Annotated in this window: 50 protein-coding genes and 1 pseudogene (2 of these 51 only partly in view); 16 read left to right on the plus strand and 35 right to left on the minus strand. The window is 72.4% G+C overall.

The features are described 5' to 3' along the window. Positions 1–147 carry the final stretch of a ribonuclease FAU-1 family protein gene (locus tag QA802_RS10090; RefSeq protein WP_334520223.1) on the plus strand. It extends 357 nt beyond the left edge of the window, so 147 of the gene's 504 nt are visible here — the last part of the coding sequence; its start codon lies off the left edge, out of view; the stop codon is at positions 145–147. 142 nt (positions 148–289) lie between these two features. Here the strand turns inward: QA802_RS10090 and QA802_RS10095 are convergent, their stop codons facing one another. Next, a complete protein-coding gene (locus tag QA802_RS10095) occupies positions 290–904 on the minus strand; it encodes a class I SAM-dependent methyltransferase (protein ID WP_334520225.1) in 615 nt (204 codons plus the stop codon). 139 nt (positions 905–1,043) lie between these two features. Here QA802_RS10095 and QA802_RS10100 point away from each other — a divergent pair, with 139 nt between their 5' ends. After that, entirely contained in the window at positions 1,044–1,178 is a 135-nt protein-coding gene (locus tag QA802_RS10100) for a hypothetical protein (RefSeq protein WP_107105240.1), read from the plus strand. Between the two features lie 129 nt (positions 1,179–1,307). Here QA802_RS10100 and QA802_RS10105 read toward each other — a convergent pair whose 3' ends face one another. Continuing rightward, positions 1,308–2,198, minus strand: a complete 891-nt coding sequence (locus QA802_RS10105) for an esterase/lipase family protein (RefSeq protein ID WP_334520227.1) — start codon at positions 2,196–2,198, stop codon at positions 1,308–1,310. Positions 2,199–2,369: 171 nt separating this feature from the next. Continuing rightward, positions 2,370–2,813 carry a MarR family winged helix-turn-helix transcriptional regulator gene (locus tag QA802_RS10110; RefSeq protein ID WP_334520229.1) on the minus strand — a complete coding sequence of 148 codons (444 nt, stop codon included), beginning with the start codon at positions 2,811–2,813 and terminating at the stop codon, positions 2,370–2,372. A gap of 93 nt (positions 2,814–2,906) precedes the next feature. Here QA802_RS10110 and QA802_RS10115 point away from each other — a divergent pair, with 93 nt between their 5' ends. Further along, positions 2,907–3,281, plus strand: coding sequence for a cupin domain-containing protein (locus QA802_RS10115; protein WP_307041466.1), 375 nt, complete (start codon positions 2,907–2,909; stop codon positions 3,279–3,281). Between the two features lie 118 nt (positions 3,282–3,399). Here QA802_RS10115 and QA802_RS10120 read toward each other — a convergent pair whose 3' ends face one another. The 3 genes from QA802_RS10120 to QA802_RS10130 form a co-directional block, all read right to left on the minus strand. Continuing rightward, a complete protein-coding gene (locus QA802_RS10120) occupies positions 3,400–4,368 on the minus strand; it encodes a DNA polymerase Y family protein (protein ID WP_334520232.1) in 969 nt (322 codons plus the stop codon). After that, complete coding sequence (locus QA802_RS10125; RefSeq protein WP_334520235.1) at positions 4,365–8,081, minus strand: DNA polymerase III subunit alpha; 3,717 nt, start codon at positions 8,079–8,081, stop codon at positions 4,365–4,367. Before QA802_RS10125 ends, QA802_RS10120 begins: the two co-directional genes overlap by 4 nt. A gap of 301 nt (positions 8,082–8,382) precedes the next feature. Beyond that, entirely contained in the window at positions 8,383–8,913 is a 531-nt protein-coding gene (locus QA802_RS10130) for a PadR family transcriptional regulator (protein ID WP_334520238.1), read from the minus strand. A gap of 126 nt (positions 8,914–9,039) precedes the next feature. On the opposite strand from QA802_RS10130, the gene QA802_RS10135 reads away from it, so the two are divergent. Both QA802_RS10135 and QA802_RS10140 read left to right on the plus strand, forming a co-directional pair. Further along, complete coding sequence (locus QA802_RS10135; RefSeq protein WP_334520241.1) at positions 9,040–9,432, plus strand: ester cyclase; 393 nt, start codon at positions 9,040–9,042, stop codon at positions 9,430–9,432. A gap of 294 nt (positions 9,433–9,726) precedes the next feature. Further along, positions 9,727–10,353: pseudogene (locus tag QA802_RS10140) on the plus strand (DUF3533 domain-containing protein); the annotation flags it as partial. A 129-nt stretch (positions 10,354–10,482) separates the two neighbouring features. Here the strand turns inward: QA802_RS10140 and QA802_RS10145 are convergent. The 3 genes from QA802_RS10145 to QA802_RS10155 form a co-directional block, all read right to left on the minus strand. Then, complete coding sequence (locus QA802_RS10145; RefSeq protein WP_334520243.1) at positions 10,483–11,565, minus strand: S1 family peptidase; 1,083 nt, start codon at positions 11,563–11,565, stop codon at positions 10,483–10,485. A gap of 569 nt (positions 11,566–12,134) precedes the next feature. Next, positions 12,135–13,046 (minus strand): S1 family peptidase, encoded by a 912-nt coding sequence (locus QA802_RS10150; protein WP_334520246.1) that lies wholly within the window; start codon positions 13,044–13,046, stop codon positions 12,135–12,137. 550 nt (positions 13,047–13,596) lie between these two features. Then, entirely contained in the window at positions 13,597–14,868 is a 1,272-nt protein-coding gene (locus QA802_RS10155) for a DUF5685 family protein (RefSeq protein ID WP_334520249.1), read from the minus strand. Between the two features lie 311 nt (positions 14,869–15,179). On the opposite strand from QA802_RS10155, the gene QA802_RS10160 reads away from it, so the two are divergent. Then, positions 15,180–15,617, plus strand: coding sequence for a cell division protein SepF (locus QA802_RS10160; RefSeq protein ID WP_319166333.1), 438 nt, complete (start codon positions 15,180–15,182; stop codon positions 15,615–15,617). A gap of 35 nt (positions 15,618–15,652) precedes the next feature. On the opposite strand, the gene QA802_RS10165 is transcribed toward QA802_RS10160, so the two are convergent. Together QA802_RS10165 and QA802_RS10170 are read right to left on the minus strand one after the other, a co-directional pair. Beyond that, on the minus strand, positions 15,653–16,843 hold the full coding sequence (locus QA802_RS10165) for an acyl-CoA dehydrogenase family protein (protein ID WP_334520253.1): 1,191 nt from the start codon (positions 16,841–16,843) through the stop codon (positions 15,653–15,655). A gap of 122 nt (positions 16,844–16,965) precedes the next feature. Then, on the minus strand, positions 16,966–18,561 hold the full coding sequence (locus QA802_RS10170; RefSeq protein ID WP_334520255.1) for an MFS transporter: 1,596 nt from the start codon (positions 18,559–18,561) through the stop codon (positions 16,966–16,968). A gap of 436 nt (positions 18,562–18,997) precedes the next feature. On the opposite strand from QA802_RS10170, the gene QA802_RS10175 reads away from it, so the two are divergent. Together QA802_RS10175 and QA802_RS10180 are read left to right on the plus strand one after the other, a co-directional pair. Then, on the plus strand, positions 18,998–20,272 hold the full coding sequence (locus tag QA802_RS10175; protein WP_334520258.1) for a mannosyltransferase family protein: 1,275 nt from the start codon (positions 18,998–19,000) through the stop codon (positions 20,270–20,272). 207 nt (positions 20,273–20,479) lie between these two features. Continuing rightward, on the plus strand, positions 20,480–21,514 hold the full coding sequence (locus QA802_RS10180) for a phosphatase PAP2 family protein (protein WP_443042085.1): 1,035 nt from the start codon (positions 20,480–20,482) through the stop codon (positions 21,512–21,514). Between the two features lie 181 nt (positions 21,515–21,695). On the opposite strand, the gene QA802_RS10185 is transcribed toward QA802_RS10180, so the two are convergent. The 3 genes from QA802_RS10185 to QA802_RS10195 form a co-directional block, all read right to left on the minus strand. Next, entirely contained in the window at positions 21,696–21,911 is a 216-nt protein-coding gene (locus tag QA802_RS10185) for an I78 family peptidase inhibitor (protein WP_334520261.1), read from the minus strand. A 388-nt stretch (positions 21,912–22,299) separates the two neighbouring features. Then, positions 22,300–23,298 (minus strand): helix-turn-helix transcriptional regulator, encoded by a 999-nt coding sequence (locus tag QA802_RS10190; protein WP_334520264.1) that lies wholly within the window; start codon positions 23,296–23,298, stop codon positions 22,300–22,302. A gap of 113 nt (positions 23,299–23,411) precedes the next feature. Further along, positions 23,412–24,230, minus strand: coding sequence for a LysM peptidoglycan-binding domain-containing protein (locus tag QA802_RS10195; protein WP_334520267.1), 819 nt, complete (start codon positions 24,228–24,230; stop codon positions 23,412–23,414). A gap of 534 nt (positions 24,231–24,764) precedes the next feature. Here QA802_RS10195 and QA802_RS10200 point away from each other — a divergent pair. Together QA802_RS10200 and QA802_RS10205 are read left to right on the plus strand one after the other, a co-directional pair. Further along, the gene (locus QA802_RS10200) at positions 24,765–25,547 is read left to right on the plus strand and encodes a DUF8842 C-terminal domain-containing protein (protein ID WP_334520270.1); all 783 of its coding nucleotides are present in this window, start codon (positions 24,765–24,767) and stop codon (positions 25,545–25,547) included. Between the two features lie 240 nt (positions 25,548–25,787). Continuing rightward, complete coding sequence (locus tag QA802_RS10205) at positions 25,788–26,213, plus strand: hypothetical protein (protein ID WP_334534459.1); 426 nt, start codon at positions 25,788–25,790, stop codon at positions 26,211–26,213. Positions 26,214–26,374: 161 nt separating this feature from the next. Here QA802_RS10205 and der read toward each other — a convergent pair whose 3' ends face one another. The 5 genes from der to aroH all read right to left on the minus strand — a co-directional run bounded on the left by der (position 26,375) and on the right by aroH (position 30,940). Beyond that, positions 26,375–27,856, minus strand: a complete 1,482-nt coding sequence (gene der / locus QA802_RS10210) for a ribosome biogenesis GTPase Der (RefSeq protein ID WP_319166346.1) — start codon at positions 27,854–27,856, stop codon at positions 26,375–26,377. 88 nt (positions 27,857–27,944) lie between these two features. After that, a complete protein-coding gene (locus tag QA802_RS10215) occupies positions 27,945–28,532 on the minus strand; it encodes a lysophospholipid acyltransferase family protein (protein WP_334534462.1) in 588 nt (195 codons plus the stop codon). 62 nt (positions 28,533–28,594) lie between these two features. Continuing rightward, entirely contained in the window at positions 28,595–29,281 is a 687-nt protein-coding gene (gene cmk / locus QA802_RS10220; protein WP_334520273.1) for a (d)CMP kinase, read from the minus strand. Positions 29,282–29,495: 214 nt separating this feature from the next. Next, positions 29,496–30,581, minus strand: coding sequence for a prephenate dehydrogenase (locus QA802_RS10225; RefSeq protein WP_334520276.1), 1,086 nt, complete (start codon positions 30,579–30,581; stop codon positions 29,496–29,498). Continuing rightward, positions 30,578–30,940 (minus strand): chorismate mutase, encoded by a 363-nt coding sequence (gene aroH / locus QA802_RS10230; RefSeq protein ID WP_334520279.1) that lies wholly within the window; start codon positions 30,938–30,940, stop codon positions 30,578–30,580. Before aroH ends, QA802_RS10225 begins: the two co-directional genes overlap by 4 nt. A gap of 188 nt (positions 30,941–31,128) precedes the next feature. On the opposite strand from aroH, the gene QA802_RS10235 reads away from it, so the two are divergent. The 3 genes from QA802_RS10235 to QA802_RS10245 all read left to right on the plus strand — a co-directional run bounded on the left by QA802_RS10235 (position 31,129) and on the right by QA802_RS10245 (position 32,891). Further along, a complete protein-coding gene (locus QA802_RS10235; RefSeq protein WP_334520282.1) occupies positions 31,129–31,794 on the plus strand; it encodes a hypothetical protein in 666 nt (221 codons plus the stop codon). 87 nt (positions 31,795–31,881) lie between these two features. Further along, positions 31,882–32,466 (plus strand): DUF6529 family protein, encoded by a 585-nt coding sequence (locus tag QA802_RS10240; RefSeq protein ID WP_334520285.1) that lies wholly within the window; start codon positions 31,882–31,884, stop codon positions 32,464–32,466. After that, complete coding sequence (locus QA802_RS10245; protein WP_334520288.1) at positions 32,463–32,891, plus strand: Rieske (2Fe-2S) protein; 429 nt, start codon at positions 32,463–32,465, stop codon at positions 32,889–32,891. The genes QA802_RS10240 and QA802_RS10245 overlap by 4 nt, the downstream gene beginning before the upstream one ends. Before the next feature lie 37 nt (positions 32,892–32,928). Here QA802_RS10245 and QA802_RS10250 read toward each other — a convergent pair whose 3' ends face one another. The 11 genes from QA802_RS10250 to pyrG form a co-directional block, all read right to left on the minus strand. Beyond that, complete coding sequence (locus tag QA802_RS10250) at positions 32,929–33,951, minus strand: ADP-ribosylglycohydrolase family protein (RefSeq protein WP_334520290.1); 1,023 nt, start codon at positions 33,949–33,951, stop codon at positions 32,929–32,931. Then, positions 33,948–34,697 (minus strand): NUDIX hydrolase, encoded by a 750-nt coding sequence (locus QA802_RS10255; protein WP_334520294.1) that lies wholly within the window; start codon positions 34,695–34,697, stop codon positions 33,948–33,950. The genes QA802_RS10250 and QA802_RS10255 overlap by 4 nt, the downstream gene beginning before the upstream one ends. A 146-nt stretch (positions 34,698–34,843) precedes the next feature. Continuing rightward, the gene (locus QA802_RS10260; RefSeq protein WP_334520297.1) at positions 34,844–36,058 is read right to left on the minus strand and encodes a pseudouridine synthase; all 1,215 of its coding nucleotides are present in this window, start codon (positions 36,056–36,058) and stop codon (positions 34,844–34,846) included. After that, positions 36,058–36,627 (minus strand): SMC-Scp complex subunit ScpB, encoded by a 570-nt coding sequence (gene scpB, locus QA802_RS10265; protein WP_416070811.1) that lies wholly within the window; start codon positions 36,625–36,627, stop codon positions 36,058–36,060. The genes QA802_RS10260 and scpB overlap by 1 nt, the downstream gene beginning before the upstream one ends. Positions 36,628–36,695: 68 nt before the next feature. Then, entirely contained in the window at positions 36,696–37,820 is a 1,125-nt protein-coding gene (locus QA802_RS10270) for a segregation and condensation protein A (protein WP_443042268.1), read from the minus strand. Between the two features lie 270 nt (positions 37,821–38,090). After that, entirely contained in the window at positions 38,091–38,669 is a 579-nt protein-coding gene (locus QA802_RS10275) for a hypothetical protein (protein ID WP_319166360.1), read from the minus strand. Beyond that, on the minus strand, positions 38,654–39,790 hold the full coding sequence (locus QA802_RS10280) for a ParA family protein (protein ID WP_079041320.1): 1,137 nt from the start codon (positions 39,788–39,790) through the stop codon (positions 38,654–38,656). The genes QA802_RS10275 and QA802_RS10280 overlap by 16 nt, the downstream gene beginning before the upstream one ends. Before the next feature lie 401 nt (positions 39,791–40,191). Beyond that, positions 40,192–41,316 (minus strand): alanine dehydrogenase, encoded by a 1,125-nt coding sequence (gene ald / locus QA802_RS10285; protein WP_334520303.1) that lies wholly within the window; start codon positions 41,314–41,316, stop codon positions 40,192–40,194. Between the two features lie 137 nt (positions 41,317–41,453). After that, positions 41,454–43,520, minus strand: coding sequence for a tetratricopeptide repeat protein (locus QA802_RS10290; RefSeq protein ID WP_334520306.1), 2,067 nt, complete (start codon positions 43,518–43,520; stop codon positions 41,454–41,456). 183 nt (positions 43,521–43,703) lie between these two features. Then, the gene (locus QA802_RS10295; protein ID WP_334520309.1) at positions 43,704–44,330 is read right to left on the minus strand and encodes an NUDIX domain-containing protein; all 627 of its coding nucleotides are present in this window, start codon (positions 44,328–44,330) and stop codon (positions 43,704–43,706) included. Positions 44,331–44,421: 91 nt separating this feature from the next. After that, complete coding sequence (gene pyrG, locus QA802_RS10300; protein WP_319166364.1) at positions 44,422–46,071, minus strand: CTP synthase; 1,650 nt, start codon at positions 46,069–46,071, stop codon at positions 44,422–44,424. 469 nt (positions 46,072–46,540) lie between these two features. Between pyrG and QA802_RS10305 the strand changes: the two genes are divergently transcribed. After that, positions 46,541–48,343 (plus strand): glycoside hydrolase family 15 protein, encoded by a 1,803-nt coding sequence (locus QA802_RS10305; RefSeq protein WP_334520313.1) that lies wholly within the window; start codon positions 46,541–46,543, stop codon positions 48,341–48,343. Between the two features lie 110 nt (positions 48,344–48,453). Next, positions 48,454–49,836 carry an FAD-binding oxidoreductase gene (locus QA802_RS10310; protein WP_334520316.1) on the plus strand — a complete coding sequence of 461 codons (1,383 nt, stop codon included), beginning with the start codon at positions 48,454–48,456 and terminating at the stop codon, positions 49,834–49,836. Here the strand turns inward: QA802_RS10310 and QA802_RS10315 are convergent. Next, positions 49,823–50,782, minus strand: a complete 960-nt coding sequence (locus tag QA802_RS10315; protein WP_334520319.1) for an LLM class F420-dependent oxidoreductase — start codon at positions 50,780–50,782, stop codon at positions 49,823–49,825. The genes QA802_RS10310 and QA802_RS10315 overlap by 14 nt on opposite strands. Before the next feature lie 135 nt (positions 50,783–50,917). Between QA802_RS10315 and QA802_RS10320 the strand changes: the two genes are divergently transcribed. Further along, entirely contained in the window at positions 50,918–52,561 is a 1,644-nt protein-coding gene (locus QA802_RS10320) for a PucR family transcriptional regulator (RefSeq protein ID WP_334520321.1), read from the plus strand. Positions 52,562–52,629: 68 nt separating this feature from the next. Here QA802_RS10320 and QA802_RS10325 read toward each other — a convergent pair whose 3' ends face one another. The 4 genes from QA802_RS10325 to QA802_RS10340 form a co-directional block, all read right to left on the minus strand. Further along, entirely contained in the window at positions 52,630–53,757 is a 1,128-nt protein-coding gene (locus QA802_RS10325) for a glycosyltransferase family 4 protein (protein WP_334520324.1), read from the minus strand. 341 nt (positions 53,758–54,098) lie between these two features. Beyond that, on the minus strand, positions 54,099–55,841 hold the full coding sequence (gene recN / locus QA802_RS10330; protein ID WP_334520327.1) for a DNA repair protein RecN: 1,743 nt from the start codon (positions 55,839–55,841) through the stop codon (positions 54,099–54,101). Positions 55,842–56,052: 211 nt separating this feature from the next. After that, positions 56,053–56,958, minus strand: a complete 906-nt coding sequence (locus tag QA802_RS10335; RefSeq protein WP_319166372.1) for an NAD kinase — start codon at positions 56,956–56,958, stop codon at positions 56,053–56,055. Next, positions 56,955–57,230 carry the final stretch of a TlyA family RNA methyltransferase gene (locus QA802_RS10340; protein WP_334520331.1) on the minus strand. 540 nt of this gene lie beyond the right edge of the window, so 276 of the gene's 816 nt are visible here — the last part of the coding sequence; its start codon lies beyond the right edge, outside the window; the stop codon is at positions 56,955–56,957. Before QA802_RS10340 ends, QA802_RS10335 begins: the two co-directional genes overlap by 4 nt.

The raw sequence follows: 57,230 nt of genomic DNA on the forward strand, positions 1-57,230 counted from the left end.
GACGTACGACGCCTGGACGAGGACGAGTTCGAGGAGAGCGGACTCGCCCGGCGGGAACCGCGGGCGGCGGCCGCCGCGCTCGCCGCCCTCGACGAGCTGGAGGCGCTCGCCCGCACCGAGGGCGGCCTGGAGGCGCTGCTGGCATGACCCGCGGCCGGAGAACGGCAACGGAGCCCGCGGGGGGCCACCGCCGAGGACCAGCAGCGGTGCGTGGCCACGTGGGGACCGGCGAGAACCGGCAGCGATGCGTGGCTGCCATCACCGAGAGCCGGTGGCAAAGCCTGGCCGCTCACACCGTTGCCACCACCGCGTACCGCTCGTCCTCCACCGGGCCGCCCCACAGGAGCGCGTCCTGCGACAGCCGCTCCACACGTGCGTGCCCGGTCAGCGGGGCCAGCAGAGCCGTGAGCCGGTCCGCCGGTATGCCGGCCGGGGTGACGGTGCCCCAGACACCCTCGACCAGCACGAGCCGCCCGCCCGGGCGCAGCAGACCGCGCCAGTGCCGCAGCACGCGCGCGGGGTCGGGCAGCGCCCACAGCAGGTGCCGGACGAGCAGCACGTCGAAGCGCTCCTCCCCGACCGGCGGCGCCACCGCGTCACCGTGGAGGAACACCGCGTCACGCCCGGCGAGTTTGGCACGGGCCAGGTCGATCATGGCCGGGGACAGATCCACACCCGTCACCCGGTGTCCCTGCTCGGCTGCGAGGAGCGAGAGGCTGCCGGTGCCGCAGCCGAGATCCAGCACGTCGCTCGCGCGCTCCGGCAGCCAGGCGCGCAGCCGCCGGGCCCAGGCCGCGCGCACCTCGGGGTCGCGCAGGCCGTGGTCCGGCTCCTCGTCGAACGCGGCCGCCGCCGCGTTCCAGTCGACGCCGGGCACCGTGGCTTCGTCACTGTTTTCCCTCATGTGCCCCAGAGTGACACCCGCCACTGACAATCGAATCGTGACACCGGCCACTGACAGCCCGGGGGTTGATGAGGAACTCTCACGGAAAGGGTCTACCTCCGTGAGAACGCGGAACTCGGTAGCCCTGAAGGAGGCAGCCATGCGCCGCACCACCGTGCAGAAGCCCCTGAAGAAGACGGAATCCCGCAGGATCCGCGACGAGGCCGACGAACGGCCCGCCGGTCGCCCCGAGGTGCGCAAGGACATCGCCCGCACCTGGTGGCCGGACGGCTGAGGCCGCCCCTTTCGCATCACCCGCCGTTCCGTCTGCGGCTGCGCTGTCCGGACGACACGGACTCCGGGACCTGTCCGGCCTGATCGGCGGCTCAAGCCGGACGGACCCCCCGCGAACACGACCGGCGCGTCAGCTCAGGACGGACGCGCAGGTGGTGGCGGTGGCGTGGGCCGGGTCGAGCGCGTTGGCCACCTCGTGGAAGGCGATCCGGTCGAGCAGCCCGATCGCGAGGTGCTCGGAGAGGTCCAGCGGGCACAGGTCCTGGAGCAGGACGTTGCGCACGTTCGGACCGCTGAGGAACTGGGTGCGCCACGGTGTGACGACTTCGTCGTACCGGGTCGCGATGACGGTGTAGCGGACGCCGGGGACGGTGTCTCCGCCCTTGTTGAGCCCGGTGAGGAAGTCCGAGCCGACGATCTGGTCGGCGAGCCCCGGGGTGGCGGCCGAGAGCAGGTCCTCGGCGCCCGGGAAGTAGGGCAGCAGACGGGTGAGTCCACTGAGGGTGGTGCCGTGGTTGTCGGGGGCGAGCCCGATCAGCGCGTTGACCTTGGCGGCGCCGCCGAGGAACTTCAGGTAGTAGCGCGGCATCATGCCGCCCTGGGAGTGCCCGACGAGGTCGGCCTCGGCGGCGCCGGTCGCGGCGAGCACCTTGTCGACGAAGACGGAGAGCTGGCCGGCGGATTCATCGATGGGGCCGAGACCGTGGAAGAGCGGGACGCCCGGCAGTCGGCCGTAGTCGACGGAGAAGACGCAGTAGCCGCGGACCGTCAGGTAGGGGGCGAGCGCCAGCCAGTTGTCGACGGAGTTGCCGAGGGTGCCGTGTACGAGGACCACGGGGCGGGGGTGGGCGGCGGAGGGCTTGCAACGGTAGTCGTTCCAGCCGCTCGAGGGTGCTGCGGCGGCGGCCGCATAGGCGTGGCCGGCGGTCGATGCATGGGCGGCGGCGGTGGGGAGGGTGGCGGCCACGGCGGCCAGCAGCAGTGCGGCGAGTGGTCTGAGCGCGCGATTCCAGGGCAGCATCGGGTGATCTCCTTGCGGCTCAAGGGGAGTGCGAGGGGCCGTACGCCCTGTGATCCGGATCACGGGATGCTGTTCACTTGTCAAGTTACGGACGAGTAGGTGAAGTGTGAAGTTACGCGTCAGTAAAAACTTCCAGTGATAGTCAGCGACGACCCGGCCGCTGCCGTTCCGTCACCAGACCGGCCTGATCGGACCATAGGGGGCAATACGCGCCAAACGGTCGTACAACACGCGCACTTCACTCTCGCCGAGCGCATCGACCCACGCCCGCACCGCCTCGGCGGCCGCCTCCTCCGCCGCGCGGGTGCACGCCCAGCCGTGCTCGGTGAGAACGATCAGCCGGGCCCGCGCATCCACCGGATGCGGCCGGCGCTCGACGTACCCCTTGCGCACCAGCTCGTCGACGAGCTGGCTCGCGGCCTGTTTGGTGACCCCGAGATGGGCGCCGAGCTCGGTGACCGTCGCACCGTCCGGGGCCAGCCGGGTGAAGGCGAAGCCATAGGAGGGCCGACCGTCGAAACCGCGGGCGACGACGCCGTCATTGATGCGCCGGGTGAGCTCACCCGCGGCGGCGAGCAGGGCGGCGGACAGGGCGAGAGCTTCGGAGTTCTGCACATCCGCAATGAAACACCCTTGACAGGATAGTCAAGCAGGTTGACCATTGAGATCTATCTAGTCAAGCTTCTTGACCATTTCTAGGGAGTCACCATGCCCGTCGTCCGCTCGTCCGAGGCCGTCACCCATGAGATCCACGGCGCCCGCTTCGTCTCGTACGCCACCCCGCTCACCGGAAGCAAGGAGCTGTGCGCCTGGCGGGGCGAGATCCCGGCGGGCACGAAGGCGCCCGCGCACACCGTCAACCGGGAGGAGATCTTCCATCTGCTCGTCGGCGAGCTGCTCGTCACCCTCGACGGCCGCACCGAGCGGATCACCGCCGGCGACACCATGATCGTCAATCCTGGCGCGACCCTGGCCGTGGAGAACCCGACCGATCACACCGCGCTCTCCTGGGTCACCACCTCCATCGGCCTGGAGGCGGAGCTGGCCGACGGAACCCGGATCACTCCCCCGTGGGCCAACTGACCCCACCGCGGTTGCCGTTTCCATACCGTTTGCCGTTTCCGTACCGGTTGCCGTTGCGTTGCCACCGCCACCGCCCCACCGCCCCACCGCCGTGCGATGTCCGCGGCCGGGCTTCGGCTCATGCCGCCAGGGTCCCGGGTTTCACCGCCCCCGGCCCGAACCTCGCCCGCAGTCGGTCGGCGACCTCCTCGATCCGGCGGGCCTTCTCGTCGACGGGGTCGAAGGTGAGCTGGTGGGAGGCCCGTTCGGCCGGGCCGAGACCCTCGGCGCGCAGGGCGATCACGCGGACCCGGGCACGCTGCAGACCGAGCGCCTCGTACAGGCCGTACGCCGCCCTCGTCAGGTCCGCCGAGTGCGCGGTCCGCTCCTCGAGGGTGCAGCTGCGGGTGGAGGAGGACCGGTCGGCGTAGCGCACGGTGAGGGTCAGAGCGCCGCAGACCTTCTCCACGGCGCGCAGCCGGACACCCAGCTCCTCGGCGGCCGAGAGCAGGGCGCGGCGGTGCCGGTCGGGGTCCAGCTCGTCACGGTCGAAGGGGTGCTCGGCGGCCAGCGACCGCGCCACGGCGCCTGGCACCACCCGGCCGCGGTCGACGCCGTTCGCCTTCTCGTGCAGCTCCCGGCCCGCCCTCGCGCCGACCAGACGCTGGAGTGTGGACAGCGGCGCGGCGGCGACCCGGCCGAGGGTGTCGAGGCCGTACTCGCACAGGGTGCGGGCGGTCGCCCTCCCGACGCCGGGCAGCGTGGTGACCGGCTTGTCGGCGAGGAACTCCCGCACCCCGCCCTCGGGAACCGCGCACGTCATCCCGGGCCGGGCGGCCCGCAACGCCGTGCGGGCCGACAGCGGTCCGGGGCCGGCGCCGATCACGCAGTCGACCCCGTGCAGGGCGAGCGCCCGCACCCGGATCACCGACGCCAGCTCGATCGCGGTGCGCCCGAAGTACCGCTCTGCGCCCCTCAGATCGGCCAGCGCCCCGTCCGGCGGCAGCGCCTCGACGACCGGCGTGAACTCCTCCAGGAGCCCGAGCAGCGCCGGCAGGGCGAACTCGTGCGTCGACGTCAGCTGGAACCGTACGCAGAGGACAGTCATCCCGCACTCCCCGGACTCTGGTGCCACAACTTCCTTCCCACCGCGGGCCCCTCGCCCGCGGGGCGCAGATCGGCCCAGGGGTGCATCTCGTACCCCGTGGGCATGCGGATGCGACGTCGTTCCGTCGCGTCCCGGGCGGCCGAGCCCGTCGGCGCGGGCGGTCCGTCCGAACCGGCGAGCCGGCTGCGCGCCGGACCGTCGCCGTCGGCGTCGGCGTCGGCGTCGGCGTCGGCGTCGGCGTCGGCGTCCGCGCCGGGGACGCCGCCGGAGTCGGCCAGCCGGGCCGCGACCCCTTCCAGCCCTTCGTCCCGGCGCACTTCCAGCAGGTCGGCGAGGTTCCAGACGGCGGCGCCCACCACGCTGAGGCTGCGCGGGCCGCGCCGCTGCACCACCCCGCGCACCAGCAGCAGCCAGGAGTGGAAGACGGTGTGCGCGCAGGCGTCGTGGGAGTCGTCGAAGAAGGCGAGGTCGACCAGGCCGGTGCCGTCGTCGAGGGTGCTGAAGACGACCCGCTTGCCGGACCGGATCGGCGGGGTCTGGGTGGCCGCCTTGGCGCCCGCGACCAGCACGGTCTCCCCGTGCCGGGCCTCCCGCAGCCGCCGCGCCGAGACCACGCCCAGTTCGTCGAGGAAGGCGCGGTGGTCGTCCATCAGGTTGCGTGAGGCGTCCATGGACAGCACGCCCAGCTCGGCGCTGAGCCGCTCGGCGGAGGACAGGTCGGGCAGCCCGGCGGGAGCGGTCCTGCGCCCGCCCGCCAGGGGGAGCTGGCCGCCGCCCGCACCCCGTGCCCCGCGGTGCAGTTCGGTCAGGTGCAGCTGCAGGTCACGGCGGTTGGCGCCGAAGGCGTCCAACGCGCCGACCTGGGCGAGCCGTCCGGCCAGCGGGCGGCTCGGGCGCGCCCGTTCCCAGAAGTCGAGCAGCGAGGCGTACGGCTGTCCGTCCGCGACACGGGCCGCCTCGGCCTCGCTGATGCCGTGCACGTCGCAGAGGGCCAGCCGGAGTCCCCACCGACCGCCGGAACCGGCGCCCCCGGAGAACGACCCCGACGACCCGGACCCCGACGACCGGGACTTCACCGAATCGGACATCGACGATCCGGACGGCGACGATCCGGACGGCGACGATCCGGACGGCGACGATCCGGACGGCGACGATCCGGACGGTGATTCAGACACCAGTTCGATACGATGGCCGACTCCCGACCGGTTCACGTCCAACGGCAGGATCGGCACCCCACGCCGCCGCGCGTCCGCCAGCAGCAGCCGCTTCGGGTACATCCCGGGGTCGTGGGTGAGCAGCCCGGCATAGAAGGCTGCGGGGTGGTGCGTCTTCAGCCATGCCGACTGATACGTCGGAACGGCGAAGGCGACCGCGTGCGCCTTGCAGAAACCGTAGGAGCCGAAGGCCTCGACGATCTCCCAGGTCCGCTGAATCGTTTCTGCTTCATATCCCCTCGCCCTCGCGTGCTGGGCGAACCACACCTTGATCCGCCCCTGCGACTCCGGGTCGGACAGCCCGCGCCGCACCCGGTCCGCCTCGCCCCGCCCGCAGCCGGTCATGATCGCGACGATGTCGATGACCTGCTCGTGGAAGACGACGACCCCGTAGGTGTCCCGCAGCGGCTCCGCCAGATCGGGGTGCGGATACCGGACGGGCGCCCGCCCGTGCCGCGCCTCGATGAAGGGCCGCACCATGTCGGCGGCGACCGGCCCGGGCCGGAACAGGGAGATGTCGACGACCAGATCGTGGAAGGTGGCCGGCTGGAGCCGTCCGACGAGGTCGCGCTGGCCGGGCGACTCGATCTGGAAGCAGCCCAGCGTTTCGGTGGAGCGGACCAGCCGGTACGTCGCCGGGTCGGTCGGCGCGAGCGCGTCCAGGTCGATCCGCTCCCCCGTCGCCCGTTCCACCTCGGCCACCGCGTGCGCCATCGCCGACTGCATCCGCACGCCCAGCACGTCCAGCTTGAGCAGCCCGAGGTCCTCGACGTCGTCCTTGTCGAACTGCGCCATCGGGAACCCCTCGCCGCTGGTCGGCACGACCGGCGTGCGGGAGAGCAGCGACGCGTCGGAGAGGAGCACCCCGCACGGGTGCATGGCGACGCCGCGCGGCAGGGCGTCGAGGGCCTCGACCAGCTCCCACAGCCTGCCGTACCTCTCCCCTCCGCGCCGCGCCTCCCCCGCCAGCGCTTTGAGCTCGGGCAGTTCCGCCAGCGCCGCGCGGGCGTCCCGGGCGCGGATGTGCGGGAAGGCCTTGGCCATGCGGTCGATCTCGGCGGGGTCCATGGACAGGGCCGCGCCGACGTCCCGGATCGCGTGGCGGACGCGGTACGTCTCCGGCATCGCGACCGTGGCGACCCGCTCGGCGCCGAAGCGGCCGATGATCGCGCGGTAGACCTCCAGCCGGCGCGCGGACTCCACGTCGACGTCGATGTCGGGCAGCACGACCCGCTCCTTGGACAGGAAGCGCTCCATCAGCAGCCCGTGCTCGACCGGATCGGCGTGCGCGATGCCGAGGAGGTGGTTGACGAGGGACCCCGCGCCGGAGCCGCGCGCGGCGACCCGTATCCCCATGTCCCGTACGTCGTCCACGACCTGAGCGACCGTCAGGAAATAGGAGGCGAAGCCGTGGTGGGCGATCACGTCCAGCTCGTGGTGCATCCGCTCCCAGTACGCGCGCCGGCCCGCGTACCCCTTCCGTACCATCCCCGCCGCCGCCCGCGAGGCCAGCGCCCGCTGGGCGGTGCGACGGCCCGCGCCGACGAGGTGCGGCTCGGGGAAGTGGACGGCGCCCATGCCGAGGTCGTCCTCGGGATCGACCAGGCATTCGGCGGCCGCGGCCCGGGTCTGCTCCAGCAGCCGGTGGGCGGCGGCGCGCCGGAAGCCCGCGGCCTCCACGATCCGCTCCGCCGCCGCGAGCATGAGGTCCGCGCCCTTGAGCCACGCCTCGCCCGAGTCCAGTTCCTTGGACGGGTCGAGGGGCACGAGCCGACGGGCGGCGTCCAGGACGTCCGCGACCGGGCCCTGACCGGGGTCGGCGTACCGGACGGCGTTGCTGAGGACGGGCCGGACCCGCTGCTCGGCGGCGAAGCCGACGGTGCGGGCGGCCAGCCGCAGGGAGCCGGGGCCGGTGCCGGCGCGTCCGTGCCAGACGGCCTCCAGGCGCAGGTCGTCGCCGTAGGTCTCGCGCCAGGGGGCGAGGAGTCTCGCGGCCCGGTCCGGGCGGCCCGCGGTGAGCGCGCGGCCGACGTCGGAGGCGGGGCCGAGCAGGACGGTCAGACCGTCGCCGTGGTTCGCGGCCCAGGGCAGCGTGGGGACACCCGCGCCCTCCTCGCCCGCGTGCGCCGACGTGACGATCCGGCACAGGTCGGCCCAGCCCCGGGCGCCGTCCCGGGCGAGGAAGGTGACGCGGGGGGCCGACTCGTCGAGGAAGGCGCCGCCGCGCACGGGGGTGCGGCGCCGGTCCCGCCGTACGGATGCGTCGTCCTGCGGCCGCTCGGGCGCCGCCACCGCCAGGTCCACCCCGAACAGCGGGCGTACGCCTGCCTTGGCACAGGCCTTGGCGAAGCGGACCGTGCCGGCCAGGGTGTCGCGGTCGGTGAGGGCGAGGGCGTCCATGCCCCGCTCGAAGGCGCGTTCGGCCAGGCGCTCCGGGTGCGAGGCCCCGTACCGCAGGGAGAACCCGGAGACGGTGTGCAGATGCGTGAACCCCGGCATCCACACCTCCCGATTCGAACATCAGTTCACAACCTTCCCTCCCCCACCATAGACCAAATTCCGAACATCTGTACGATAGCCGTTCGGACGCCTCCCACCTGCGAAAACACCTCCCGCCCCGGACCGTGGGGACATGACCCAGACGACCGGGCCCGACGCGCTGCGCCGCTTGAACGACACGGCGTTGCCCCTGGAGGTCCGCGTCGCGGCCGCTCTCGTCCGCCTCTACGCCCTCCCCCTGACCCGCATCGTCGAACTCACCGAAGACCACGTTCGCCGCGATCAAGGGCATACCTACGGATCAGCTGCCTGCAGGCGGCTGCTCCCCGAGGGTCTCGCGCAGCCAGGTCCGTTCGGCGCGGCTGGTGGCGCGGGCGGTGAGCAGCATGCCCCGCCGGTAGGGGTCGGCGATCTCCTCGGCACGCAGGGGCCGCTCGTTGTCGTAGAAGAAGCTCGCCGGTTCTTCCAGGAACTCCAGCCGTCTGCGCAGCACCGCGTGCTGTTCGGCCACGTCGGGCAGGCGGGAGAGGAAGGCCAGGACGACGTAGAACCGGGTGAAGTCGGTGATCTCGTGGTCGGCGGGCTTGCGCAGGCGCTGAAGCATTTCGGCCCGTCCGGCCGTGGTCAGGCTGAGCACGTACCGGGCCGCCCCCGCGGCCGGGTCGGCGCGCCGCTCGATCAAGCCCGCCCTGGTCAGACGATTGATCGCCGGATACAGGCTGCCGTCACTGACCGGCCGCGTATAGCCGGTCAGCTGTGCGACGCGGCGGCGCAGCTCGTGTCCAGGCAGGGGGCCCTCGGCGAGGAAGCCGAGTATCGCGAGTTCCAGCATGAGTCCATCTTCGCACGCGAACATCGAATCGATGTGAACATCGATTCGATGTTACGCTCCCAGATATCCGCCCGAACGTCTCTGGAGAGGCACAGCAAGATGCCATCGCAGTCCACCGAGTCAGTGATGAACCGTTTCGTCGAGTTCATCAACACGGGCAACGAGGATCTCGCCCGCGAGGTCATTTCTCCGGACGCGGTATTCCACGCGCCAAGCCACCCGGAACCACTGCGGGGGCCCGATGGGTACATGGAAGTCCTCGGGATGATGCGCAGCGCCTTCCCCGACGTCCAGTGGACGCTGGAGGAAACAGTCACCGAAGGCGACACAGTGGCCGCGCGGTTCACCATGCGGGGAACCCACGACGGTGAATTCTTCGGGATCCCGGCGAGCGGCAACAAGATCACAGTGCAGGCCATGAACTTCTACTACCTGGCCGACGGCCGGATCGTCGGCGAACGCGGCCAGCCCGATCTCCTCGGGGTGATGCGGCAGATCGGTGCCATACCGGCGCCGTGAACCTCGTAGCGCCGGGTGAGCCTTCTGCCGCGCGGGATTGCCGCTGCCGGGAGGGGGCCGTATGGCGCGGCGGCAGAACGCGAAGGCCCGCACCGGAGCGCGGGCGGCCGACGCGGGTTCACCGCAAGAGGTCGGTCTTCTTGATCCGGCGTTTCCGCTCAGACAGCGCCCGTTGCGGCGAGAGTTGTACGCCTCGTCACCGCTGACGTGACCGGGCCGGGTGTGGGGGTGCTCGCCCTGCGGGCGAATACTGCAGCGCTCGAATACCGACACTCCACCAGTGTGGCCGCCACCCTGGAGAAGTCCGAGGCGCGCACCCTGCGGACCCTCGACGTGGTCCCGGCCGACCGGGAGGACGCCAACGGGCTGTCGGCGTTCTATCTGGCCGTCGGCTGGTGCGTGGGCGGCTATCTGTGCGCGTCGATCATGGTGATCAGTTCGGGCGCCGGGAGCTCGACCCCGCGGTGGGCGGTGATCCGGCTGCTCGCCATGGCTGTCGTCGGGATCGTCGGCGGAGTCGGCGGCGCCCTGATCGTCGGTCCGGTCCTCGGCGCGCTGCTGGGCGGCCTCGCGGCCTACTGGGGGCTCGGCGCGTCGATCATCTTCGCGGTCGGCGCCGCCACCCTCGCCTTCCAGGGCGTCTTCGGGCTCGCCGGCGTCGGCCTGGTCATCCTGCTCGTGGTGATCCTCGGCAACCCGAGCGCGGACGGCGCCCTCCCGCCGCCACTGCTCCCGCCGTTCTGGCGGGCGATCGGCCCGGCGCTGCCGGCGGGCGCGGGGACCTGGGCGGCGCGCTCGATCGCCTACTTCCAGGGCAACGACATGACGGCGGCCCTGCCGGTGCTGTCGGCATGGGCGGTCGGAGGGATCGTCGTCACACTGCTGGCGGCAATGCTGCGCACCCGGCGGAGAACGGCGTGAGGTCCCGCCCTCGCGTGTGCGGGGAGCGAGACCTCACGCCGGGTCGGCGAGACCCCCGGGCCTGGTCGGGGCGGGACCCCCGGCCGGCCGGGGCGGACCTGGCCCGGGGGCACGCCGTGGCGGCGAGGTTCAGCCGATCCGCGTTCCGGTGGCCGACAGCGCCTCCGTCACCGGCTGGAAGAACGTCTCCCCGCCGGCCGTGCAGTCGCCGCTGCCGCCCGAGGTCAGGCCGACGGCGCTGCTGCCCGAGAAGAGGGAACCGCCGCTGTCGCCGGGCTCGGCGCAGACGTCGGTCCGGATGAGGCCGTTGACGACGTCTCCGTTGCCGTAGTTCACCGTGGCGTCGAGGCCCGTGACCGTGCCGGAGTGCACCTGGGTGGTCGACCCGCTGCGGGTGACCTTCATGCCGACGGTGGCCTCGGCGGCGCCGGTGATGGCCTGCGCGGAGCCGTTGTAGAGGTTCACCTCGCTCGGGTGGTCGACCTCGGCGGTGTACTTGACCAGGCCGTAGTCGTCGTCCGGGAAGCTGGAGACCTCGCCCGCGCCGATCTGCGCGCCGGCGGAGTCCGACCAGGTGGAGACGGCGTCGGTGCAGTGCCCGGCGGTCAGGAAGTACGGCTCGCCGCCCTTGACCACGTTGAAGCCGAGCGAGCAGCGTCCGGTGCCGCCGGTGATGGCGTCGCCGCCGGCCACGAAGGGCGTGAACTCCCCCTTCGTGCGCTGGAGTTCCACCGTCCCGCCGAGCCCGTCGACGACCTTGGTGAGCTTGGCCCACTCGGCCTCGGAGACGGTGCGGTCGGCGGTGACGACCACCTTGTTGGCGGTCGGGTCGGTCACCCAGGCGGTACCCGGGATGCTCGCGTCCGATGTCAGCGTGGTGCGGGCGCCGGTCAGTTCGGCGAGGGAGTTCTCGACGAGTCTGGCCTTGGCGCCGGCCGCCTCGACGGTCTTCGCGGCGGCCTTGTCGAGGACGTTCACCACCAGGCTCTTGCTCTTCGCGTCGTAGTACGTGCCCGCCGCGTCCGCGCCGAGGTCCTGGCCGAGCGACGAGGCGAGTTTTCCGGCCGCGAGGGCCGAGAGGGGGGTGGGCTGCGAGGTCTTCGCAGGTTCGCTGGCGTTCGCAGTCTGGAAGGTCACTCCTGCCGCGACGAGTGCGGCAACGCCCGCTCCCGCCATGGCCGCCCGTCGCCGGGGTATGCGTCGGTGCTGCAACTCGGGTCCTCCTGTGGGGGGCGGCCCGGGCGATCGTGGGGACCGCGGCGGGCCGTAAGGCTGGTTGACGGCCGCCCACTCTTCCGAACCGCACAGGGAGCACACAAGGTCGACTTCAGGACGCACACCGGGTGAACACCGCGCGCCCTCCACGCCTTCACCACTCCCGCACCTCGGCAGGCCACCGGCCGACCGTCACAGAAAAATTCGCACAGCAAACGCTACGAGTGAGTAACCATGTATATCGAGCCACCCTTCGACGGGTCTGCTCCTGGCCGGAATCCGCCCCTTCCGCGGGCGGCGCAGGTGGTGAAGTCGTCGAGGGTTGGAGGACGTCGGGGGCAGCGGTTGCCTCCGCGCCCGCCCCCTGCACTCCCCCTGCCCGCCCCCTGCACTCCCGCGGACAACAGCGAGCCCCCGCACGCCGGTTGCGTACGGGGGCTCGCCTGCGGCCGGCCGCAGGATCCGGGAACCAGGACCTACAGGACCCACAGGAGCAAGAGGAGCTGGAGGAGCTGGAGGAGCTGGAGGAGCTGGAGGAGCTGGAGGAGCTGGAGGAGCTGGAGGAGCTAGAAGACGCTGACGCCGTAACGGCTCAGGGCCTCGGTCACGGGCTGGAAGAAGGTCGTGCCGCCGGACGAGCAGTTGCCGCTGCCGCCGGAGGTCAGACCGAGCGCCACGCCGCCGGAGGTGTAGAGCGCACCGCCGGAGTCGCCGCCCTCGGCGCAGACGTTGGTCTGGATCATCTGGTAGACCACGTCGCCGCCGCCGTAGTTCACCGTGGCGTTGAGGGCGGTCACCCGGCCGGTGTGGATGCCGGTCGTGGAGCCGTCCCGGATCACCGACTGGCCCACGGTGGCGTTGCCGGCGCTGGTGATGTCGGTGTTGCCCGCGGTGCCGGCCTTGGCGACCGAGGTGTTGGTGTACCTGACCAGCGCGTAGTCGTTGGTCGGGAAGCTGTAGCCGCTGTTCGTGCCCAGCACGGCGGTCTGGCCGGAGTTCGAGTACCAGGTCGAGGCGACCTCGCCGCAGTGCCCGGCGGTCAGGAAGTAGTAGGTGCTGCCGCTGCGCACGTTGAAGCCGAGCGAGCAGCGGTAGCCGCCGCCGTAGATGGCGTCGCCGCCGCCGATGAGCTTGTTGAACTTGCCAGGCGTGTGCTTGATCACGAGCGCGCCGGCGTTGTCGCCCGCCTGCTTCTTGATCTTCGCGATCTCGGCGTCCGTCACCGTGCTGTCGACGGTGACCATCAGCCGGTTGGTCTTGCTGTCGACGGCCCAGGCGGTGCCCGGGATGTCCGCCTGGAGCACCGAGTCGCCGGCGCTCTTGAGTTCGGCACTGCTGTAGACGGCGTCGTCGGCCGCGTTCGCATGGGGGATCGCGATGGCGGCCGCGGCCACGAGTCCGGTGGCGACGGCGGTCAGCCGGGCCCGTCTCGAGATGCCGTGCGTGGGGATGGTGGGGGTGGTGCGCTTGATCCTCACGATTCGTTCCCTCCCAGGGGAAGTCGGGGGCCCGTCGTGTGGGGGTCGGGGCCCGGTGAGGCGCAGCCAGGATCGACGTCCGTCCGCATTCCGGACACGCCGTGACCCTGACAAGCGCTGAGGGGGAGTATTCGGCCGAACGGCCGGTAGGCGCAAGGGCGCCTTTCGGCCGTCAGGCCGTGAACGAACTGCGCGAGTTGAGCCCTCTTGCAGCTCTCTTGCCCCAGCTCAGACCAGTTTGTGCCGTGCTGCCCCGACCTCCACGACCCATGTGTTCCCCGCCAAGGGGCCGGTGCGGAGAAAACAACCGACAAGGCGCACGGAGGCAGTACCGTCCGATCGGGTCCGCCGTCACGCCCCCGGCCCACGCCGTACGCGCCGCACCCGGCTCACCTCCACATCCCGGACGGCCCCCACGTCCCCGCCGGCCTCCACGTCCCGGTCGACCCTCGAGACCCCGCCGGCTCCACGCCCTCGCCCGGCTCCCTCGTCACACCCACGCCTGGTCAGACCCTGCAGTCGGCCGTGCCGGCGAGAGCAGTCGGCCGTGTCAGCAGGAGCAGTCGCAGGAGCAGCAGTCGCACCCGTCACAGCAACCGCAGTCACAGCAGTTTCCGCAATCACCGCAGTTGCCGCAGTCACCGCAGTCGTTGCACAGGCCCTCGCGCTTCTTTCGCGACCAGGGGCCCTCGAACTCGTCGGCACAGCACACCTTGCAGGTGCAGCACAGCCCGAGCGCGACGGCGCAGCCGGCCAGGAGACCCCGCTTGCCGGGCCGGGGCGGCTCACCCCCGAAGGGATTGCCGTACGGGTTGCCGGGGGCGTGCGGATCCACCGGGTTCCGCGGGGCGTACGGCCCGGTGGGCGGCCCGAACGCACCTTCGGGCCCAGACGTGCGTTCGAGGCAGGAGCCGCCTTCGGGCCCGAACGCGCCCTCGGCCCCGTGCGCGTGACCGCACGACCGGCTGCCGAAGGCCCGGTCCACCGACCGTTCCAACTCGTGGGCGAGCAGCAGATGCGCCAGTCTGCCCTTCTCGAACTCCACGTCCTTCAGGGCGAGCCGGATGCCGTGCAGGGCGTCGTCGGCGAGCCGGCGGGCCTCGGTGAGCGGGGTCCCGGTGGCCGTGAGCGGGTTCCAGGCGCCGGCCGCGGTGTCCGCCTCCCGGTCCTCGACCGCGTCCAGCAGGTGCGCGAGACGTCCGAAGAGGCGGCCGGCCTCGGCGAGCGGCGCGGTGTTACCCGGCCGGCCCGCCAGGATCGCGGTGTGCGCGAAGGCGGCCGCGGTGGCGGTCTCGGTCGGCTCGGTGACGGTCAGCAGCGAGGTGCCCGGTCCGGCGAGCGCCTCGATGCCGATCTGCCGGTCCACGGCGTCGACGAGGACGGCGGTGTCGAACCCGACGGCGGCCCCGCTCCGTTCTCCGGCCCGGCCCCAACCGGCGGCGACCCGGCGGGCGGCGACGGCGACCGGCCGCCGCGCGAGCAGGCCGTCCCCGTCGGCGACATGGTCGCGCACCTTGGCGGAGGCGAGCACCAGCGAGACGGCGGCCGCGAGCCGGGCGCCCTCGCCCTGCGCGACGGACGCGGTGCGCATGCCGCGCAGCGGGCACGGTCCTGCCGTGCGCCGCCATCCGCCGGCCCTGGCCCGGTCGGCCTGAGCCTCCGTCAGAACCGATATGAGCAGGCCGTCGTAGTTGGTGACGACCCGTGCGAACTGCCCGTGGTCGCCGCGCAGCGCGAGGCACAGCCCGCACAGGTGCGCCATCCACTGGGTCTTGAGACTCTCGCCGAGCCGGTGAGAGCACGGTCTGACGATTCCGAACACGACAACCCCCGTCGCCCTTGGGACATTGAGCTGCCGCATGCTATCGGCTGATTGTCGTCCCGGATCCGGGGCATTCGTTCACCCGGACGCACCGAGCGTCACCCGTCCGCCACGAAGAATCATATTTCACTCACAGTCAGCAGCCGTATCCGGTACGACCCTTGGGAGACGCGGGCTCTCGACGGATTCGCTGTGCACCAGTACCGTCACAAACCCCCCGCGCGGCGTCTAACCACTTGGCGCGACCTCCGCATCATGGACGACCATGGGGAATGCGGAAAGCAGAAAGACCGCTGTGAGAGGAGGCGTCCATGGGATCGGTACGCAAGGCGAGTGCCTGGCTTGGCCTCGTCGACGACAACGATGACGAGCGTTACTACGACGACGACTATTCCGAGGGGACCGACTCCGGCGACGCCTGGGTCACCGACCCCCGCGTGAAGGTGGCCACGGACACGGCCGAGGAGAAGGGCCGCCGGATCGGCACCGTCACCCCGGACAGCTTCCGAGACGCGCGGGCGATCGGTGAGCTGTTCCGCGAGGGCGTCCCGGTCATCATGAACCTCACCGCCATGGAGTCCGCCGACGCCAAGCGCGTCGTCGACTTCGCGGCCGGGCTGATCTTCGGCCTGCGGGGCTCGATCGAGCGGGTGTCCACCCGGGTGTTCCTGCTGACCCCCGCCAACACGGAGATCGTGAACGGGGACCCGTCCGGGCGTCGGACGGACGGATTCTTCAACCAGAGCTGAGGCAGGGCCGCTCGCCGGCCCTGCCCCCTTCGGGGTCAGCGGAAGGCGTCGAGTCCGGTGAGCGCCTTGCCCAGCACGAGCTGGTGCATCTCGACGGTGCCCTCGTAGGTGAGCACCGACTCGAGGTTGGTCGCGTGCCGCATGACGGGGTACTCGAGCGAGATCCCGTTGGCCCCGAGGACGGTACGGGCGGTCCGGCAGATCTCGATCGCCTCCCGCACGTTGTTGAGCTTGCCGAAGCTGACCTGCTCGGGACGCAGACGGCCGGCGTCCATGCGCCGCCCCAGATGGTGGGCGAGCAGGATCCCCTTGTGCAGTTCGACCGCCATGTCGGCGAGCTTGGCCTGGGTGAGCTGGAAGCCCCCGATGGGCCGCCCGAACTGTTCCCGGGTCTTCGCGTAGCCGACCGCGGCCTCGAAGCAGGAGCGGGCCGCCCCCATCGCTCCCCACACGATGCCGTAGCGCGCGTGGTTCAGACAGCTGAGCGGCCCCTTCAGACCGGTGACCTCCCCCAACACGGCGTCGGCGGGCAGCCGCACGTCGTCGAGGACCAGCTCGCTGGTCACGCTGGCCCGCAGGGACCACTTGTGCTTGATCTCCGGGGCGGAGAACCCCGGGCTGTCGGTCGGCACGACGAACCCCCGGATCCCGTCCTCGCTCTGCGCCCACACCACGGCGACGCCGGCGACGGAGCCGTTGGTGATCCACATCTTGCGCCCGTTGAGCACCCAGTCGGAGCCGTCGCGCTTGGCGTGCGTCCGCATGCCGGCGGGGTCGGAGCCGTGGTCCGGCTCGGTGAGGCCGAAGCAGCCGATGACCTCGCCGGCCGCCATCCGGGGCAGCCACTCCTGCTTCTGCTCCTCGCTCCCGAAGCGGTGGACGGCGTACATGGCGAGGGAGCCCTGCACGGAGACGAGCGAGCGGATCCCGGAGTCGGCGGCCTCCAACTCCAGGCAGGCGAGCCCGTACTGCATGGCGCTCGCCCCCGCGCAGCCGTAGCCGTCGAGGGACATGCCGAGCGCGCCGATCCCGCCGAGCTCCCGCGCGAGCTCCCGGATGACGGGCAGCTCCCCGCGCTCGTACCACTCGGCGACGTTCGGCAGTACCCGGTCCGCCGCCCAGCCGCGCACGGTGTCGCGGACCGCCAGGTCCTCCGGCTCCAGCAGGTCGTCGAGCCCGAGCGGGTCGGCGGGGTCGAAGGGCGGCAACTTCGAGGACGCGGACATACGGCAGCCTCCGGCAGGAACCAAGAAGACCAGCACGCCAGCCATGAAAAACTAGCACCGCTAGTCAAGATGTCCCGGGTGACGTTACGACGCGACGCCCCGCACGTCCACCCGCCGACCCCTCACACCGAGACGCGGGACGGAGCGACCTCCCTGGGAGCGGGCAGCTCCACCGGAGCCGACTCGCACTGCATGGTCCGCGGCAGGCGCAGCGCCATCACCGCCCCGAGCACCAGCAATCCGGCGCTGACCAGCAACGTCACATGCAGTCCGTGGACGAAGCAGTCCCGGGCCGTGGCACGCAGGGCCGCTCCGGCAGGTCCTCCGAGCCGACCGGCGACCTCGTAGGCCTCGCCCAGCGAATGCCCCGCCGCGGCCGACGCCGACGCGGGAACCCCGGGAACGGAGCTCAGCCCGGGCGCGTACGCCGCGTTCATCACGCTGCCGAGCAGCGCTATGCCGATGCCCGCGCCCAGCTGGTACGAGGTCTCCCCGATGGCCGCCGCCCCGCCCGCCTGTTCCGGCGGAGCCTCGCTCAGCATCGACTCGTACGCCGCGAAGAGCGTCGTCTCCAGGCCGAAGCCCAACAGCAGGAAGCCGGACAGCAGGAGCCCCGTGTTGTCCGACTCGCCCATCGCGGTCAGCGTCAGCACCGCCGCCGCCGTCAGGACGAACCCCCCGCACACCATCCGGCGCGGCCCGAACTGCCGCAGCAGCCGCGCCCCGGCCAGCCCCGCCGCCATCGCGGCGAAGGTCAGGGGCAGCAGACGCAGGCCCGTCTCCAGCGGGGACAGCCCGAGCACCAGCTGGAGGTACTGCGCCGCGATCAGCTCGAGGCCGACCAGCGCGAGCATCGCCAGCACGATGCACCCCACCGACGTGCTGAACGCCGGCCGTCCGAACATCCGGAGATCCACCAGCGGATGAGCCCGCCGCCGCTGACGGCGGACGAACATCACGAGCAGCGGCGCTCCGGCTGCCAGCGGGAGCACGGTGAGCAGGCCGGCCTCCCCGCCGCCCAGGCGCTTCACGCCGAACACGGCGCCGAACAGCCCCGCCGCCGCCATCAGCGCACCGACCACGTCCCAGGGGCCGTCCCCCGTGCCCTTCGACTCGGGCAGGAGCAGCCGCCCCACCGGCAGGCTGACCAGCATCAACGGGATGTTGACCAGGAAGACCGAGCCCCACCAGAAGTGCTCCAGCAGAAAGCCGCCGAGCAGCGGGCCCACGGCCGCGCCCACCGCGGCCACCGCGCTCCAGATGCCTATGGCCAGCGCCCGCTCGCGACGGTCGGGGAACACCTGCCGCAGGATCGACAGCGTGGCCGGCATGATCATCGCGCCGCCGACGCCGAGCAGCGCCCGTGCCACGATCAGCACCTCGGCGCTGCCCGCGAACGCGGCCAGCGCGGAGGCGACGCCGAAGAGGGCGTAGCCGAGCAGCAGGACCCGTCTGCGGCCCACCTTGTCGCCGAGTGTGCCGAACAGGATCAGCAGCGACGCGCAGACCAGCGGATAGGTGTCGACGATCCAGAGCAGTTCGATGGCGCCGGGCCGCAGGTCCTCGCTGACGGCGGGCACCGCCACGTGCAGGACCGTCGCGTCGACGGCGACCAGGAGCAGGCTGACGCACAGCACCACCAGGACGACCCAGCGGTTGGCACCGGCCCCGGCCGCCCGACGGCGCAGCCCAGCGGCAGCCGTGGTCGTCCCGGACATGTACGTACCTCCCAGGTGATCCCTCGGTTCGGCGGGCTCACGAGGTGGGGACTCCCCGTGGCTCGGCCGGAGAGGAGCGGTGGTCTCCGGCCCGCGCAGACGAACACGAGTGACACGCAGCGTACGCGAGTTCGCGCCGGGGCCACGTGGCGGACCTCTCACCGTTCAGGGGCAGCCATGTGGCGTACGCCACTCGCGGCAGGTTTCGGCGCAGGACCCTCAGGGATCACCCGCGCCGCTCCCGGTCCGCTTCCGCTCCGTTCCCGATGCGATTCCCACCCGTTCCCGATCCGTTTTCCGTCCGTTCCCGATCCGCTTCTGGTCCGTTCCCGATCCGCTTTCCGTCCGTTTCCGCACGGACCCGCGGGCCGGTTCGTGCGCCGGTCCGTGCGCCCCGGCGGTCCCGGCAGCCGGGAACGCCGTCGATAATCGGGCCGTGACCGATCTTGACGTGCGCGCGAGGCTCCCCGGCTCCGCGGCCCTGCGCCGGGCGGCCCCCGCCCTCCTCGGGTACGCGGCCGTGCGCGCCCTCGGCCTGGTCGCGCTCGCCCTGTGGAGCGCGGCCCGCGACAAGAGCGCGTACACCCTGCTCACCGCCCGCTGGGACGCGCTCTGGTACACGAGGGTCGCCGAGCTGGGATACGGCTACGAGGTCCGCCTGCCGAACGGCGACGTCCACTCCAATCTCGCCTTCTTCCCGCTGCTGCCCTGGCTGGAGCGGTTGCTCCACGCGACGACCCCGCTGTCGTACGCCGGCGCCGGCTTCACGGTCTCCGTGCTCGCCTCACTCGCGGCGGCGTGGGGGATCTTCGCGGTCGCCGACCACGTGTACGGGCGGCGGGCCGGGGTCTGCGCGGTGCTGGTGTGGGCCGTGCTCCCCGTCGGGATCGTGCAGTCGATGGCGTACAGCGAGTCGCTCTTCACCGCGCTGGCCGCCTGGTCGCTGTACGCGGTGCTCACCGGCCGGTGGGTGACCGCGGGGGTGCTGGCGTCGTTGTCCGGTCTGACCCGTCCGGTGGGACTCGCGGTGGTCGCGGCGGTCTGGGCGGCAGGATCGACGTCCCTCCTTCGAGACCGCCGGGCCCCGGGTACGCGCCCGTTCGTGCGAACCCGCGGCACAGCGCTCGAGCCCGGCGCGCACAGCCCCGGCCACGCCTCCCGGCCGTCCGCCGAGACCGCCTCGGGGCGTGGAGCCAACGACCACGTGCCCCGTGTCGAGCCGCGCGCCCTCGGCATGCTGCTCGCGCCCCTCGGCACCGCCGGCTACGTCCTGTGGGTCGGCCACCGCACCGGTCGCGGGCCCCTCGGCTATCTCGACGTCCAGGCGGGCTGGCGCAACGGCTTCGACGGCGGGTACGCCTTCGCCCGCTTCGTCGCCGACAAGTTCACGGCGTTCCCCTCGGCCCTGGCCGGCGCCGGACTGATCGTCGGGGTCGCCCTGCTGCTGTGGCTGTACGTCGTCTGCGTGCGGCAGCGTCAACCGCTACCGCTGCTGGTGTACGGGGGCGCGGTGCTCGCGCTCGCCCTGTGCGCGTCGAGCTACTTCGGCTCGAAGCCACGGCTGCTGCTGCCCGCGTTCCCGCTGCTGCTGCCGCTCGCGCTGGCCCTGGCCCGGCTGCGGACCACCCGGTCGGCACTGGTGACGGGGTGCCTCGCGGTCGCGTCGGCCGTGTACGGGGCGTGGTGGCTGAACGGCGCCGGTCCCCCGTAGCCGCGGACCGGGCTTTTCCGTGCAGCCTTTCATAAATTCCCTAAAGCGATCCCCTGGAATGATCAAAGGAATTGCTGGACGGAGTGTTCGAGGATTGCGGATTCCTCGGGAATTGTCACCGTTCTGAGAGCAATCCCACATCACATCGTCATCACAAACCCGCGGAATCGGCCGGGTCTCGAGCTCACTCGCTGTAACGTCGTTTAGGTGCGTACCGAACAAAACCTCACCCGTCTGGACCGGGTGTTCGCCAGGCTCGACCGTGAGCCGGAACGACCGGCCCACATCGATGTGCCGAAGATGAGCAGGCACAGGATCGCGCTGCTGGTCGCGACCCTGGCCTTCTATCTGGCGATCGTGTGGCTCGTGGTGGTCACGTCGTGGCTGGTCCGGCTCGACTGGCAGGTCATGTTCTTCCGGCCGTACCAGCAGTGGCCGGAGATCCACGCCTTCCTCGACTACTACGTGGTCCTCGGCCAGCGCGGCCCGACCGCCGTCATGGTCGCCGCGTGGCTCGGCTGGAGATCCTGGCGGCAGCACACCCTGCGCCCGCTGCTCACCCTGGGCGCCTCACTGCTGCTGCTGAACATGACCGTGGGGGCCGCCAAGCTCGGCATGGGCCGGCTCGGACCGCACTACGCGACCACCATCGGCTCGAACGAGATGGGCATGGGCGGCGATATATTTCCCAGCGGCCACACCGCCAACGCCGTCGTGACCTGGGGAATCCTCGCGTATCTGGCCTCCACGCCGAGGGCCCGCCGCTGGCTGTCCGCCGCCTCCGCGGTGGTCTCGCTCGGCGTCGGCCTCACCACCGTCTACCTCGGTACGCACTGGCTGAGCGACGTGCTGCTGGGCTGGACCTCAGGTCTGCTCGTCATGCTGGCGCTGCCGTGGTGCGAGCCCCTGATCGCCCGCGCCGAGGTCGCGATCTTCGCCTGGCGCGACCGTCGGCGCGAACGCCGCAGCGGCACGCTCCCGGTTCCGGCTGCCCCGGTGGCCGTCCCGGTGTCGGTCGTGACGAACGGCGCGGCGGGCACGGCGGCGTCCTCCCAGGACGAGGCCGTCGCGCGCCGCGAGACGTCCACCGCGGCCCGTCCGGCGCGTGCACCGGTCTACCTGGCCCCCGGCCCGCACACCACCCGCTCGGAACGCACCCCGGTCACCCCGGTCGGCAGCCGTCGGCCGCCGCACTCCGACCGCGCCCCCGGGGTGCCACAACCTCGACGGCCCGCCCCCTGACCGGGGGCTGACCTGCACGGATCCGCCTCATGACGGCGGGGCCCGGTACGCACCCCCGGCCCCGCGAAGTCGCCCACGGACACAGGCCCCGCTTCCCGACGTCGGGAAGCGGGGCCTGTGTCCGTGCGGGCCCCGGGGGACCTCCCGCGGGCGGCGGCGCCAGGGCGGCGGGCCGGGCGGCTCAGCCCTTCCAGGCGCGGGCCACCCGCCCCTCCCGCACCTCGAAGTTCAACCGGCCGAAGCGGTACTCCATGGTGATGATCGTCCCTGGGGGCAGCGCGCGCACCGTCGACCACCCCCGTTCGCGCGCGAGGCGCTCGGCCTGCGCGGCCTCGAGGCCGACGTATCCGTCCGGGCTGTCCTGCGGCTCCGCTGGCGGAGTGGGGTTCGGTGCCATGCCGCCACGCTAGGCCGCGCGCCGCGCCCCGGGAACCCCGTACCGGGGGGTGCGGATCACTCCGGTCACCGTTCCGTCACAGGATCACGACACGCGTTTCGGCCTAACCCCGTCACACGTACGAGCGATTTCGTATATCTTGTTCATGCATTCGAACGGCATTTCCGCACGGCGTTCGAGGCCTTCGAAAAACCTTGCGAAAAGCTTTCGCCATGCCGTATCAGAAACGATCGAAACCGGTTCTCTGCGATTACCGGGCGCGCTCTCCAGAACTGACTGCCCGTAGGAAATACACGAGGCCTTCACACATCCTCCCGGTGCCGTCGGCTGCTCCCCGGGCAGGTGCGGCGGTACCGGCCGAGGGAGTCCGGAGGGGTTCCGGAGGACCTCACGCCGGGTCGCCGGCCGGCGTCCAGGGCTCGGCGACCCGTGCCAGAGCACCCTCGAGGCGGTCACGGGCGGTCCTGATCGCGTCGATCAGCTCCACCGGTTCCAGCACCTCGAACTCGAGGCCCGCCATCATCACGTGGATCACCATCACATCCAGGCTCGCGGCTCCCGTGCGCAGCACGCACGCCTCCTCCCCGTCCGGCTCCAGCGTGCCCGCCGAAGGCGAGACGCGTTCGGCGGCCTCGGCCAGGGGCGCCAGCAGCCGGACGGTGGCCCGGATCGCGTACGCGTGTGTGGAGACACCCTCGGAGACGTACCCGGCGAGGTCCTCGGCGGGCGGCTCGCGCGGATCGAAGCGCGGGCCGTGCGGCGGCCGCGGGGTGAGACGGTCCACCCGGAACGTGCGCCAGTCCGCCCGGTCGAGATCCCAGGCGACCAGGTACCAGCGGCGCTCGGTGCACACCAGTCGGTGGGGTTCCACGGTCCGGCGGGTCTCACCGCCGTCGTGCCCCCGGTAGTCGAAGCGCAGCCGCTCCGCGTCCCGGCAGAGATGGGCGAGCTCGGTGAGGAGGGCCGGGTCCACGGCTGAGGACTGCGGGCCGCGCAGCATCGGCACGGTGAAGGCGTTGAGGGCGCCCACCCGGCGCCGCAACCGGTGCGGCAGCACCTGCTCCAGCTTGGCCAGCGCACGTACCGAGGTCTCGCCGATGCCCTCGATGCCCTGCCCGGCCGCCGTGCGCAGCCCCACGGCGACGGCGACGGCCTCGTCGTCGTCCAGCAGCAGCGGCGGCAGCTCGGCCCCGACGCCCAGCTGGTAGCCGCCGCCGGTGCCGGGAGTCGCGTTGACCGGGTAACCCAGCTCGCGCAGCCTTTCCACGTCCCGGCGCACGGTGCGTGCGGTGACGCCGAGCCGGTCGGCGAGCTGGGAGCCGGACCATTCGCGGTGGGCCTGGAGCAGGGAGAGCAGACGCAGCAGTCGGGCGGAGGTCTCCAGCATGCGCCCAGTGTGTCGCACGGCGGCCGCGCCGACCGCCGCCGCCGGAGAACGGGGAACGGCCCCGTCCCGTCGTCGGACCGGACGGAGCCGCCGTGTCCCGGAGGGGGAGCGGCTCAGAGCACGAGGCGCTGTCCGGGCACGATCAGGTCGGGGTCGCCGCCCACGACGGTCTTGTTGGCGGCGTAGACGCGCTGCCAGGTCATGCCGTGCCGGGCCCCGATGGCGCTGAGGGTGTCGCCCTCGCGGACGGTGTAGTCACCGCGGGAGGAACCACGCGAGGCCTGCTTCCCCGCCCGGTCCACGACGTCGGACGAACCCGGACCCGACGCCGAGGAACCCGACGCCGAGGAACCCGTGCCCGAACCGGACTTCCAGGAGCTCGACTTCTTCGAGGAACCCGGCTTCCCGGCGGACTTCGACGAACCGGACGACTTCGACGAGTTCCAGGAGCTGGAGGACTTAGACGACTTCGAGGACTTCGAGGACTTCGAGGACCCGGAGCCTGAACCCGAACCGGCGGAGGAACCCGAGTCGCCCGCGGACGATCCGGCGCCCGGTGCGCTGCCGGAGGCTCCGGCGCGCGCGGAGCAGGTCGGCCACGCGCCCCACCCCTGGGCTTTCTGCACCTTCGCCGCGACGGAGATCTGCTGTGCCTTACTGGCCTTGTCGGCGGTGGACGCGTAGGCGCCGCCGCCGAACGCGCGCCAGGTGCCGGCGGAGAACTGCAGCCCGCCGTAGTACCCGTTGCCGGTGTTGATGTGCCAGTCGCCGCCGCTCTCGCACTGGGCGATGCGGTCCCACACCCCGCTGTCGGCCGCTGCGGCCTCGCCGGTCGCGGACAGCAGTCCGAGGGGGGCGAGAAGCACCGCCCCGGCGAGGACCGCCGTCTTGCGCGACGATGTGCGGGTGCGGATATCGGCGCATTCGGACATGTAGATCCCTCTCTACGAACCCGGGCTCCCCCGGGACGGCGCACAACTGGCGCGCAGGACGCGGTCGTCGTGCTCCGTCCCGTCCGCCGGCGGTCGTGCTGCGCGTTGCCTGTCGCGCGGCCGGCGGACGTTCCCGAGCGGTGCTCGTTGCACACGGCGGAGCAATCTAGGGATGCTGACGAGTCGTTATCAACCAACTCCCCTCCGCCCCAGGCCACTTGCCGGTTACCGTAGGTAGCGGCGAATTCCGGACACCCGATTCATCCGTCTATTTCATGCTTTGTCAACCAGTGCGTCTGACCGACTGTGAGCCGGCTCACCGGATCAAGTTCCGTGACCTCCCCGTTACTTGACCTGGAGTGTCCGATTCCCCACCCAGAGTGATGATGCGCGCGGGACGGTTCGATTCCGTTCGCCCTGCAGCGTGACTCCCGCCACAGCTCACCCGTTGTCTTCTTCATGAGCCGGGGACACGCCCGGACCACGAGCCGGGCCACCCCGACTCGCCCCAGCACCGCATCCGAGGGAGCCCCCGTGCCGCGCATGCTCGACCTCAGCGACGAGGTTCGCGCCGAGATCGGCGACGAAGAAGCCGACCGGCTGCTCGCCGGAGACAACGCCCCGGGCAGTTACGACTGCACGTCCTGCCGTACCCCGGGCGACTCCGACAACGAGCGCACCAGCACCGTCCTGTTCATCGGGGACGAGACCGCCGTCCTCGCCTTCGCCCACTCCACCTGCCTGCCCTCGCAGGTCGTCCAGGTCACCGAGGAGCAGCTGCAGGGCGCGGTCCGCTCCATCAACGGCGACTCGGCCGACCTGGACGTCGGCAAGGTCGTCCCCGAGCAGGCCGTGCTCGGTGTGACGAGCGGACTCGTCCTGATCGCCGGGGAGTTGCACCCGGCCCTGGTCGTCGAGCCGACCGCGCCCATCGTGCGGCCCGGCACCACCGGCGCCGGCGACGACTTCCTGCCGCTGCTCATCGAGCAGGGCTTCATGCCGCTCTCCCAGCTGTCCGAGGCGCCGCCCGTTCAGCACGGCTGGTCCGTGCTGCTGGCCATGGGCCAGCTGCACGCGGTGCTGCAGCCCTCGGCGAACGGCGGCCAGCCGGTCGCCTGGTGGCAGGCGCACCAGCCGCTGCAGGTGACGGAGGGATGGCGCGCCGCCGCCAACAAGCACCAGCAGGTGCTGATGTTCGCGGCACCGGTCGGTTCGATCGGCCGTCAGCCCCGCGAGGACCTGCTGCGGGACGCGCTCGACAAGGCCGCCGCGGGCGGGCAGTTGGTCGGGGCGGCCCTGCCGCTCGCCGGAACCTGAGGTTCTCACCGGGACCTGACGTCTCCAGGGCGCGGGACCCGCACGCGGTCCCGCGCCGCACGGACGTCCCCGCACGGACGTCCCCGCACGCCCTCCGCGCAGGCCGGTCCCCGCACGCACGTCCCGCGCCACGTACGGCGGGCGTGCGGACGTGCATCGGGCGTGCGGACGTGCCGGGCGCACGCCCGACGCCACGCCGCCCGGCCGCATCCCTTGATGTCCGACCTCGTTTGGACATACGTGCACACCTACGACGTTCCCCGCCGCCCGCCCTTCCCGTCGATCCCCTCCGCGCGACCGGCTCAGGACGCACAGGGCGGCCCATCGGCGACGCCGATCTACGACGCGCTCTACGCCGAGTACGTCAAGACGTTCCGCTCGCTGCCGGGCGACCGCAGCGGCGAGGACGAGCTGGGGTTCACCGCGTTCGGGAACATCCCGCACCGCACGAGCTCGTACCCGGCGCCCCGCCCGGGAACGTTCAGCAGCTCGTACAGCGCGTACAGCGCCGGGGCGCAGAGCGCACGGCACGGGACCGGGCAGCAGTCGCAGCAGTCGCAGTCGCAGTGGCAGCGGGTCGGACAGATCAGCGGCCAACAGCCGCAGCCCACCGCGATGCACCACATCCCGGCGGCACTGCCGCCCGCCCCCCGCAGGACCTTCTGACCGTGTCCCGACACGGCTGACCGGGGCCGGACACGGCCGGAGGGCGGCGCCTGTCACAGGCGCCGCCCTCCGATGCGCAGAAGCCGCGGAAGCCGCAGCTCCGCGCCACCGCTCCCACACTGCTTCTGCCGAACTACCGCTGCCGAACCGCTTCCCCCGAGCTACTTCTTCTTCGTGCCGCGCTTCTCGCGCACCCGCACCGAGACGTGGATCGGGGTGCCCTCGAAGCCGAACTCCTCGCGCAGCCGGCGCTCGATGAAGCGCCGGTATCCCGCCTCGATGAAGCCGGAGGCGAAGAAGACGAACCGCGGCGGCTTGGTGCCGGCCTGGGTGCCGAAGAGGATGCGCGGCTGCTTGCCGCCCCGCACGGGGTGCGGGTGCGCGGCGACCAGCTCGCCGAGGAAGGCGTTCAGGCGGCCGGTCGGAACGCGGGTCTCCCAGCCGGCCAGCGCGGTCTCGATCGCCGGGACCAGCTTCTCCATGTGGCGGCCGGTGCGCGCCGAGACGTTCACCCGGGGCGCCCACGCCACCTGGGCCAACTCGGTCTCGATCTCCCGCTCCAGGTAGTAGCGGCGCTCCTCGTCGAGGGTGTCCCACTTGTTGTAGGCGATGACGAGGGCGCGGCCCGCGTCCACGGCCATGGTGACGATGCGCTGGTCCTGGACCGAGATCGACTCGGAGGCGTCGATCAGGATGACCGCCACCTCGGCCTTCTCGACGGCGGCGGCGGTGCGCAGCGAGGCGTAGTAGTCGGCGCCCTGCTGAAGGTGCACGCGCTTGCGGATGCCCGCCGTGTCGACGAACTTCCAGGTGACACCGCCGAGTTCGATCAGCTCGTCCACCGGGTCGCGGGTGGTGCCCGCGATCTCGTTGACGACGACTCGCTCCTCGTTCGCCACCTTGTTCAGCAGCGAGGACTTGCCGACGTTCGGGCGGCCGATGAGCGCGATCCGGCGAGGGCCGCCGACCGCGGTGCCGAAGGTCTGCGCGGGGGCCTCCGGCAGGGCCTCCAGGACGGCGTCCAGCATGTCGCCGGTGCCGCGGCCGTGCAGCGCGGAGATCGGGTGCGGCTCGCCGAGGCCCAGGGACCACAGGTAGGCCGCGTCAGCCTCGGCGCTCGGGCCGTCGACCTTGTTGGCGGCCAGGACCACGGGCTTGCCGGCCTTGCGCAGCAGCCGTACGACCGCCTCGTCGGTGTCGGTGGCGCCGACCTTGGCGTCCACGACGAAGACGACGGCGTCGGCGGCCTCGATCGCGTACTCGGCCTGCGCGGCCACGGAGGCGTCGATGCCCAGGACGTCCTGCTCCCAGCCGCCGGTGTCGACGAGCTTGAAGCGGCGGCCCGACCACTCGGCCTCGTAGGTGACGCGGTCGCGGGTGACGCCCGGCTTGTCCTCGACGACGGCCTCACGGCGGCCGATGATCCGGTTCACCAGGGTCGACTTGCCGACATTGGGGCGGCCGACGACGGCGAGCACGGGCAGCGGCCCGTGACCGGCCTCCTCGATGGCCCCCTCGACGTCCTCGATGTCGAAGCCCTCGACGGCGGCGAGCTCCATGAACTCCGCGTACTCGGCGTCACCGAGCGCCCCGTGATCGTGCTCGAAGGCGTCCGAGCCGTCGGGCTGGCTGTGGTCGTTCATGAAGTCCGTACCTCGTCGTTCCATCGTGGTGATCGGTGGAGCGCCCCGTTCGTCCGGGTTGATCCACTACTCGGTCATTCAGTGTCGCTCAGCGCCCGGTCAGGCGCCTGGCGTTTTCCAGGTGGGCGGCCAGCTGCTTCTGGATGCGTTCGGTCGCCTCGTCCAGTGCCTTGCGGGTCCGGCGGCCGCTGCCGTCACCCGCGTCGAACGGGTCTCCGAAGACGACGTCGACGCGGGAGCGCAGCGGGGGCAGCGCTTTGATCAACCGTCCGCGGCGCTCCGTGCTTCCCAGCACGGCGACGGGCACGATCGGCGCTCCGCCGCGCACCGCGAAGTAGGCGAGCCCGGCGCGCAGGGCGGCGAAGTCGCCCTCGCCCCGGGTGCCCTCCGGGAAGATCCCGAGGACGCCGCCGTTGCCGAGCACGCCCAGCGCACGGGTGATGGCCGTACGGTCGGTGGTGTCCCGGTCGACCTTGAGCTGGCCGATGCCGGTCAGGAAGGGGTCCAGCGGGCCGATGAACGCCTCCTTCTTGATCAGGAAGTGCGTGGGCCGCGGGGCCACGCCCATCACCATCGGTCCGTCGATGTTGTGGGAGTGGTTGATCGCGAAGATCAGCGGGCCGCTCGCCGGCACCTTCCAGGATCCCAGCACGCGCGGCTTCCACAGCCCGTACATCAGGCCGACGCCGATGCGCCGACCGACCTCGGCGCCCTTCTCGGAGGGCACGGACGGCTGAGTCACTTCGCGGCCCGGCTCTCCTCGACGAGGCTCACCACGCGCTCGATGACCTGGGGGAGCGTCAGTTCGGTGGTGTCCACCTCGACGGCGTCGCCGGCCTTGGCGAGCGGGGAGGTCCTGCGGGAGGAGTCGGCCGCGTCCCGCCTGATCAGCGCCTCACGGGTGCTGTGCAGGTCCGCGCCCTTCAGCTCGCGGCTGCGGCGGGCCGCGCGGGCCTCCGGGGAGGCGGTGAGGAAGACCTTCAGGTCGGCGTCGGGCAGCACGGTGGTGCCGATGTCGCGACCCTCGACGACGATGCCCTGCTCGGCGGCGGCCGCCAGCGAGCGCTGCAGTTCGGTGATCCGCGACCGCACCTCCGGCACGGCGCTCACCGCGCTGACCTTGGAGGTGACCTCCTGGGTGCGGATCGGTCCGGCGACGTCGACGCCGTCGACCGTGATGGTCGGGGCGGCCGGGTCGGTGCCGGAGAGGATCTCGGGCTTTCCGGCGACGGCCGCGATCGCCGTGGGGTCCTCGATGTCGATCCCGTTGGTCACCATCCACCACGTGATCGCCCGGTACTGGGCGCCGGTGTCCAGGTAGCTCAGCCCGAGCCGGGCGGCCACGGCCTTGGACGTGCTCGACTTGCCCGTGCCGGAGGGGCCGTCTATGGCGACAATCACGGGCTGGGCGGCGCCGTTTTCCACGGGGGGACACCTTCCTGGTGCGAGGCGGTGGAGGTACGGGGCGCGACTGTGCCCCGTACCAGGTTACCGGCCGCGGGTCACTCGTCCGGCCGCGCCTTCTCCACCCGGCCCGACACCCCCCTGCCCGACGCCACCGGCCGCGCCCGCGCCTCACGCCACCGGCCCGCAGCACTCGGCCGCACGGGGTCCGGCGGTCACCGACGGGGTCCGTCGGCTACTGGCGGATGGCCCAGCCCTTCTCCCGCAACGCCGACGACAGCACCACCGCCGACTTCGGCTCGACCATCAGCTGCACGAGACCCGCCTGCTGCCCCGTCGCGTGCTCGATGCGGACGTCCTCGATGTTCACGCCCGCCTGACCGGCGTCGGCGAAGATGCGGGCCAGCTGCCCCGGCTGGTCGTCGATAAGCACGGCGACGATCTCGTAGACCCGCGGAGCGGCCCCGTGCTTGCCGGGGACGCGTACCTGGCCCGCGTTGCCGCGGCGCAGCACGTTCTCCACGCCGTCGGCGCCCGCACGGCGCTCGGCGTCGTCGGAGGACTGCAGGGCCCGCAGCGCCTGCACCGTCTCCTCCAGGTCCGCGGCGACGTCGGTGAGCAGGTCGGCGACCGGCCCGGGGTTCGCGGACAGGATGTCGATCCACATCCGGGGGTCGGAGGCGGCGATCCGGGTGACGTCCCGAATGCCCTGCCCGCACAGCCGGACGGCGGCCTCCTCGGCGTTCTCCAGCCGCGCCGCGACCATGCTGGAGACGAGGTGCGGCATGTGGGAGACGAGGGCGACGGCGCGGTCGTGGGCCTCCGCGTCCATGACCACGGGGACGGCCCGGCAGTGCGAGACCAGCTCCAGGGCGAGGTTCAGCACCTCGGTGTCGGTGTCCCGGGTCGGTGTCAGCACCCAGGGGCGCCCCTCGAAGAGGTCGCCGGTCGCGGCCAGCGGCCCGGACTTCTCCCGGCCCGACATGGGGTGGCTGCCGATGTACGCCGACAGTTCCAGGCCGAGGGCCAGCAGCTCGCGGCGCGGCCCGCCCTTGACGCTGGCCACGTCGAGGTAGCCGCGGGCCACCCCCCGGCGCATCGCGTCGGCGAGCACGCCGGCCACGTGGGCGGGCGGGGCGGCGACGATCGCGAGGTCGACCGGGCCCTGCGGCTCCTCGTCGGTGCCGGCGCCGAGCGCCGCCGCCGTACGGGCCTGCTCGGGGTCGTGGTCGGCGAGGTGGACGACGACGCCCCGCTGGGTGAGGGCCAGGGCCGCGGACGTGCCGATCAGCCCCGTTCCGATGACGAGCGCGGTCCTCACTGGGCGATGTCCTTGCGCAGGGCGGCCGCGGCGCCGAGGTAGACGTGGCTGATGTCGGCGCGCGGGATGTCCGACTCGATGTGCGCGAGTATCCGCACCACCCGCGGCATGGCGCCCTCGATGTCGAGTTCCTGCGCGCAGATCAGCGGCACGTCGACGATGCCCAGCTTGCGGGCGGCGGCGGCCGGGAAGTCGCTGTGCAGGTCGGGCGTGGCCGTGAACCAGATGCTGATCAGGTCGTCGGCGCTGAGCGCGTTGCGCTCCATGACGGCGGCGAGAAGGGCGCCGACCTGCTCGTCCATGTGGGCGGCCTCGTCCCGCTGAAGTTGGACGGCTCCCCGGACCGCTCGTACCGCCACGGCGCTGCTCCTTGCTGAAGTGCTGGACTACGGCTCCTGCTGCATCCAGCGTAGTCAGACCGGGTGGGTGCGGTGCGCGCGGCCCGCGCGCCGAGACGGCCGCACCCCCGTACGCCCTTTACGGCGGGTGCGGCCTGCGCTGTCATGGCACTCTGACGGCAGGACACCCGCATCGGGGAAGGCCCGACATGAAGCGTCCCGGACCCCTGCTCACCCTGCTCGCGGGACTGGTGCTCGCCGCGTTCCTGCTGACGCTCAACGCGACAACGGGCACGAAGTCGGCCTCCTCCTCGTACCAGGAGCAGTCGCCGAGCCCGGCCCCGGTCAGCAGCCCCGCATCCCCCACGCCCGCGCCGACCCCCTCCGTCTCCCCCTCCGCCTCCCGGGCCGCCGACGCCGACTACGCCGGACGCACGGACGACGACACGGCGGCGATCGCCGTCTCCGTCCGCGACGGCCGGGCGATCGCGTACTTCTGCGACGGCCGCACCCAGGAGTCGTGGCTCAAGGGCGACGTGGAGGACGACGGGACCCTGCGGCTCACCGGCAAGCACGGCGCGAAGCTGGAGGGCACGCTCGAGGACGGCAAGGAGATCGACGGCACGGTCGAGGTGAGCGGAACGCGCCACGCCTTCACCGCGGACCGGGCGAAGAAGCCGTCAGGGCTGTGGCGGGCGACGGCCACGGTGCGCTCCGCGAAGATCGACGGCGGGTGGATCGTCCTGAAGGACGGCAGCCAGGTCGGCGTCGTCACCCGGGACGGCGAGCCCTCGCCCGCTCCCCGCATCGACCCGGCGACCGGCGCGGTGACGGTCGACGGACAGCGGCTCACGGCCCGCCCCGCGACCCCCTGAACCCCTCAGCCCTGAACCGTTGCCCCTGAACCCCTGCTGAACCCCTGAACCCTGAACCGCTGACCCCCTCTCTCGCAGGGAGCCGCCATGACCGTCGATCCGAACGCCGCCACCCAGGGATTCCCCGGGCCCGGGCCCGCCTCGCGCGGTCCGCGTCCGGCGCGCTATCTGGTCCCGGCGCTCGTCGCCGCCGCGGTGGCGCTCGCCCTGGGCGTGTACGGCCGCGTCCACGACCCGGCCGGGACGGCCTTCAACCTGGCGGGCTTCAGCAGCACGGGCGCGGTGAAGTCCTGGCTGGCGTCGGCCGCGATGTTCTTCGCGCTGGCGCAGCCGGTCTCGGCGCTGATGCTGTACGGGAAGCTGCCGGGACCCGCCTGGGCCGGCGGGCTGCACCGCTGGTCGGGCCGCGCGGCCTTCCTGATCGCGGTCCCGGTTGCGGTGCACTGCCTCTACGCGCTTGGCTGGCAGTCGTACGAAACGCGCGTGATATGGCACTCCGTCCTGGGTTGCTTCTTCTTCGGTGCTTTCAGTGCCAAGATGCTGCTGCTCCGCTGGGAGCGACTCCCGGGATGGCTGCTGCCGCTCGTCGGCGGACTCGTGTTCGCCGTGCTGACGATCGTCTGGCTGACCTCGGCCCTCTGGTTCTTCCGCACGTTCGGAGTGACGACATGACTTCCCCCGCGACACGGCGCACGGTCCTCTTGGCGACGGGCGGCGCGGCAGCGGCGCTCACGGTGGGCTGCAGCGAATACGGCGACGACGACAACTCGTCCTCGTCCTCGTCCAAGAAGTCCCCGAACGCCTCCGCCGGCCAGGAGCTCGCGAAGACGAGCGACATCCCCGTCGGCGGCGGCAAGATCTTCGCCGACGAGAAGGTCGTCGTCACACAGCCGACGAAGGACGACTTCAAGGCGTTCTCCGCGGTCTGCACCCACCAGGGCTGCACGGTCGGCACCGTCGCGGACGGTCTGATCCACTGCCCCTGCCACGGGAGCGAGTTCCGCGTCGCCGACGGCTCGGTGGCCCGCGGCCCCGCTCCGAAGCCACTGCTCCCCGAGCAGATCACCGTCGCGGGCGGCGCGATCCGGCTGACCTGAACCCGGCCGGCTAGCCCCGAGGGTCCGAGTCAGGGGCTCACTGGTCCCACAGAGCCCCGAGCGTCATCAGTTCGCCGTGGTACTCGATCCGGTCCGCCCATGCGGTGGGCCAGGCGTCGGCGCCGGCGTGCGCGCCCGCGAAGGCGCCCGCGAGGCAGGCGATGGAGTCGGAGTCGCCGGACGAGCAGGCGGCCCGGCGCAGTGCGGTGACCGGCTCGTCGGGGAAGAGCAGGAAGCACAGCAGACCGGTGGCCATGGCCTCCTCGGCGATCCACCCCTCCCCCGCGGCCAGACACGGGTCGGTCTCGGGCGAGGGGCGGCGCAGCGTCTCCTGGAGCCGCTCCAGGACGGCCAGGCACTCGTCCCAGCCGCGCGTGATGAAGTTCTCCGGGCTCGGGTCCTGGCTTCGGGTCCACAGGTCGCCGAGCCAGCGGTGGTGGTAGCGGGAGCGGTTGTCGAGGGCGTACGAGCGCAGCAGCCCGACCAGCGCGGCGGGGTCGGCGCCCTGCGTCAGCAGCCGGACGGCGTGCGCGGTGAGGTCGGAGGCGGCGAGCGCGGTGGGGTGCCCGTGGGTGAGGGCGGCTTGGAGCTGGGCTGCGCCGGCCCGCTGCTCGTCGCTGAGACCGGGGACGAGGCCGAGCGGCGCGACGCGCATGTTGGCGCCACAGCCCTTGGAGCCGATCTGACTGGCGTCCTGCCACAGCCGAGTGTCGTCCTCGAGGAGGTCGCACGCGGTCAGGCAGGTGCGCCCCGGGGCCCGGTTGTTGTCCGGTGACCGGTTCCAGGCCACGAACTCCTTCCGCAGCTGCGGAACGAGGGACGCCGGCACGAGCAGCCCGCGGTCCATGGCGGTGCGCAGGGCGCGCCCGACCGCCAGGGTCATCTGGGTGTCGTCGGAGACGAAGGCGCGCCCCGCAAGTTCCATCCCCCGCCAGGGCCCGCACTTGGCGAGGATCGACGGGACGTCGTCGAACTCGGTCGGGAACCCGAGCGCGTCACCGAGGGCGAGTCCCAGCAGGGACCCGGTGGCGCGCTTTCGGACGGTGGTCGAGGTGGTCATGCAGAACGTCCTTCCCGGGGCGGTCGCAGCAGGGGCGGGTGAAGCGCGGTGGCGGCCCCCGCGCGGTAGAGGGCGGCGGGTTTGCCGCGGCCGCCGGTGAGGCGCGCGCCGCCGGGGACGGGCTCGACGAAGCCCGGGGTGGCGAGCACCTTGCGACGGAAGTTGGGCCGGTCGAGGCCGGTCCCCCACACCGTCTCGTACACCTGCTGGAGCTCCCCGAGGGTGAACTCGGGCGGGCAGAAGGCGGTTGCGAGACAGGTGTACTCGAGCTTGGCCCCGACCCGGTCGTGGGCGTCCGCCAGGATCCGGTCGTGGTCGAAGGCGAGCGGCTCGACGTCGTCGTACGGCTGCCAGCGCGCCTGGACCGCGTCGCCGCCGCCCATCGGCTCGGGCGCGTCGGGCAGCAGGGCGGCGAAGGCGACGGACACGACCCGCATACGGGGGTCACGGCCGGGTTCGCTGTAGGTGCGCAGCTGCTCGAGGTGCAGTCCGGAGACGTCCTTCAGGCCGGTCTCCTCGGCGAGTTCGCGACGGGCGGCCGTCTCCGCGGACTCGTCCGGCAGCACGAAGCCGCCGGGCAGCGCCCACCGGCCGGCGTACGGCTCCTGACCGCGCTCGACGAGCAGCACGTGCAGGACGCCCGCGCGGAGCGTGAGCACGGCGAGATCGGCGGTGACGGCAAAGGGCTCGTAGGCGTGCTTGTCGTAGACGTGCTCGTCGTGAACGCCCCTGTCGTGGCCCCGCATGACGAACACCCCCTTTTAATAGTCACTACGACTATAAAAAGGGGGTGCCGTCGCGCACAAGCCCCGGGGCTCGATATTCGCGCCCCGGGGCCGGGGACTCACGCCCCGGGCTCGGGAATCGCGCCCCGGGGCTCGGGATTCGCGTCCTAGAGGTCGACTTCCTGCATCAGCATGCCGACCTCGGTGTTGGACAGCCGGCGCAGCCAGCCCGACTTCTGGTCGCCCAGGGTGATCGGCCCGAAGGCGACGCGCACCAGCTTGTCGACCGGGAAGCCTGCCTCGGCCAGCATCCGGCGCACGATGTGCTTGCGGCCCTCGTGCAGGGTCACCTCGACCAGGTAGTTCTTCCCGGTCTGCTCGACGACCCGGAAGTGGTCCGCCTTCGCGTACCCGTCCTCCAACTGGATGCCGTCCTTGAGCTTCTTGCCCAGGTCGCGCGGGATGGGACCCACGATGTGCGCGAGGTAGACCTTCTTCACGCCGTACTTGGGGTGGGTCAGCCGGTGCGCCAGCTCACCGTGGTTGGTGAGCAGGATGACGCCCTCGGTCTCGGTGTCGAGCCGCCCTACGTGGAACAGCCGCGTCTCACGGTTGGTCACGTAGTCGCCCAGGCACTGCCGGCCCTCGTTGTCCTCCATCGTGGAGACGACGCCGGCCGGCTTGTTGAGCGAGAAGAACTGGTACGTCTGCGTGGCGACGGTCAGGCCGTCGACCTTGACCTCGTCCTTCTCCGGGTCGACCCGCTTGCCCTGCTCCAGGACGATCTCGCCGTTGACCTCGACCCTGGCCTGCTCGATCAGCTCCTCGCAGGAGCGCCGGGAGCCGTAGCCCGCGCGCGCGAGGATCTTCTGCAGCCGCTCGCCCTCCTGCTCGGCGCCCGGGAAGGTCTTGGGCATCTTGACGTCCTTCTTGCCCGCGTACCGCTCGCGGTTGCGCTCCTCGGCCCGCGCCTCGTACTCCCGCGAGGTCGCCGGGACCCAACGGCCGCGCCCGGTGCCCTGCCCCTGCTTGGGGCCGCCCTTGGCGCCGCCGCGCGCGGACGCGCCGCGCCCCGACTTCGGGCCCTCGTGGGTGCCGCCGGGACCCACGTCGTAGCGGCGCTCCTCCGGGCGCGGGTTCTTCGGCCTGGCGCCCTGCTGGTCGTCGCGGGCGTTCCCGGCGCCGCGGTAGTTACCGCGGCCACCGCCACTGCTCGCGCCGCGGCCACCGCCGCTCGCACCCCGGCCACCGCCACCACTCGCGCCGCGGCCACCGCCGCTGCTCGCGCCGCGACCACCGCTGCTCCCGCCGCGGCCGCCGCTGTTGCCACCACGGCTCCCGCCGTTGTTTCCGCTGCTGTTCCTGCCGCTGCTGCTTCGCATCAAATTTCCGTCTTGTCGTCTGCGTCCTCGGAATCCGGAGCGTCCGGATCGAACGACGGCACGCCCTCCTGGGTCTCGGCCTCGATCGCCTCCGCCTCGGGCAGGAAGGGCGCGAGCTCCGGGAGCTCGTCCAGACCGCGCAGGCCCATCCGCTCCAGAAAGTAGTTCGTCGTCACGTACAGGATCGCACCTGTTTCGGGTTCCGCGCCCGCCTCCTCCACCAGACCGCGCTGGAGCAGGGTGCGCATCACGCCGTCGCAGTTCACTCCGCGCACCGCGGAGACCCTGCTGCGGCTGACCGGCTGGCGGTAGGCGACGACCGCCAGAGTCTCCAGCGCCGCCTGGGTGAGCCGGGCCTGCTGGCCGTCCAGGACGAACCCCTCGACGGCCGCCGCGAACTCGGGCCGCGTGTAGAACCGCCAGCCGCCCGCGACGAGCCTCAGCTCGAAACCGCGCCCCTGCACGGTGTACTCGTCGGCCAGCTCGCGCAGCGCGTCCGCGACGCTGCGCCGGGGCCGCTGGAGGATCTTCGCGAGATGCTCCTCGGTCGCGGGCTCGTCGACGACCATCAGGACGGCCTCGAGGGCCGGCTTGAGGTCGAGCGCGGCGACGCTCTCCTTGCTCACGGTCTCCTCGCTCACGTCTTCGTCTCCTTCCCTGGCTCCTCGGGAGGCCGGTCGAACTCGTCGGTGACCCTGGGCTGCGCGTTCCCGTCCCCGCCGGTCCAGCGCACCAGCAGCTCACCGAGCGCGGTCTCCTGGTCGAGGGCGACGGCCTTCTCCCGGTACAGCTCCAGCAGCGCGAGAAAGCGGGCGACGACGGTGAGGGTGTCGTCGGTGTCCGCCACCAGCGCCCGGAAACTCGCCTCGCCGAGCTCACGCAGCCGTGCGACGACGATCCCGGCCTGCTCCTGCACGCTCACCAACGGCGCGTGGATGTGGTCGACGTACACCTGCGGCTTCGCCCTCGGCTGCATCGCCTTGACCGCGAGTCCGGCGAACCCTTCCGCGCCTATGCTGATCACCACCTCGGGCAGCAGCTCGGCGTGATGCGGTTCCAGCCCGACGGTACGGGGGTAGCGGCGGCCCTCGCTCTCCAGCCGGTGCGTGAAGATGTCGGCGATCTGCTTGTAGGCGCGGTACTGCAGGAGGCGGGCGAAGAGCAGGTCCCGGGCCTCCAGCAGCGCCAGGTCGGCCTCGTCCTCGACCTCGGCTGCGGGCAGCAGCCGCGCCGCCTTCAGATCGAGCAGCGTGGCGGCGACGACCAGGAACTCGGTCGTCTGGTCCAGGTCCCAGTCGGGCCCCATCGCCCTGATGTGCGCCATGAACTCATCGGTCACCTTCGACAGCGCGACCTCGGTGACGTCCAGCTTGTGCTTGGAGATCAGCTGGAGCAGCAGATCGAAGGGCCCTTCGAAGTTGGCGAGCCGCACCTTGAAGACGCCGTCGGACGGCCCCTCCGCCGCGGACGCGGCACCCCCGACGACAGCGCCTCCCGGCGGAGCGGCGGCTTCGAGGGCAACCGGTTCCCTGCCGGTTTCGCGATCGAGCCCGGCCGCATCAAAGGCAACCGCTTCCGGGTCTGTTTCCGGCTCCGGGGCGGCGGCGTCTGCGGCAAGCGGTTCCCGGACCGCTTCCGGAGCCGGGACGACTGCATCGCGGGCAACCGCTTCCGAACCCGTTTCCGACTCCGGGGCGGCGGCGTCTGCGGCAAGCGGTTCCCGGCCCGTTTCCGACTCCGCGTCGGCGGTCGCCCGGGCAATCGCTTCCGAACGCGTTTCCAGTTCTGGAGCGGCGGCGTCTGCGGCAACCGCTTCCGGGGCCGTCTCCGTGGCGACCGGTTCCAAAACCGTTTCCGCTGCGGTCGTTTCCGCTGGGGCCGGTTCCGGGACGGCGGGGTCGGGCTCGACCTCGGGCTCCGCATCGGCGGGCGGCCTGCCGGGTCCCCGCCCCAGCGCACGCCGACGGCCGGCTGCTGCGCCGGGGCCGGGGGCAAAGGCGTCGTGCGAGGTCATGGCCCCCGCAGGCTACCGCTACCGCCCTCGAAGTCGTCGTACGAGGATGCTGGCGTCCCCGCGGCTCTCCAGGTCGGCGAGGACCACGGCGACCGCCTCGCGGACGATGCGCCCCCGGTCCACGGCCAGCCCGTGCTCTCCCCGGAGCACCAGCCGGGCGTGCTCCAGATCCATGAGCTCCTCGGCGGAGACGTAGACGGTGATCTTCTCGTCGTGCCGTTCGCGGCCACTGGGCCGGCGGGACGCCTGCCGTCCACGCTTGCGCGGCTGGTCGTCGGCGGAGGCAGAACCTTCCTGCGCGCCCTGGCGGCGCTCGGCGCGTTCCCCGGGGGCGCCCCTGGTGCGGGACTCCCCGGCGTCGGCCTGTCCGGCGTCGGCCGCCACGTGTTCGGCGCCCTCGCCGTCGCCGCCCTGCGCGGGCACGGCCTGCGGCGCGTCCTGCGCACCGCCCGCCGCCACCCCGTCGCTTTCGCCGGCCGGTGCGGGCACCCGGGCCTCGCCGCCCGCGTTGCGCCGGGGCGCCGACGGCTGAAGCGCCGTTCCCCCTGTCGTACGGAAGAGTTCGTCGGCCCCCGGCAGACTCACTCGGCGTGACACCGGGCGAGCACCTCCCTGGCGAGCTGACGGTAGGCGGCGGCGCCGACGGAGTTTGACGCGTACGTGGTGATCGGCTCGCCGGCGACCGTGGTCTCCGGGAAGCGGACCGTGCGCCCGATGACCGTGTGGTAGACGTGGTCGTCGAAGGCCTCGACGACCCGTGCGAGCACCTCTCGGCTGTGCACGGTGCGCGAGTCGTACATGGTCGCGAGGATCCCGTCGAGCTCCAGCTCGGGGTTGAGCCGCTCCTGGACCTTCTCGATGGTCTCGGTCAGCAGGGCCACCCCGCGCAGTGCGAAGAACTCGCACTCCAGCGGCACGATCACCTTGTGGGCGGCCGTCAGGGCGTTGACCGTGAGCAGGCCGAGCGAGGGCTGGCAGTCGATGACGATGTAGTCGTAGTCGTCCATCAGCGGCTTGAGCGCACGCTGGAGCGTGGACTCCCGCGCGACCTCGGAGACCAGCTGCACCTCGGCGGCCGACAGGTCGATGTTGCTGGGCAGCAGGTCCATGTTGGGGACCGCGGTCTTCAGGAGCACCTCGTCGGCCGCCATGCCCCGCTCCATGAGCAGGTTGTAGACGGTGAGGTCGAGCTCCATCGGATTGACGCCGAGTCCCACCGACAGCGCGCCCTGCGGGTCGAAGTCCACGAGCAGCACGCGCCGGCCGTACTCCGCGAGCGCGGCGCCCAGGTTGATGGTCGACGTGGTCTTGCCCACGCCGCCCTTCTGGTTGCACATCGCGATGATCTTCGCGGGGCCGTGCTCGGTCAGCGGGCCCGGGATCGGGAAGTACGGCAGCGGGCGTCCGGTCGGACCGACGCGCTCTCGGCGCTGTCGGGCGGCGTCGGGCGCGAGCGTGGCCGCGTACTCCGGATCCGGCTCGTATTCGGCGTCGGGGTCGTAGAAGTGCCCGTCGGGCAGTTCGTCGTAGTCGGCGAAGTGGTTGTGGGGCGCGCCACTTCCGTCGCCGGCCATGGCGTTCACGTGATGGCCATCCATGCTCTGGAGTGCTGACAGAGCCAACTGGGGGCTGCTCTGGCTCTGGTGGGCTGCGAAGGTTCGGACAGCGACGGAGCCGACAGCCTCGAGCCCCGCGGAACCCGGGCCCCGCGTACGCATTCCTGGTTGACCACCCCCGGGAGCAAATGTCGACTCATTCACAAGTCGTCTTACCTCCTTGGTGACCAGGAAACTTCTAGACAAGGTCAGCGTGGCACCATGCCGACGGTTGGCGACTCTATGGCGTGTCGGGCGTCCGCAGCAACACAATCCGCCGGACCCGGCCCGATGTGTCGGCAATGAAACATCACGCTGTCAAGGGCGTGCGGCCGTCGCACGGCAGGTTTCACCGGTGTGCGAATCGGTCGAAGCGTTACGTTCGAGGCGAGTTGGCCGAGAGTCGCAAAGTGACCATACACACATCCGGCCGGACCTTGTCGGGCAAGGTCCGGCCGCGTGTGCACGGTTGACGCGCCTTGTTGACGTATCGCCTTTACGAAAAGGTGACTTAGCTTCCCGGCTCAGCCGATCAGGGACTCCAGGTCCACGTGCTCCAGGCCGTGCGCCTCCGCGACCTCGCGGTAAACGACCTTGCCGTCATGGGTGTTGAGACCCTTCGCGAGCGCGGCGTCGCGACGCAGTGCCTCGGTCCAGCCCTTGTCGGCGAGTTCGACGATGTAGGGCAGCGTGGCGTTGGTGAGGGCGTAGGTGGAGGTGTTGGGGACCGCGCCGGGCATGTTGGCGACGCAGTAGAAGACCGAGTCGTGCACCGGGAAGGTCGGCTCGGCGTGGGTGGTCGGGCGGGAGTCCTCGAAGCAGCCGCCCTGGTCGATCGCGATGTCGACAAGGACACTTCCGGGCTTCATACGGGAGACCAGTTCGTTGGTGACCAGCTTCGGGGCCTTCGCGCCCGGGACGAGGACGGCGCCGATCACGAGGTCCGCCTCCAGGCAGGCCTTCTCCAGCTCGAAGGCGTTGGAGACGACGGTCTGGATCTTCGTGCCGAAGACTTTGTCGGCTTCCTTGAGCTTGTTGATGTCCTTGTCGAGCAGGGTCACGTGGAAGCCCATGCCGATGGCGATCTGCGCGGCGTTCCAGCCGGAGACGCCGCCGCCGATGACGACCGCCTTGGCGGCCAGCACGCCCGGGACGCCGCCCGGCAGCACACCGCGCCCGCCGTTGGCGCGCATCAGGTGGTAGGCGCCGACCTGCGGGGCCAGCCGGCCCGCGACCTCGGACATCGGGGCGAGCAGCGGCAGCGCGCGGCTCGGCAGCTCGACGGTCTCGTAGGCGATCGCGGTGGTCCCGGACGCGACGAGCGCGTCCGTGCACTCCTTGGACGCGGCCAGGTGCAGGTAGGTGAAGAGCGTCTGGTCCTTGCGGAGGCGGTGGTACTCCTCGGCGATGGGCTCCTTGACCTTCAGCAGCAGGTCGGCCGTGGCCCACACCTCGTCGGCGGTCGCAAGGATGCGCGCCCCGGCCGCCACGTACTCCTCGTCCGTGATGGACGAGCCGACGCCGGCGCCTCGTTCGACGACGACCTGGTGACCGTGGCGCGCCAGTTCGTGCACACCGGCGGGGGTGATGGCCACCCGGAACTCGTTGTTCTTGACCTCGCGGGGGATGCCGACCTTCACGTCGATCACGGTCCTTGGCTCAGAGGGTGTGGGGGCACAGCAAATGACATTCCCGGAGATACAGGACGCACCGGGGCGCACCGCAGGAGAACGTGCGGCAGAGCCAGTTTAATGAAGGCGTTCCCGCTGTCTAGCCTTTCATTGCGTCAATCTTTCGACAGTGCACTACGGATTTCGCAGGCATCCTCGGTGATGTCCGGCCGATCGGGCTCTTCGACGCCGTCCGACGGCTCCTGTTCCAGGATGCGCTCGGCCGCGCAGCGGTGCAGGCGGGCCGCAGCCGGGTCGCCGAGGCGCTCCAGGGTGTCGGCCAGTCTCAGGTGCAGCGCGGCCTGCAGCCGCGTGTCCTCGGCGCGCCCGGCCCACTCCGCCGCCTCCTCGCAGGTGCGCAGCGACTCCTCTGGGCGGCCCGCGTACTCCTGGACCCGGGCCAGCTCGCTCAACGCCCGGGCGTGCGCGCCCACATCGTCGTTCTTGCGGTGTCCGGCGACCGCGGCCCGCCAGGCCCGCTGCGCCTCGCCGTAGCGGCCCGCGTAGGTGTGCGCGGTGGCGATGCGGCCGTAGAGGCGGGCGGCGTCCGCGCGCTCGTCACGGGCCAGGCGCTGGGCGAGGGCCCGGCCGAACCAGTCCGCGGCCCGGTCGTAGTCCCCGAGCTCGAGATGCGCGCCGCCTACGGATTCCATCGCGCGGCCGATCGCGTACGGGTCGTTCGCCTCGCGTCCGGCGTCCAGAGCGGCCCGGTAGCGCACCAGCGCCTCCGCCGTGCGGCCGGTCCTGGCGTCGACGTCGGCCAGGTTCAGCAGCGCGGCGGCCTTCTCCCGGGGCAGCCGGCGGCGCTCGGCGACGTCCAGGACAAGCTGGTGGATCCCGTACAGGTCGGGCGCGGCCGCCTGGGTGCCGAAGTGCGCGACCATCGCCCTGACCAGCTGGGACATCAGACGTCGGGCGAGGGTGTCCAGCTCCCCGTCGGCGACGGCGAGGCGGGCCGAGGCGAGCAGGGCCGGGCGGCGGGCGTGCAGCCAGTCGGCGGCCGCCCGCGGCGTGGGGAAGCGCAGCGCCCGCGGCATGACCTGGAGCTTCTCGCGGGCCTGAGGGCTGTCGGTCTCGGTGATGGCCCGGCAGGACTGCAGCAGCCGCACCGTGCGCTCCAGCATGCGGGCGCGGGCCAGCTGGAGTTCGGCCGGGCGTTCGTGGGCCTCGGCGGCGGTCCGCAGCAGGGAGTGCAGGCAGCCGGGCACCTCGTACTGGGGCAGCGGGGAGTCCAGGGCGCGCAGCAGGCCCGCGGCGACGAGGTCGTCCAGGGTGGTGCGGGCGGCGCCCACCGAGCAGCCGGCCAGCGCGGAGGCGGTGTGCGGGTCGGCCAGGCCGGCCGGGGCCAGGGAGAGCAGTCGCAGGGTCCGGGCGGCGGGGGCGGGCAGCGCGGAGTGCACGAGGCGGAAGACGCGGCTGAGCACGGTGCCCTCGTCGCCCTCCGCGTGGAGCTGCTTGGCGAGGTCGGCGACGGCGGCCTGGGGGCGGGCGGCGAGCCAGCCGCCGGCCAGGCTGAGCGCGGCGGGCTGGCCCTGGCACGTCTCCACTAGCTGTTCGGCGGAGCGCGGGTCGACGGTGACGCGGACCGAGCCGGTGTACCGGGTCAGCAGGTCGAGGGCGGACTTGGTGTCCAGGCCGCCCAGGGTGCAGGGGCGGACGTCCGCGATGCCGGTGAGCGGGCCGGCGGACACGGCGACGAGCAGGCACTGCGGGGCGTCCGGGAGCAGCGCGTCGACCTGTTCGGCGCCGGTCGCGTCGTCCAGCAGGAGCAGCGCACGGCGCTCGGCTAGGGTCTCGCGCAGCAGGGACGCGAGGTCGTCCTCGTCCGCGCCGGGCGGGGTGGGCACGTCCAGCGCGGCGAGCAGTTCGCGGGCGGCGCGCTCGACCGGCACGGGTGTGCCGTCGGGTTCGGCGAGGCGGGCGCGCAGGACGCCGTCCGGGTAGCGGCCGGCGACCTGGCGTACGAGTTCCTCGGCGAGCGCGGAGCGCCCCGAGCCGGTCCGGCCGGCGATGAGCAGGACCCGCGCGCGGGGCGCCTTCCGCCCGGAGATGGTGTCCAGGCCCGTGCGCTCGATGTCGGCGCGCAGGTCCTTCAACTCCCGGGTACGGCCCAGGAAATGGCCCTCTGTCGCAGCGTGTCCGGACAGCTGCGCGCCGCCTGTGTCCACTGCCTGATCCGTCACGGGCCACACTCCCGTCCCACCGCACGCGCAAGCCCGCCGGGACTCCGGTTCGGGCGATTCCCGAGCCTAGTTCACGCTCTGCGACGTTCCGGGAGGAGCACGTCGGGCAGGGCCCGGACGTCCCCCGATCGGATCAGCCGATCGTCACACCGCGAGGGTGTGGGAGAGGGCCCGAGGGCGGGCTCAGGCCTCGAAGGGCCGCGCCGGCCACGGCGCCTCCGCCGGGCGCAGCGCGTCGAGCCCCTCGCCGTTCTCCGCGGCGACCAGCGACAGGACGCCGACGACGAGGCAGGTGTTGTGCACGTCGCCGGCCAGCACGGCCCGGACGAGCTCGGCGACCGGCACGCGCGCGTGCTCCATGTCGGCCTCCTCGTCCTCCACCTCGAAACGCTGCCCCTCGGCCTCGGACAGGTTGCGGGCCAGGAAGATGCGCACGGCCTCGTCGGAGCCACCGGGGGTCGTGTACATGTCGGTGAGGACCCGCCATTCCTCGGCCTTGACGTGCGCCTCCTCGTACAGCTCGCGCTGCGCCGCGTGCAGCGGGTTCTCACCGGGCACGTCGAGCAGGCCGGCCGGAATCTCCCACAGCTTCTGCCGAACCGGGTGCCGGTACTGCTTGATGAGGAGCACCCGGCCCTCGTCGTCGACGGCGAGGACGGCCACGGACCCGGGGTGCACCTGGTAGTCCCGGCGGACCACCGAGCCGTCGGGCATGACCACCTCGTCGGTGCGGACGGCGGTCTTGGCGCCCGCGAACGGGGTCGTCGTCGCCCGGATCTCCCACGCCTCGGGGGTGTCCTTGATCGTCATGCCGTGCGTCCTCCCACGTGCCACCTGCGCAAACGAAACCGGGGCGCTCACCCTTGAAGGTTTGCACCCCGGCCACCGTACAACTGGTGTGTTACTTCGATGTCTTCCGCTCGACCGCCGCCTTCACCAGGCCGGCGAACAGCGGGTGCGGACGCGTGGGCCTCGAGCGCAGCTCGGGGTGGGCCTGCGTGGCGACCAGGTAGGGGTGGACGTCGCGCGGGTACTCGACGTACTCGACCAGCTTGCCGTCCGGGGAGGTGCCGGAGAACAGGATGCCCGCCTTCTTCTCGAGCTCGGTCCGGTAGGCGTTGTTCACCTCGTAGCGGTGCCGGTGCCGCTCCTCCACGTACTCCTTGCCGTCGTACACCTCGCGGACGATGGACCCTTCGGCCAGCTTGGCCGGATACATGCCCAGGCGCATCGTGCCGCCCATGTCGCCCTCGCCCGCGACGATGTCGAGCTGCTCGGCCATGGTGGAGATGACCGGGTGGGCGGTGGCCGAGTCGAACTCGGTGGAGTTCGCGTCGCCGATGTCGGCCAGGTTGCGCGCGGCCTCGATCACGATGCACTGCAGGCCCAGGCAGAGACCGAGCAGCGGGATCTTGTGCTCGCGGGCGTAGCGGATCGCGCCGACCTTGCCGAGCACGCCGCGGTCGCCGAAGCCGCCCGGGATGCAGACGCCGTCCACGTCGGCGAGCTGCGCCTTGGCGCCGGCCGGGGTCTTGCAGTCGTCCGAGGTGACCCACTTGATCTTCACGCGGGCCTTGTTGGCGAAGCCGCCGGCGCGCAGCGCCTCGGTGACCGAGAGATAGGCGTCGGGCAGGTCGATGTACTTGCCGACCAGGGCGAGGGTGATCTCGTGGTCGGGGTTGTGGACGCGGTCGAGCAGGTCGTCCCAGGTCGTCCAGTCCACGTCGCGGAACGGCAGGTCCAGCTTGCGGACCACATAGGCGTCCAGGCCCTCGCCGTGCACGGTCTTCGGGATGTCGTAGATCGAGCGGGCGTCCGGGCAGGCCACCACCGCGTCCTCGTCGACGTCGCACATCAGCGAGATCTTGCGCTTGATCGCGGTCGGCACCTCGCGGTCGCAGCGCAGCACGATCGCGTCCGGCTGGATACCGATGTTGCGCAGCGCCGCGACCGAGTGCTGGGTCGGCTTGGTCTTCAGCTCCCCCGAGGGACCGATGTACGGCAGGAGCGAGATGTGCACCACGAAGACGTTGTCCCGGCCGACCTCGTGCCGGACCTGGCGGACCGTCTCCAGGAACGGCAGCGACTCGATGTCGCCGACCGTGCCGCCCACCTCGGTGATCACGACGTCCACCTCGTCCGTCGCCATGCGGCGGATGCGGTGCTTGATCTCGTTGGTGATGTGCGGGATGACCTGCACGGTGTCGCCCAGGTACTCGCCACGCCGCTCCTTGGCGATCACCGTGTTGTAGACCTGGCCCGTGGTGACGTTGGCGGAGCCGTCCAAGTCGCGGTCGAGGAAGCGCTCGTAATGTCCGATGTCCAGGTCCGTCTCGGCGCCGTCGTTCGTGACGAACACCTCACCGTGCTGGAAGGGGTTCATCGTGCCAGGGTCGACGTTCAGGTATGGGTCGAGCTTCTGCATGACCACGCGAAGACCGCGCGCCTTGAGCAGCATGCCGAGGCTGGAGGCCGTCAGACCCTTGCCGAGCGAGGAGGCGACACCCCCGGTGACGAAGATGTGCTTGGTCGTCGTGGATTTGGGCGTCATGGCCAAGAGGGGGCTCCCGTGGTCGCGATTCGAGGGTGCGGTTCGGGGGCTTCGAGACCACCGGTCCACGGGCTACCAGGGTATCAGCGCCGCGGAGGAGCGGCCCCCGGCCACGCTCCGCGCACGGGCCGACACGGACCGCCCCGCGCGCACCGGTTCCTCACCCGTTGCTCACCCGTTCGGCCCACCCGCGTTGCCGGGAGCGGCACGCAGATCATCTACGTGCGTCGTATCCTGCTCGGACACTCGCTGCCGAGCCCGGCCGGCAAGACGGCACACCCCAGCCCGTATCCCACCGGAACAACGAGAGCTCGTCAGTTCGTTGAGCAATAATCGGCGTTTTGCCCCCAGGGCTGAGCGGCTGCTTTGCTTCAGCACTCAACGACGCATTACCAACGACCCCTTGACCGCACTAGCGACAGCCCCCATTTCGCCTGGGGGCGACGTGGCCGTTCGACTGGAGTTGCACGTGGCCGGGCGCATCGAAGACTACGCACTCATCGGAGACATGCAGACCGCCGCACTGGTCTGCCGGGACGGCACAGTCGACTGGCTGTGCCTGCCCCGCTTCGACTCGCACGCGATCTTCGCAGGTCTGCTCGGCACCGAGGAGCACGGCTTCTGGCGCCTCGGCCCCGCGCACGCCTCCGACGCGCCCCCGCCACGCGCGGCCCGGCGCACCTACCGGGGCGACTCGCTCATCCTGGAGTCGGAGTGGGACACCCCGCGCGGCACGGTCCGGGTGACCGACTTCATGCCCCCTCGCGACGGCGCCCCCCAGCTGATCCGGATCGTCGAGGGCGTCTCCGGCCGCGTCCCGATGCGCTCCGCGCTGCGCATGCGGTTCTCCTACGGGCGGGTCGTGCCGTGGGTGCACAAGCACGAGGGCCGCACGGTGGCCGTCGCGGGCCCCGACTCGGTGTGGTTCGACACCGACTGCGAGACCTACGGCAAGGCGCTGACGACGTACGCCGACTTCACGGTCGCGCCGGGCGACCGGATCGCGTTCACGATCTCCTGGGAGCCCTCGCACAAGCAGCCGCCGCCGCTCCCCGAGCCCGAGCAGTCGCTCCAGGCGACCGAGGACTTCTGGCGCGAGTGGGTCGAGCACTGCACGTACCACGGCCCCTATCGGGAGGCCGTGATCCGCTCGCTGATCACGCTCAAGGCGCTGACGTACGGGCCGACCGGCGGCATCGTCGCCGCGCCCACCACCTCCCTGCCCGAGGACATCGGCGGCGTCCGCAACTGGGACTACCGCTACACCTGGCTGCGCGACGCGGCCATCACGCTGTCCTCGCTGCTGCGCACCGGCTACCGCGAGGAGGCCCGCGCCTGGCGCGAGTGGCTGCTGCGCGCGGTCGCCGGCGACCCCGAGAACCTGCAGATCATGTACGGCATCGCGGGCGAGCGCGAGCTGGGCGAGGCCGAGCTGGACTGGCTGCCGGGCTACGAGAACTCCGCCCCGGTCCGGGTCGGCAACGGCGCCGCGCACCAGCTCCAGCTGGACGTGTACGGCGAAGTCACCGAGGCCCTGCACCTGGGTCACATGACGGGCCTGGCCCGCAACGACTACGCGTCCCTGCTCCAGCTGAAGCTGATCCGCTACCTCGAGCAGCACTGGGACGAGCCGGACGAGGGCATCTGGGAGGTGCGCGGCCCGCGCCGCCACTTCGTGCACTCCAAGGTCATGGCCTGGGTCGCCGTCGACCGGACGATCAAGCTGATCGAGTCCGGCGACGCCGACGGTCCGCTGGAGAAGTGGCGCGAACTGCGCGACGACATCCACCGGGACGTCTGCGAGAAGGGCTACGACAAGGAACGCAACACCTTCACCCAGTCCTACGGCTCCCGGGAGCTGGACGCGTCGTTGCTGCTCATCCCGCAGATGGGCTTCCTGCCGCCGGACGACAAGCGGGTCATCGGCACCATCGAGGCGATCCAGCGCGAGCTGTCCACTCCCGACGGCTTCATCCTGCGCTACCCGACCTCGGGCGGCGACGAGGGCGTCGACGGCCTGCCCGGTGACGAGGGCGCCTTCCTGGCCTGCTCGTTCTGGATGGCCGACGACCTCGCGATGATCGGCCGCGTCGACGAGGCCCGCAAGCTGTTCGAGAAGCTGCTCTCGCTGCGCAACGACCTCGGTCTGCTCGCCGAGGAGTGGGACCCGCGCCTGCAGCGCCAGGTGGGCAACTTCCCGCAGGCCTTCAGTCACGTGCCGCTGATCGACACCGCGCTGCGGCTGACGGCGTCGGGGGCGTACGGCGGCTGAACCCTCCGGTTCGATCGACTGGGGGCGCGGTCCGGCGGCTGAACAGGACCGCCGGACCACGCCCGCCTACGCTGGAAGTCATCTGCCCCTGCACGGAAGGGGGCGCCCCCATGGCCTCCCCATCGAAGGCGGGCACGGCTCTCGCCGCGCTCCGCGAGGATCTGGTCGGCGACGTGTTCGCCCCGCACGACCCGGGCTACGACGACGCCCGGACCGTCTTCAACGCGATGATCGACCGGCGCCCGGCGGTGATCGCCCAGTGCGTCGACGAGGACGACATCGTCCGGACCGTGCGCTTCGCCCGCGACCTGGATCTGCCGGTCGCGGTGCGCGGCGGCGGGCACAGCGTCGCCGGCATGGCCCTGGGCGACGGCGCCGTGGTGGTGGACCTGCGGCATCTGCGCGCCGTCGTCGTCGATCCCGCCGCCCGGACGGTACGCGTCGCGGGCGGGGCCACCATGAGCGACCTGGACCGCGCCTGCGAGCCGCACGGGCTCGCCACGACCGGCGGCCGGGCCTCCACCACCGGCGTCGGCGGCTTCGTCCTCGGCGGCGGCACGGGCTGGCTGGACCGGTGCCACGGGCTGGCCGTGGACAACCTGCTGAGCGTCGAACTGGTGACCGCCGAGGGCCGGCGGGTCCGGGTGAGCGCCGACGAGCACCCCGACCTCTTCTGGGCCCTGCACGGCGGCGGAGGCAACTTCGGCGTGGCCGCCTCGCTCACCCTGAGGCTGCACGAGCTGCCCGAGTTCTCCATCGCGCTGTTGCTGTACCGGCCCGAGTTCGGCCCCGAGGCCACCCGCACCTACCGGGACGTGATCGCCGCGGGCCCCGACGAGGCGAGCGGCGCGGTGATGTATCTCACCGGCCCGCCCGAGGAGTTCGTCCCACCGCACCTGGTCGGCTCACTGCTGTGCGGGGTGCTGCTGACGTACGCCGGCGCGGAGGAGGACCTGCGCAAGCTGGCCCAGCCGCTGCTGGCGCTGCCGCACGAGTCGGAGGTCGTCGGGGCGACGCCCTACGCCGACGTCCAGTGCATGATCGACGATCCGCCCGGCATGCGGAACTACTGGTCCGCGGAGTACCTGACGGGCGCGCCGGACGACTTCGTGGACGTCTACTGCGGTCTCGGGGAGTCGCTTCCGGTGCCGACGGGCACCCTGCACGCCCTGTTCCCGCAGGGCGGCGCGATCGCCGCCGGCCCGCACGAGTACCCGGTGCCCTACCGTGACGCGCCCTGGGGCGTGCACCCCTTCGGACTCTGGGAGGACCCGGCGGACGACGCCCGGTGCGAGCGGTGGGTCCGGGACGTGCGGGCCGGGGCGCAGCCGTGGAGCACGGGCGCGGTCTACCTGAACTTCATCGGCGACGAGGGCGCCGACCGGGTCGTGGCCGGGGTCGGCGCCGACAACGCCCGCCGCCTCGCGGACGTGAAGCGGCGCTACGACCCGGACAACGTGTTCCGCTTCAACCACAACATCAGGCCGGCCTGAGCGCCGTCAGGGTCCGCTCCCCCGCCGGGTCGCCGTCGGTGGCCGGCACGAGCGCGATCTCGTCGAGGCCCGCCCGCGCGTAGTCGTCGATCCGGGCGCGGACCGCGTCCAGGTCGCCGACCAGGCCGACGGTGGCCGCGGCGGCCGCCGGCAGGGCACGGGCCAGGGCGGCTCGGTCGGCGCCGGCCGCCGCGAGCCGCACGGCCTCTCCGAAACCGGCCTCGGCGAACACCTCGCGGTACCCGGGCACGGTGAGATAGCCGGCGATACTGCCCAGGACCTGGGCGAGCGACTCGGGTTTCGGGTCGACGGCCGCGGGCAGCCAGGCGGCGAGGGCGGGCCGCGGGCGACCCGCCCGCCCGGCCGCCGCGTCCAGCTTGCCCCGCAGCTCGCGCACCTGCCCGGGCGAGACGACGTCCAGCAGCATCCGGTCGGCGTGCGCGGCGGCCGTGCCGATCGCGCGGTCGCCGAACGCGGCCACGGTGAGCGGCCCGCCGGGCGGCGGAAGCCGCCGCCGGAACGGGCTGCCGACCACCACCGGCTCACCGGGCTCGGCGTGCAGCAGGGCCCGGACGGTCTCGGCCGTCTCCTCGAGCACGGCGGCGGGACGCGTCCGGGGCAGCCCGTGCACACCTTCGACCACCCGCCTGCTTGAGGTGCCCAGCGCCACGCCGACCGGCCGGCCGCCGGTGACGGCGGCGACGGACGCGGCGCCCCGGGCGAGGGTGTACGGGTCGCGCACGGACACCGGCACCGGACCCGCCGTCAGCGCCGCCCGTTCGGTGACCCGGCCGAGGGCGGCGGCCAGCACGAAGGCGTCCCAGGTCGGCCCTTCGCCGGCCCACACCTCCCGGTAGCCGAGCCGGTCGGCGAGCGCCGCCACCCGCAGCGGCTCGTCGGTCGGGCTGTCGTCCTCACGTGCCACGGCGACCACACTGAAATCCATGGCCCGCCGCTACCCGGTCCCGGGCCGTCCAACCGGCCCGCTCACCCCGGGGGCCGTCCCACCGGCACCGCTCACCCCGTCCGCTGCGGGGCCCGCGGATGTTGCCGGGGCATCCGCGCAGGTAGCGTCCGCTGCATGGACAGCCGCACGGACCACAGCTTCGACAGCCGCAGTGCCGGCGTCACCGTGCGGCGCGCGCTGGATCTGCCCGGCCTGCGCGCCGGGCTCCCCGAGATCGTCGCGGGCGCGGACCGGCTGGACCGCACGGTGCGCTGGGTGCACGCCGGCGAGGTCCCGCACATCGCCTCCCTGCTCAAGGGCGGCGAGCTGCTGCTGACCACCGGCTACAGCCTCGGCACCCGCCCGGCCGAGCAGCGGGCGTTCGTGCGCACCCTGGCCGAGCGTGGCATCGCGGCCCTGGTGATCGAGCTGGGCCCGCGCTTCACCCGGCTGCCGTCGGCCCTGGTGGAGACCGCACGGGCCACCGGCCTCCCCCTCGTCCAGCTGCATCGGGAGGTGGCGTTCGTGACGGTCACGGAGGAGATCCACACCGAGATCGTCAACGGCCATCACGCGCTGCTCCAACGTGCCGAGGAAGTGCACCGGCGCTGTACGCAGGCCCTGCTCGGCGGCGGCGGGATCCCTCAGGTGCTGGGCGTCCTGGCGGACTTCGGCGACAACCCGGTGTTCCTGGAGACGCCCGACGGGCAGCTGCTGTACGCGGCCGGCGAGGGGCCGCAGGGAGCGGATCCGCTCCAGGTGTGGGAGGGGTTGCGCGGCCCGCACAAGGACGCGCCGCCGCCCGCGGGCTCGGTACTCGTGGACGTGCCCGGGGGCGGGCCGGGGGCGGGTTCGGTACGCGCCCGGCTCGTGCTGCTGCCCGTGCGCGCCCCTCTCGCACCGGTGCACCGGATCGCCGCCGACCGGGCGGCCGGGATCCTGGCCGTGGTGCTGATGCAGGCCCGCCAGGAGGAGGAGCTCGCCGCGCGCGGCCGGGGCGACTTCCTGACCGACCTCGCCGAGGGCCGCGTCGCCGCTCAGGACGCTCCGGCGCAGGCGCGCGTCCTCGGGTTCCGGCCGGGCGCCGGCCCGCTGCTCCCGGTCGTCATGCGGCTGGGCGACGGGATCTCGCCGGGCGCGGGCTGGGCGGTGCTGGCCCGGGCGGTCGCCGAGGAGCTGGCGTCGGTGGGCGTGCCGGTGCTGCTGGGCGTGCGGCCGGTGGAGGGGCGGGTGCCGGTGCTGGTGGGCCTGCGCGCGGAGCGGGAGCGGCCGACGGTGGCGGACCGGGTCGCTGCGGCGCTGCGGGCGGGCGTGGAACGGGCCGGGATGCAGCGGCCGGGTGCGCAGCCGCCCGTGGTCGTCGTCGGGGTGGCGGGCGACTGGGCCGCCGCGTCGGCGGGACTGCGGCACGCGGCCGAGACGGCGACGGCCGCGCAGGGTCTGCCGGACCGGCCCTGGTACGACGCCCGCCGCCTGGACATCGACCTGCTGCTGTGGCGGCTGCGCGGCCACCCGGACCTCGCGGCCTTCGTCGACCGCGCGATCGGCCCGGTCCGCGACCACGACCGCCGTTCCAAGCCTTCGCTGCTGCCGACCCTGGAGACCTACCTGGCCCATGCCGGACGCAAGGCGGAGACGGCCCGCGAGCTGCATCTGAACCGCCAGACGCTCTACAACCGCCTCGCCCGCATCGGCGAGCTGCTCGGCACCGATCTGGACGACCCGCAGACGGTCCTGGCGTTGAGCCTGGCCCTTCGGGCGCGCAGACACCTGCCCTGACAGCCCGCGGGTGACGGTGACGGGTTACCGGTGACCGGTGGCCGGTGGCCGGTGACGGGTGGTCCGTGTCAGATCATGGGCCGGGGCTGCGTCAACTCGTCGTAGACGCTGAGGACCTGGGCGACCGTCTCGTCCTCGGTGGGCCAGGTGGCGGTCTGCCGGGTGCCGAGGTCCCGCAGCCGCTCGCACCGGCCGGGATCGTCGAGCAGGCGTACGACGGCGGCGGAGAAGGCGTCGGCGTCGCCGGCGGGCACCAGTTCGGCCGCGTCTCCGACGAGTTCGCGGACCCCGCCGGCCAGCGCCGCGACGAGCGGCACGCGCGCGTGGAGGGCCTCCTGCGCCAGGACCGACCGTGACTCCCCGCCGCCGGGCAGGAGCGCGAGGTCGGCGGCGGCGAGCAGCTCGCTCACGTCCTCCCGCCGGCCGAGCAGGCGGACCGGCAGTTCCTCGTCCTCGATGCGGCGCTGGAGCTCCGCCCACTGCGGTCCCTCGCCCGCGATCACGACGAGGGGCGCGCACTCGAGCCGGCGCCACGCGCGGGCGGCGTCCAGCAGGTGGCCGTAGCCGCGGTGACGGTCCAGGGAGCCGACCGCCATGAGCAACGGGCGGCCGACGGCGCCCAGTTCGGCTCTCAGCTTGGCGGCCGACCGCTCGGCGTCCTCGTCGCCCTCGTCCCGGCGGGGGGCGGGCAGCGCCACCGCGGCGAGCCGCGCGTCACGGGCTCCCGTGCGCCGGGCCCGGTCGACGAGGTCGGCGGTGGTGCCGAGGACGACGGCGGCCGTCCGCGCGACCCGGCGCTCCAGCAGCCGCAGCAGATGGGCGCGGGCGCCCTCGGCGTGCGCGCGGTTGTGCCAGGTGACGACGAGCGGGGTGGCGCGGCCGCTGAGTGCGAGGACGGCGCGGAAGGAGGCGTGCAGTCCGTGCGCGTGGACGAGGTCGGCGCCCGTGCAGGCCGCGCGGAGCGCCGCCACGGACCCGGGGTCGCTGCTGCGCGGCACGTGCACGTGTTCGGCGCCGGCGCCGCTGAAGCCGTAGGCGTGATCGGCTTCGACGGGGGCGCACACCGTCACCCGCACGCCCCTGGCGACGAGCCCCGCCGCCAGGGAGCACACGTGTGCGCTGCTGCCGGCGTTGCCTCCGCCGAGCACCTGGACGGTGCGCAGCGACGAGTGGCCGTGCGGTGAGGGGCTGCTCACGTGGCCGGGGCTCCTGGTTCGGCGTCGGACGGTCACGGGGAAAGGGACGGAGAGACCGCGGGCGGAGGGGTGGACCGCTGACGTTCCTCCACGTACTACGCCCAAGGATGCCAGCACGCACCGATGTTCCGTGCCCCGGAGCCGCACGGCGAGGGGCCGCATACCCCCCTCTGTCACCCACACGAGTGAAGAGAGCCGCACCTTTGTTCGCATCGACGCATCGACCGCCGACTCGGGCGGCGACCGGATGCCACCCCGCCGTCCTCCGGCAGCCGGCCACGCCCCCGCCGGGATCCTACGACCCGCCGGGACGACCACACCCCGCCGCCACCCGTCCGCCGCTACCGGTCCCCCCGGGCCGTGGCGAGGAGTTCCTCCGCGTGCGCGCGGGCCGTCTCGGAGTCCTCCTGGCCGGCGAGCATCCGCGACAGCTCACGGATGCGCTCCTCGCCCTCCAGGACCTTCACCCCGGACCGGGTCACCGAGCCGTCGTCGGTCTTCTCCACCAGCAACTGCCGGTCGGCGAACGCCGCGACCTGCGGCAGGTGGGTGACGACCACGACCTGAGCCGTCTTCGCGAGCCGCGCCAGCCGCCGGCCGATCTCCACGGCCGCCTTGCCGCCGACGCCGGCGTCGACCTCGTCGAAGAGGTACGTGGGGACCGGGTCCGTGCCCGCGAACACGACCTCGACGGCCAGCATCACGCGTGACAGCTCACCGCCGGACGCGCCCTTGGCGATGGGCCGCGGCGGCGCGCCGGGGTGCGGGGCGAGCAGCAGTTCGACCTCGTCCACGCCGGCCGGCCCGTAGGCGACCGGACGTCCGCCGACCTCGACGCCCTCCGGGTCCTCGGTCTGCCGGATCTCGAAGGACACGCGCGCGTGCGGCATCGCCAGCGACGCCAGCTCGGCGGTCACCGCGGCGGCGAACTGCCCGGCGGCCTGTGTGCGCGCGTCCGTCAGCGCCTGTGCCAGACCGCCCAGTTCGGCCCGCAGGGCGTCCCGCTCGGCGGTCAGCTCGTCGATCCGTTCGTCGTCGCCGTCCAGTTCGCCGAGCCGGGAGGCGCTCTGCTCGGCCCAGGCGAGGACGGAGTTCACGTCCTGGCCGTACTTGCGGGTGAGCGCGGTGAGCGCGGCCCGCCGCTCCTCCACGGCCGACAGCCGCAGCGGATCGGCGTCGAGGTCTTCGGCGTACCCGGCCAGTTCCCCGGCCACGTCGCCCAGCAGGATCCCGATCTCGCCGATCCGGTCGGCGAGCGCCGCCAGCACCGGATCGTGCGACCTGACGGCCTCCAGGGCCCGCTGTGCGCCCGCGACGAGCGTCGCCGCGTCGATGCCCTCGGGGTCCTCGGGGTTGGCGGCGAGAGCGGCGTGGGCGACCGTGGCGGCCGAGGACAGCGCCTCCGCGTGCCCGAGCCGCTCGGCCTCCTCCGCGAGCTCCACGTCCTCGCCGGCGCGCGGCTCGACGCCGGCGATCTCGTCGAGCCCGAAGCGCAGCATGTCGGCCTCCTGGGCCCGCTCACGCGCGCGCGTGACGATCTCCTCCAGCTCGCCGGCCACCGCCCGCAGCCGCCGGTAGGCCTCCGTGTACTTGGCGAGCGGCACGGTCACCGCGTCGCCCGCGTACCGGTCGAGCGCCTGCCGCTGCCGGGACAGCTTCAGCAGCCCCTGCTGGTCGGTCTGCCCGTGCACGGCCACCAGCTCGTCCGCGAGCTCGGCGAGCACGCCCATGGGCACGCTCCGCCCGCCCACGTGCGCCCGCGACCGCCCTTCAGCGGAAACGGTACGGCTGATCAGCAGCGCCCCGTCGTCGAGCTCGGCCCCGGCCTCCTCGGCCCGGACGACCGCCGATGAGCCGGCGGGCAGGGCGATCCGCCCCTCGACCACCGCCTTCTCCGCGCCGATCCGCACGAGCGCGGGGTCGGCACGCCCGCCCAGCAGCAGCCCGAGGCTGGTGACGACCATGGTCTTGCCCGCGCCCGTCTCGCCCGTGACCGCGGTGAACCCCGGCGACAGCTCGACGACCGCGTCGTCGATGACTCCGAGCGACCGTATCCGCATCTCCTCCAACACGCCCCCGACCATACGAGGTTTTCCCGGCCCTGTGCGACGCGGCCCCCCGCAACGAGAACCCGGCGTTACCTTCCCGGGGCAACCCTCGTTGGCTCTGCACCTTCCCCGCCGACGCGGGGATGATCCGGTCTTCTGCGTCCTGGACGGGTCGCGGACGCGGGGCTCCCCGCAGACGCGGGGACGGCCCGGCGCCCGGGCGGTGTCCCGGGCACCGGGCAGGTGCCTAGGACCGCGCCCCCCGCCACCCCGAGACAGGCAGCGCGAACTTCGCCACCAGCCGGTCGGTGAAGGAGGCGTGGTGCAGCCGTGCCAGCCGCACCGGCACACTGCCCCGCCGCACCTCGACCCGGGCGCCCGGAGGCAGCTCGAAGGTCCGTCGCCCGTCGCACCACAGGACGCCGGGCGGGATGTGCGGCAGCAGTTCCACCGCGAGCACAGAGTTCGGCGAGGTCACGAGCGGCTTCGCGAACAGCGCGTGCGCGCTGATCGGCACCATCAGCAGCGCCTCGACCTCGGGCCACACCACGGGACCGCCCGCCGAGAAGGCGTACGCCGTGGAGCCGGTCGGGGTCGACAGGACGATGCCGTCACAGCCGAACCCGGTGACCGGCCGCCCGTCGATCTCCAGCACGACCTCCAGCAGCTTCTCGGCGCCGGCCTTCTGCACCGCCGCCTCGTTCAGTGCCCAGTCGGTGTGCACGATGTCGCCGTTGCGGTGCACGATGACGTCGACGGTCATCCGCTCCTCGACCTCGTACGCCTTCGTCACCACCCGGTCGACGACCTTGTCCAGGTCGTCGCGCTCGGCCTCCGCGAGGAAGCCGACGGAGCCGAGGTTGACGCCGAGCATCGGCACCCCGGAGGCCCGTGCGAACTCCGCGCCGCGCAGCAGCGTGCCGTCGCCGCCCAGCACGATCAGCAGCTCGCAGCCCTCGAGACACTGCGGGGTGGCCTCGGAGACCAGCTCCACCTCGTCCGGCAGCGGCAGGTCGGCGGCCTCGTACTCGAGGACGCGCACCCCGATGCCCTCGCGCAGCAGCCCCTTGACGACCAGTTCGGCACTGCGGATGGCCGCCGGCCGCCCGGTGTGGGCGAGCAGGAAAACAGTACGAGCTCGGTTCAGAGTCACCGCGGCCCCTCCGCAACTGCACGGTCGACGTCGGCCGGGTCGAGGACAGGGGCCCCGGCCCGAAGCCACAGAAAATACTCCACATTGCCCGACGGCCCGGGCAGCGGACTGGCGGTGACACCCCGCACCCCGAGCCCCAGGTCCCACGCCTTGTCGGCCACTCCCCGCACGGCTTCCGCCCGCAGCTGAGGACTGCGCACGACGCCCCCGCTGCCGAGCCGTTCCTTCCCCACCTCGAACTGCGGCTTGACCATCATCACCAGGTCCGCGTC

It is taken from the genome of Streptomyces sp. B21-105 (assembly GCF_036898465.1).
Taxonomy (GTDB): Bacteria; Actinomycetota; Actinomycetes; order Streptomycetales; family Streptomycetaceae; genus Streptomyces.

What these genes read in the sequence shown, in the direction of transcription:
- QA802_RS10135 (WP_334520241.1), top strand. Translation starts at nt 9,040, where the DNA reads ATGAACCGTTTCGTCGAGTTCATCAACACGGGCAACGAGGATCTCGCC.
- QA802_RS10260 (WP_334520297.1), bottom strand. Translation starts at nt 36,058, where the DNA reads ATGCGAAGCAGCAGCGGCAGGAACAGCAGCGGAAACAACGGCGGGAGC.
- QA802_RS10255 (WP_334520294.1), bottom strand. Translation starts at nt 34,697, where the DNA reads ATGCGGGGCCACGACAGGGGCGTTCACGACGAGCACGTCTACGACAAG.
- QA802_RS10240 (WP_334520285.1), top strand. Translation starts at nt 31,882, where the DNA reads ATGACCGTCGATCCGAACGCCGCCACCCAGGGATTCCCCGGGCCCGGG.
- QA802_RS10235 (WP_334520282.1), top strand. Translation starts at nt 31,129, where the DNA reads ATGAAGCGTCCCGGACCCCTGCTCACCCTGCTCGCGGGACTGGTGCTC.
- pyrG (WP_319166364.1), bottom strand. Translation starts at nt 46,071, where the DNA reads ATGACGCCCAAATCCACGACGACCAAGCACATCTTCGTCACCGGGGGT.
- der (WP_319166346.1), bottom strand. Translation starts at nt 27,856, where the DNA reads ATGAACGACCACAGCCAGCCCGACGGCTCGGACGCCTTCGAGCACGAT.
- QA802_RS10185 (WP_334520261.1), bottom strand. Translation starts at nt 21,911, where the DNA reads ATGGCACCGAACCCCACTCCGCCAGCGGAGCCGCAGGACAGCCCGGAC.
- QA802_RS10320 (WP_334520321.1), top strand. Translation starts at nt 50,918, where the DNA reads ATGGACAGCCGCACGGACCACAGCTTCGACAGCCGCAGTGCCGGCGTC.
- QA802_RS10105 (WP_334520227.1), bottom strand. Translation starts at nt 2,198, where the DNA reads ATGCTGCCCTGGAATCGCGCGCTCAGACCACTCGCCGCACTGCTGCTG.
- QA802_RS10310 (WP_334520316.1), top strand. Translation starts at nt 48,454, where the DNA reads ATGGCCTCCCCATCGAAGGCGGGCACGGCTCTCGCCGCGCTCCGCGAG.
- QA802_RS10115 (WP_307041466.1), top strand. Translation starts at nt 2,907, where the DNA reads ATGCCCGTCGTCCGCTCGTCCGAGGCCGTCACCCATGAGATCCACGGC.
- QA802_RS10295 (WP_334520309.1), bottom strand. Translation starts at nt 44,330, where the DNA reads ATGACGATCAAGGACACCCCCGAGGCGTGGGAGATCCGGGCGACGACG.
- QA802_RS10245 (WP_334520288.1), top strand. Translation starts at nt 32,463, where the DNA reads ATGACTTCCCCCGCGACACGGCGCACGGTCCTCTTGGCGACGGGCGGC.
- QA802_RS10195 (WP_334520267.1), bottom strand. Translation starts at nt 24,230, where the DNA reads ATGTCCGAATGCGCCGATATCCGCACCCGCACATCGTCGCGCAAGACG.
- QA802_RS10315 (WP_334520319.1), bottom strand. Translation starts at nt 50,782, where the DNA reads ATGGATTTCAGTGTGGTCGCCGTGGCACGTGAGGACGACAGCCCGACC.
- QA802_RS10190 (WP_334520264.1), bottom strand. Translation starts at nt 23,298, where the DNA reads ATGCTGGAGACCTCCGCCCGACTGCTGCGTCTGCTCTCCCTGCTCCAG.
- QA802_RS10100 (WP_107105240.1), top strand. Translation starts at nt 1,044, where the DNA reads ATGCGCCGCACCACCGTGCAGAAGCCCCTGAAGAAGACGGAATCCCGC.
- QA802_RS10215 (WP_334534462.1), bottom strand. Translation starts at nt 28,532, where the DNA reads ATGTACGGGCTGTGGAAGCCGCGCGTGCTGGGATCCTGGAAGGTGCCG.
- recN (WP_334520327.1), bottom strand. Translation starts at nt 55,841, where the DNA reads ATGGTCGGGGGCGTGTTGGAGGAGATGCGGATACGGTCGCTCGGAGTC.
- QA802_RS10120 (WP_334520232.1), bottom strand. Translation starts at nt 4,368, where the DNA reads ATGACTGTCCTCTGCGTACGGTTCCAGCTGACGTCGACGCACGAGTTC.
- scpB (WP_416070811.1), bottom strand. Translation starts at nt 36,627, where the DNA reads ATGGTCGTCGACGAGCCCGCGACCGAGGAGCATCTCGCGAAGATCCTC.
- QA802_RS10160 (WP_319166333.1), top strand. Translation starts at nt 15,180, where the DNA reads ATGGGATCGGTACGCAAGGCGAGTGCCTGGCTTGGCCTCGTCGACGAC.
- QA802_RS10125 (WP_334520235.1), bottom strand. Translation starts at nt 8,081, where the DNA reads ATGCCGGGGTTCACGCATCTGCACACCGTCTCCGGGTTCTCCCTGCGG.
- QA802_RS10250 (WP_334520290.1), bottom strand. Translation starts at nt 33,951, where the DNA reads ATGACCACCTCGACCACCGTCCGAAAGCGCGCCACCGGGTCCCTGCTG.
- QA802_RS10130 (WP_334520238.1), bottom strand. Translation starts at nt 8,913, where the DNA reads ATGCTGGAACTCGCGATACTCGGCTTCCTCGCCGAGGGCCCCCTGCCT.
- QA802_RS10095 (WP_334520225.1), bottom strand. Translation starts at nt 904, where the DNA reads ATGAGGGAAAACAGTGACGAAGCCACGGTGCCCGGCGTCGACTGGAAC.
- QA802_RS10165 (WP_334520253.1), bottom strand. Translation starts at nt 16,843, where the DNA reads ATGTCCGCGTCCTCGAAGTTGCCGCCCTTCGACCCCGCCGACCCGCTC.
- QA802_RS10280 (WP_079041320.1), bottom strand. Translation starts at nt 39,790, where the DNA reads ATGCGTACGCGGGGCCCGGGTTCCGCGGGGCTCGAGGCTGTCGGCTCC.
- QA802_RS10170 (WP_334520255.1), bottom strand. Translation starts at nt 18,561, where the DNA reads ATGTCCGGGACGACCACGGCTGCCGCTGGGCTGCGCCGTCGGGCGGCC.